Below are 57671 nucleotides of genomic sequence, written 5' to 3' on the forward strand. Positions count from 1 at the left end.
TCGCTTCAAGTTCTAAAAGGGAAGCCTTTGGAGGTTTGGGAAAAACTGATGTCAGATTATAATATTGCGGAAGTCTTTTTCAATAAAGACTATGAACCTTATGCTTTAAAAAGAGATCAGGGTGTAAAGTCTTTGCTTAAGTCCCACGACATAGAAATGCATGCTTATAAAGATCAGGTGATTTTTGAAGGGGATGAAGTTTTAAAAGCAGACCGAACACCTTATACCGTTTATACACCTTATAAGAATCTATGGTTAAAACAATTTGATGCTGAAAAGCATACTAAAACATATGATTGTAAAACTCCTGAGTTTAATTTTTTACAAATAGATATAAATTTTCCAACGCTTGAAAGTATTGGTTTTTCTGAAAGTTCTATTAAAGTAAAAGCATATAATCTTGATGATTTAAATGATTATGATTCCGTTAGAGATTATCCAGCCTTAGATAAAACTTCTAATTTATCGCCTTACTTGCGGTTTGGTTTAGTGAGTATTAGAGCTATTGTAACTCATGCTTTAAATACCAATGCCGTTTTTTTAAGCGAACTTATTTGGCGGGAATTTTTTATGCAAATATTATTTCATTTTCCTAAAGTTGTTACCCAAAATTTTAAACAAAAATATGATGCTGTTGTTTGGAGAAATCATGAGGCAGATTTTGCAAAATGGTGTAATGGGCAAACAGGTTACCCATTAGTTGATGCTGGTATGCGCGAATTGAATGAAACCGGATACATGCACAACAGGGTACGTATGATTACAGCAGGATTTCTCTGTAAACATTTATTAATTGATTGGCGGTGGGGTGAAGCCTACTTTGCAGAAAAGTTATTAGATTTTGAGTTAGCTTCCAATAATGGAAACTGGCAATGGGCCGCAGGAACCGGGTGTGATGCCGCCCCATATTTCAGAATATTTAACCCGACCACTCAAATTCAAAAATTTGATAAAAACCTAGAATACATAAAAAAATGGGTTCCCGAATATCAAGAGTTAACTTACCCCAAACCAATGATAGATCACAAGGAAGCACGTGAACGCTGTTTAAAAGTGTATCGAGACGCTCTTAATGGTTAGTTTTATTCCATAAAAAAGCTGTTTAAAAAGTAATACTTTCTAAACAGCTTTTTAAGTTTTATAATTGAATGGGTATTAATCCAATTTCACAGGGTTTTCTCGATTAGCAAGTTCCCAAGCCGTATAGAATACTAAGCGTGTACGGGTTTCTAAAAATTCATAATTAATTTTATCTGGCGTGTCGCTTGGCTTGTGGTAATCATCATGTGTTCCGTTAAAATAGAAAATCACAGGAATGTTGTTTTTTGCGAAATTATAGTGGTCTGAACGGTAGTAAAAACGATTAGGGTCATTGTCATCGTTATAAGTGTAATCTAAATCTAAGTTTACATACTTTTTATTCACAGCTTCAGAAACATCATGTAACTCTTGACTCAGCTTGTCTGATCCAATAAGATATAAGTAGTTATCACCACCTTCATGTTTATCATCAACACGACCAATCATATCAATATTTAAATCGGTTACCGTATTTTCTAAAGGAAAGATAGGCTCAACATCCGTATAATATTTAGAACCTTGTAAACCAATTTCTTCAGCAGTAACGTGTAAAAATAATATAGAACGTTTTGGACCTTTACCGTCTAATTCAGCAGTTTTAAAGGCTTTGGCTATTTCTAAAATAGCAACAGTTCCAGAGCCGTCATCATCAGCACCATTGTTAATATCGCCGTTTGAAGAAACACCAATATGATCTAAGTGTGCTGAAATCACTAAAATTTCATCTGGTTTTTCAGAGCCTTTGATGTAAGCCAATACATTTTCAGAATCTTTCGTTCCAGATGGAAGAAATGAAGCTGGTACTTTTTGAAAATAATTACCTTCAGCAATAGGAGAAGGAATGTCGTTAGTAACGTAAAAATCTTTTAAAAATTCCACGGCCTTCTTTTGTCCGGGTTCACCTGTACCACGCCCTTCAAATTCATCAGAAGCATAAATATAAAGGTTCTTTTTAAGGTTTTCTGCAGTTATTTTTTCTGCATAAGTTTCGGCTGAAGCTGTTGTAACTTCCGCTTTATTCTGAGATGTACCATTACACGAAACGAATAAAAGAGAAAGACATACAAGTGATAGTAAATTTTTCAAATGCTATAAGGTTTAAGATTATAGCGCTATATTACAAAATTGAATTTATTGAAATTTGATTTCAGCTTACTTTAACAATTCAATATGCTATTTTCAATGACTTTATTTAAATTATTATCATTTTGATAAAAAAGATATAATGATAAATGTCAGTATCCGTATGTTTTTTATAAATTACATTTGTATCTAGAATTAAAATTATAATTAATGGAGTTTTTAAACGCAACTTATCTAGCCTTATTCTTAATCATCTGTATCGGTTTTATTATTGGAAACATTAAAATTAAAGGCATATCGCTAGATGTATCTGCCATTATTTTTGTGGCGTTGCTATTTGGGCACTTTGGTGTTGAGCTACCGGATATCTTACAGAAAATCGGATTAATTTTATTTATATATACCATAGGGTTGCAGGCGGGACCAGGTTTTTTTGATTCCTTCAAAGAAAATGGTAAAAATCTAGTGACCATTGCGGCATTGGTGGTTGTTTCTGCAGCTGTTATTACTTTTTTAGCCATTCAGTTTATGGGTATTGATAAGTCTATTGCCATAGGTTTGATGGCAGGTGCTTTAACAAGTACACCGGGTTTAGCAACAGCTATTGATGTAACCCAATCGCCTTTAGCTTCTATTGGTTACGGGATTGCTTATCCTTTTGGGGTTATAGGGGTTATTTTATTTGTGAAATTATACCCGAAAATTTTCAGAATTAACCTGGTTAAAGAAGAAGAGGCCTACGAAGAAAAAGCACACGGGCATTTTGAAGCCATTACCCGATGTAATTTTTTGGTTGAACACGAAAGTGTATTTGGTAGAACGATTGAAGATTTACAAATAGGTTCGATGACCAAAGGTGTTGTATCCAGAGTAAAACATAAAAATGAAGCTTTTGTGCCTAAGAAAAATACGGTATTACATAAAGGGGATTATATACGAGTTGTAGGTACAGAAGACGCGTTAAAGCGTGTAGAATTACTAATCGGACCAAAATCTGATGTTGAAATTTCATTTGGGGAAGAGTATATTGTTCAGTCCTACTTAGTAACTAAAACAGCATTGGTAAATAAAACCTTAGGAGAGTTAAACCTTAAGGATAATTTTAATGCGACTATTACTAGAGTGAGAAGAAGTGGTATTGATTTATCACCACGTCTTTCGTTAAAGCTCCAAATTGGTGATAAACTCATGATTTCTAGTCAGAAAAGTAGTGCTAAACAAATATCTAAATTGATAGGTGACAATAAGAGTAAATTATCAGATACAGACTTTTTCCCTTTAGCTTTAGGTATTGTTATAGGTATTTTAGTTGGAGGTGTTTCTTTATCTTTTGGAGATGCCTTTACCTTTAATTTAGGGTTAACAGGTGGTGTACTTATTGTTGCAATGATTTTAGGTAGAGTTGGTAAAACAGGTAATATGCTTTGGGTAATGAGTGGTAATTCAAATCAATTACTACGTCAATTTGGTTTGATGCTCTTTTTAGCTGTTGTGGGAACAAAAGCAGGTGCAACCTTAGTTGAAACTTATTTGCAATACGGTATTAAATTATTTTTAATTGGTGGTTTGATAACTTTTGTACCGATGGTTTTGGCAGCTGTCGTGGCACGTATGTTTTTCAAAATAAACGTTTTAACCCTTTTAGGGACTCTAACAGGGTCTATGACCAGTACGCCAGGGTTAGCCGCTGTGGATACCATGACTAAAACCGATGCGCCTTCTGTGGCTTACGCAACGGTATATCCTATAGCAATGGTGCTTTTAATTATTTGTACTCAAATTTTAGGGCTGATTTTTTAACTAAAAGGTCATCCAAAGTCCTAGAAAATCAATAATATAAGGAGCTAAGATGGCGGTTAGAATACCATTTACAATAAGTCCGATGCTTGATAATGCTCCAAAATTCCCACTTATTTGCATCGATTTTGAAGCCCCTAAAACGTGTGCTGCGGTTCCCATGGAAATACCCTGAGAAATCGAGCTTTTAATACGTGTTAACTTCATGATTTCGTAACCGAAAATAGAACCTAGTATTCCAAATAAAATGACGACCGATGCTGTTAATGGAGGAATACCTCCTAAAGTTTTAGAAACTTCCATAGCAATTGGAGTGGTTACTGATTTTGGAGCTAAAGAGAATATGACTTCTTTTGGAGCTCCCAGTGCTTTTGCTATTAATACCACTGAAACAATCCCAGCGACACATCCAACCAGTTGCGAAACTATAATAGGAATAGCCTGCTTCTTAATTTTTCCTAACTGCTGATATAAAGGAACGCCCAAGGCTACTATCGCTGGTTTAAGTAAAAATTCAATCATACGACTACCTTCGTGATACGCAGTAAAATCAATTTTAAAAACTATTAAAACTACAATAATTAAAATGATGGCAATTAAAACGGGATTGAGTAAAATGGATTTGGCTTTTTGTTGAATGTTTTGAGCCGTAAAATATGCCAGAAAGGTAAGCGTGAGAATAAAAATTTCAGAATTTAAAATAGCATCCATACACATCGATTAAGAATTTTTGTTCTTTTTGAAAGTGTTTTTATGTCTCATAAATAATTGATGTGTCCATCCAGTGCATGCAAAAACAATTAAAGTCCCAAGGGTAGAAGCTATAATTATAGGCCAAAAGGAGGATTTTATTAAATCCATATAAAGCATAATAGCGACACCTGGAGGCACAAAAAAAAAGGCCATGTTTTTCGTTAAAAAGGTACTAAGTTCGTTAACCCATTCTAGTTTAATCCAGCCAATTTTCAGGGAAAGGGTTAGTAGTAACATGCCAATAATACTTGAAGGCATTTTTATTCCCGTAAGATGTACTACAGCTTCTCCAAATAGTAAGCAGCCTAATATGATTACGACTTGTCTCATGAATTAACGTGTTTTATTGATTTGGGCTTTTTAGGGCGATAACTAGGGGTGTTAGTTGTAGAAATTGTTTATACCTGTTTTCGAGGATTTAAATTGTTTTTAGTGTTATATGTTTTTATATTTCATAGTAATGAACGCTAGGTTTTATTTTTCTTTAATAGGCGCTTCTTTAGGTTCAGGCTTAGTGGTTTCTATAGATTCTGTATTAGTAACTTCTGGATGTATAAAAAATGATTTGTAAGCACTAAGTCCTAAAGCTAGTAATGAAAGCAATATAGAAAATTGAATTATTTTTTTGACTTCACCAGTTTTTTTAGATAAAGTAAAGGCTATAAAACCAAAAATAAGTGCTGCTAGAGCAGGGTAAATAGCAAAATTTGAGCTTGGTAAAACTGCTAATATGCTAGCTAAAACAGCCATGATAAATGAAAGAATAGTACTTGTTTTTTTCATTTGAATTGTTTTTACGTTTTAATTATTGAAACAGACTTGCTTTACTGCGCTTGGTTTCAAGATGACTTTTGTTTTTCTGTTTTCGTGGCCTATCAGACTCTTTAATGATATCAAAAATACAATGTCTTGTTTTATCTCACTAATTTTTAAACTATCTAAACTCCAAGAGGGACACATAAATTTACGCATAAAAAAACAGCATTAAAAAAGTAATGCTGTTTTTAGTGTTCTGAAAAATTTCAGAATATTGTAAATGTGAGTTTTAACTGTTAAGCATAACAGGCATGACTAGCATAGTTACTTGTTCTCCTTCATCTAAACCGTCTACTGGCGTTAAAATACCAGCGCGGTTAGGCATACTCATTTCTAGTTGTACATCGTCTGCATTTAAATTGTTCAGCATTTCGGTTAAAAAACGTGAGTTAAAACCAATTTGCATATCGTCTCCTTGATAATCACAAGTTAAACGCTCTTCTGCTTTGTTACTGTAGTCAATATCTTCCGCAGAAATATTAAGTTCGGCACCAGCAATTTTTAAACGAATTTGATGTGTTGTTTTGTTAGAGAAAATACTAACACGACGCACAGAGTTTAAAAATTGATTTCTGCTAATCACTAATTTGTTAGGGTTTTCTTTAGGAATTACCGCTTCGTAATTAGGGTATTTACCATCGATTAAACGACAAATTAATTCTGAGTTTTCAAAAGTAAACTTCGCGTTAGATTCGTTGTATTCAATAGAAACTTCATCTTCACTAGCTGCTAAAATACCTTTTAATAGATTTAAAGGTTTTTTAGGCATAATGAATTCTGCTACCTGATTAGCTTTAATATCTTCTCTTGTGTATTTTACTAATTTATGAGCATCGGTAGCTACAAAAGTTAGCCCTTCCGTAGAGAACTGAAAAAACACACCACTCATTACCGGGCGTAAATCATCGTTTCCAGCCGCAAAAATAGTTTTGCTAATCGCTGTCGCAAGCACATCACCAGTAACAACTGTTTTACTTGGATCTTCTAAAGCAACTGCCTTAGGAAATTCTTTTCCATCAGCGTATGCTAAAGCATATTTACCATGGTTAGAGCTAATTTCAATGGTGTTATTGTCTTCAACAACAAACGTTAAAGGTTGCTCAGGGAATGTTTTTAAAGTATCTAATAATAAACGAGCAGGTATAGCAATGCTACCTTCGCTGTCACTTTCAACATCTAATTTAGAAGCCATAGTCGTTTCTAAATCACTAGCAGAAACAGTAAGAGCGTTATGGTCTAATTCGAATAAAAAATTATCTAAAATAGGTAAGGTGTTTGAACTGTTAATTACACCACCTAAAACCTGTAATTGTTTTAATAAATAAGTACTTGATACTATAAATTTCATGTGAGGATATTATGTTTTCTAAACGGATTGTTAATGTGTTTTTAGAGATTTACAGTTTTGTAAATCAACTAATAACTTTGTGAGCATTAAACAAATGGCTTAGTTTTTATTGTCATTATGCTTCATACAAATATATTCTAAACGGCTTATATTTGGAAACAAACTTATTAACATTTAAGCGGCGTATTTTTTCTTCCTAATGTAGTTAAAGGCAAAACCAAAAATAGCTAATAAAACCAATGGTAATAGGATGTTAATGAGTTGCCACTTGGTTTTTTCTTCACCTATTTTTTGCTGATTTAGGAAGGTTACAGCAATTTCTTTCGATCGAATGTTTATAAGTCCGTTATCATCTAAAAGATAATTCACGGCGTTAAGCAAAAATTCTTTGTTTCCGTAGGTTTGCCCAGTCCATCGGTCGAAACCTAATTCTTGTGGCGCATTTCTAATCACATCATTTTTGATAATATCACCATCGGCAACAATAATCATCTTGGTAGGTGCGCTTTTATCTTTGCTTGTAGAAAGCTTAAACGGTTTTATACGTTTGCTGTAAACCGATTGAAATTCGCCTTCTAATAGTACTGCTAAATTTTGGTTTCCATCGTTAAAAACTTGTGGGTTTTGTTCCTTCGTAACCAGTTCTAAACTTACTTTTCGAGGCGTACCTTCTAGCTTAGTTAAAGGAGCAGACTGTAAAAGTATAGTTTTTTTTATATCGTTTTTAAGTGTGTCAATTTGGTTAGCAAAATCAAACTTTACTAAATTTATATTATTCACAATGGGGTGCTGACTATTACTCCCAGCTAAAGGTGAATAAGGCCATTGTAAATGTTGAAATTGAGATTGGCTACCTTCGCCCATTGCCAAAGTAATTGGTGCTGAATAAAGCGTACTTACCATTTCTGGATTTATACGTGCACCGTATTTAAAAAAGAAATCGGTTAAGTTTAAATCTCGTGGTATGGCAACATTACTACCATTGTCGTTATATAAACTGTCTTTTTCCATGATTACCGCATCGATAAGCCATAAGCTTTTTCCGCCCTTCATGGTGAATTGATCTAATACCAATTTCTCATCTTCGGAAAAGGCTTCAGTAGGTTTTGCTGAAATAATTAAATCGTAATCTTCAAGGTCTTTTAGTGTTTTTTGTGGATTTTTTGCAACGCTATCTAAAGTGAAAGGCGCAATGAAATAATATTCACCAATTTTCTTTACAAAATCAGCAATATATTTATCTTCAAGTTGTTTGTTACCTTTTAATATGGCTATTTTTTGTTTTTTCGGACGGGTTAATTTGCTAAAACCATCCGCGAAAGCGTATTCCAAATGCTGTACAGAGTTTGAAACCAATTCTTGTTGTGTCGCACCAATTTTATTTTTTACTAGCGGAATGATAACTGTTTGGTCGTTGTAGCTTGCTAAAGCCCAAGGGAAAATGATAGCCTTTGATGATTTCCCACTTTCGGTAACACTCAATTGCATGGGTGTTAATCCGCGCTGTGTTAATTGTTGAATATTACGCTCGCGAGTAGCGTCATCTTCAATCGGATTAATGAAATTGAAAATGATGTTGTTATTTTCAGCCGAAAACTCTTCAAGAATTTGCTGTGTTTCTTTCTTTAAGCGTCTAAATTCCGAAGGAAAATCTTCTCCTTCTAAAAACACATCAATAATAATTCGAGATTTTACATCTTCAATGAGGCTCATGGAGGAAGCACTTAACGTATAGCGTTTGTCGGACGTTAAATCAAAACGTTCAAAAACTTTGCTGCTTAAAAAGTTGATCGCAATAAGTGCGATAACAAGAATTAATATGTGTTTTATATTACTATTCAAAAGTTTTTTCTAATTGATAGGTTCTAAGTGCAGTAACTTTACCGTTTTCAAAATCTAGTTCAATGCACTCTTGACTGTTATTAAATGCTCCAGGTTCGAAGCCTAAATTATAATTCCATTTATTTGGTGAATTCGCTTTGATGCTATCATCCCAGCCAAACCATTCACTTTCACCTAAAAGATTTTTAACTTCATTTTTTTGCTTTCCGATAAGGAGGGTGTCTTGAATGATGTTGTCTAACATTTCAAAACGTAGTTCTGGGTTTTCTTCCCAGGCTTCGGCATTAAAATATTTTTCGTGATGGTAGCTACTAAAAATATTAACTACAGGATAAAATATATAAAAATAGGCTAGGGGTGCTAAAACTAAACTCACCAAAAAAGTAAGCCATTTACGCTTATCGATGGTGTTTACAAACAACCAAACTAGTACAAATGCGACTAGCATTGAAATGATAAAAATGGGTGTTAAAATCATGCGTTGGCTTTATTCAAATTTAGTTTGGTTAACATTAAAAAGAAAACGGTTATACTTATAAAATAGATGATATCTCGGGTATCTAATACGCCACGACTCATGCTTTTGAAATGTACACTCATACCTAATTGATTTATAAAATCACTAGCGGCGAAATCGGCAATTCCTTCAAAACCAATATAAAATAAAAAACAGATAAAAACAGCTGTTATAAAAGCTACAATTTGATTATCTGATAATGTAGATGAAAACACACCAATGGCGGTATATGCAGCCACTAAAAATAGGAGTCCGAAATAGGATCCCAAAGTGCTTCCCATATCTAAATTTCCAACAGGATTTCCTAATTCGTAAACGGTGTAAACATAAAGTAACGTTGGTAATAGGGCAATTAAAATAAGTATAAAGGCTCCGAAATATTTTCCTAAAACAATGTTGAATAGAGAAATAGGTTTGGTTAGTAATAACTCTAGAGTGCCTTGTTTTTTTTCATCTGAAAAACTACGCATGGTAACCGCTGGAATTAAGAAAATTAAAATCCATGGCGCTAATAGGAAAAATGAAGATAACTCTGCAAAACCATAATCTAAAATATTGAATTCTCCTTTAAATAACCATAGGAATAGTCCGTTTAGTGTTAAAAAAATAGCAATCACCAAGTAGCCAATGGGTGAGGCAAAAAATGAATTTATTTCTTTTCTTAAAATCGCTAACATTTATTTAGTTAATAGTTAATAGTTATTGGTTAATAGTTGTTAGTTTTTGGTTTATAGTTTTTCAAAAGTCAAAAGTCAAAGGTCAACAGTCAACAGTCAATAGTCAACAGTCAAAGGTCAATAGTCATTTTAACTTCTAACAAACATAAGGCTTTAATTATTATTCGAAATCAGAAAGTTTATGAATGTTTTGTGGGTATTCCACATCGTCTAACTTAATAGGATCTGGAATAAATTTAACACTTACAGAATCCATAATCCCAAGTCCTAAAAGGGTAGAAGCACTGCCTACGGTTTCAGTATTGCTTTTATAAACCGCAATTTCTAAAAAATGCCCTGAATTGAAAACGACTAAGCGTCTACCTTCGTCATGTCTTTTATTTTCTGGAATTTCAAAATTAACGATGTCGCTGTATTTTTGATATATTTTTTTGAAAGTATAATGACGTGCAGTAATCTCAAAATCTCTACCTTTTTGAATACTTTCAAAAAAGTTGCGTTTAATATTAGTGACTACATTACCGTAATTATCAATATAAATAACGCTTCCAATGATTTGAGTTTTGTCCTCATTAATATAAGGCGTAATATTTTTTATGGGTTTTATCTCCGAAATCTTTTTACCAATCACATCAAGCGTTCCGCCGCGAGCAATATGGCAAGCCACTTGAACGAAAACGTCTAAAACAGTAAAACTGCTCCTAATTTTATCATGAATATTAATTTCTACAATTTGTTCTGGTGCAACTTCAGAGCAAATCATACTCATAATTCCATTGTTGGCACATACAAAATAATGCCCGTCTAGCTTAACGGCAATATGTTTGTTTTCTGCATTTAATTCTGAATCAATTCCTACAATATGTATGGTGCCTTTAGGGAAATTATGATAAGCATTCTGAATGATGTATGCTGCTTCTGGAATGTTAAAAGGGGAAACATTATGTGAGATATCAACAATATTTACATCAGAAAGTTCACTATAGATAGCGCCCCGTGTTGCGCCAGCAAAGTAATCTTTCTCCCCAAAATCAGTTGTTAGTGTAATAATTGCCATTGGCAAATTGTTGATATGTTTTTAATGTTTTGTCGCTCAATTTTACTTAAATTTGAGAGAGACATGAATGTGATACAAACCTACAAATTTTCATTTTCGTTTTTATATTTTAAATGAAAAATGTGTGTTCTTAAAACCATATTTATTAAATTAGAGACATATCAATATATTGAAACATCCATACTTTTAATTTTAACCTAAAACCACGCCTTTGAACGAAATTATCATCGAACTTGAAGAGATTTCTCCAAAAGAGTTTTTTGGAGCACAAAACACGAATATTGAACTTCTAAAAAAGTATTTTCCAAAATTAAAAATTGTAGCACGAGGCACTAAAATTAAGGCATTTGGCGATGAAGAATTGCTAGAGGAATTTGATAGACGCCTTACCATGCTTTTAAAACATTTCGCAAAGTATAATAAACTGGACGAAAATGTGATAGAGCGCGTTTTAACGAGTCAGAGTAGTGATGACTATAAAACTTCTGAAAAAAGTGGCGAAGTTATTGTCCACGGAGTAGGAGGTAAGTTAATAAAAGCACAAACACCAAACCAGCGTAAAATGGTGGAACTTATGCGTAAAAACGATATGGTTTTTGCTATTGGTCCCGCAGGAACAGGAAAAACCTATACTGGTGTTGCTTTGGCTGTTCAAGCATTAAAAAATAAAGAAGTTAAGCGTATTATTTTAACACGTCCAGCTGTGGAGGCAGGGGAAAATCTAGGTTTCCTTCCTGGTGATTTAAAAGAAAAATTAGATCCGTATATGCAACCATTATACGATGCTTTACGTGATATGATCGCACCAGAAAAATTAGCACATTACATTGAAAACGGCACCATTCAAATTGCGCCTTTGGCTTTTATGCGTGGTCGAACTTTAGATAATGCTTTTGTGATTTTAGATGAAGGTCAGAATACCACTCACGCCCAAATGAAAATGTTTTTAACCCGTATGGGGAAAAACGCAAAGTTTTTATTAACTGGCGATCCAGGGCAAATTGATTTACCACGCCGTACCATTTCTGGGCTAAAAGAAGCCTTACTTATCTTGAAAAATGTAGAAGGTGTAGGCATGATCTTTTTAGATGATAAAGATGTCATTCGTCATAAACTCGTTAAAAAAGTAATCGAAGCTTATAAAAGTATAGAAAACGCCGATTAACTAAAAATAACATAAATTTAAGTAAAAGCCAGTTATTCAGTTAATTGGTTTTTTTTGTTTGCTACAATCCTTTAATTCTATAAACTTTGATGAAAATATTGTAAGTATAGTGAAAGCGCTTCCTAATAGATTTGCAGCATAACAATAAATAAAAATTATGAAAAAATTATTTTTGATTGCAGGATTATTAGGATTTAGTCAGTTATACGCTCAGCAAAATGACATAGAAATTACATCAGATAACTCATGGTTAAAAGCAGGTGTAATAGCAGGAGTTCCTGTAGGAGATGCGAGTGATGTTTCAGATTTCAACTTAGGGTTAAGTCTTCGAGGTCAATATTTATTCACACCGTATGTAGCTGCGGGTGTGGTATCTGGGTATAATCATTTTTTCGCGAAAGAAGGTATTGATGATTTTGGAGTAGTTCCAGTAGCGGGTTTTTTACGTTACTATTTTGAACCAAGCGGTTTTTTTATTGGTTCAGATCTTGGTTATGGTTTTCTAACTAATGTTGATAATAATGATGGTGGTTTATATGTTAATCCGCAAATTGGCTATCACAATAGAGATTGGAATTTTTACGGGTACTATCAAAATACATTTGCCGAAAATGATTTTGATCTGCAAAGTGTTGGTGTTGGAGTAACCTATAACATTAGATTTAAATAATTACACAAAAATCTATTTATACATTAAAAGGAAGCATATATTGTTTCCTTTTTTTATTTGTATTTGTTTTACGCAGGTAAACAAATTACATTTGTACTTTAAATATCACATAAAACTTTAATGAGCACAATTACAGATACTAATTTCAATTTTCCAGGACAAAAAAGTCTTTACAAGGGAAAAGTAAGAGCCGTATACAACATTAACGATGAAGAATTGGTTATGGTGGCTACCGACAGGCTTTCTGCATTCGATGTCGTGATGCCAAAAGGCATTCCTTATAAAGGACAAATACTTAATCAAATTGCCACAAAAATGATGGCAGCAACAGAAGATTTAGTACCAAACTGGTTAACAGCAACACCAGATCCTAACGTGGCTGTAGGGCATTTATGTGAGCCTTTCAAAGTAGAAATGGTAATTCGTGGCTATATGTCTGGGCACGCAGCTCGTGAATATAAAGCTGGAAAACGTATGCTTTGTGGTGTTCCAATGCCAGAAGGTATGAAGGAAAATGATGCTTTCCCTGAACCTATAATTACCCCAGCAACAAAAGCTGAAATGGGTGATCATGATGAAGATATTTCAAGAGAGGATATCTTGAAAAAAGGTATTGTTTCAGAGGCAGATTATATCGTACTTGAAGATTATACGCGTAAATTATTTCAACGCGGTTCAGAAATAGCAGCTTCAAGAGGGTTGATTTTAGTAGATACTAAATATGAATTCGGAAAAACAAAAGACGGCCAAATTGTTTTAATTGATGAAATACATACGCCTGATTCTTCACGTTATTTCTATGCTGAAGGTTATCAAGAGCGCCAAGATAAAGGAGAGGCTCAAAAACAGTTAAGTAAAGAGTTTGTGCGCCAATGGTTAATTTCGAATAATTTTCAAGGCTTAGAAGGGCAAACTGTTCCGGTTATGAGCGATGAATATATTCAAACTGTTAGCGAGCGTTATATTGAGCTTTACGAAAATATTACAGGTGAAACTTTTGAGAAAGCTGATGTTAGTAATATTGAGGAACGTATTGAAGCTAATGTTTTAGCTTATTTGAAGAAGTAAGTAGACTTTGATATAAAAATATATTAAAATCTCCGAGAGCTTATGTTCTCGGAGATTTTTTTGTTTTTATATGTTTCATTTCTATTTGTTTAAAATAGTTATCAACTTAGGGTGTAGTGAAAAAACATAGAAAAATATTAATTGTTTAAAAATGAAAAGGATATGGGGTATATGACTAGTGTGAAATTTTTTAAATGTAAAATTTTCATAAGTTTTTAAAAAAATCACATTTATAGTGAGTATAATTTAAAGTAGTAATCTTACATTCGCTGTTTTAAAACCTACTTTATTATGAGAAAAAAATTACTTTATTTAATGACGGCATTATTAGCTTTTAATGCTTTTTCGCAAACTACTTATACCTTTAATGGTGATGGTGATTGGACTGATACAGCAAATTGGGATAGCTACCCTGGTTTAACAGTGGCTGCCGATGATATTGTTGAAATTATAGGATTATTAACTATTCCAGCATCAACTACAGTGACTAATAATGGAATAATTGAAAGTTATAATACTTTTAGTGGTTCTCCAGATGTAACCATTTTGGGAGTTTTAGTAAATAATAACACTATAGAATTTAGTAATACAGGTATTATAATTGGTATTGATGGTGCTATTTTGGCCAATGATGGATCAACGATCGATACTTCTAACTCCCCTTTGAAGAATAGTGGTGAGGTAACAATATCAGATGGCGCTGTAATGAATATTTCTGGTTTTTCAGAAGCCTTTATAAATGATGTGAATGGAACTGTTGATAATAAGGGAACTATCGAAATTATCAGTGGAACATTTGAAAATAACTCTACTGAGAATAATTCAATTTTTAACTCAGGAACCTTTAAAAATAGCGGAGGTAGTTTCGATAATTATGGCCATTTTAATAATACGGATACAGGTATTTTTATAGCAGAACGTTCTTGCGAAAATTTATTAGGAGGAACAATAGATAATCATGGAGAACTCACGATTTCAGATTTTTCCGTAACACTTGTTAATAGTGGTACTCTAAATAATTTTAAAACTATTTATATAGAAGATTATAATACACTAAATATAGCAAGTGATGGTACGTTTATCAATAAAATTACTGGTACCGTAGAGGTGTCTTCTGAAGGTAAAATTTCGAATAATTCATATTCGGTTGAATTTTTAACTGAAGGAAAAATATTAAACGCAGGAACTATTGATAATAATAATACAGTTACTATTAGTGCAACAGGAGAAATAGAAAATAATGGGGATATAAATAATAATTTTGGAGGAGATTTAGAAATTTTTGGAACTCTAAGCGGTATTAATACAGGAGATGCTGGTAGTTTTTCAAATGCAGGTATTTTAGCTCCAGGGAATTTAAATGATGCAACAGGGTTCTATAAATTTGATTCCTTTTTTACAAGTTATGTCCAAACGGCTAATGGTTCAATAAATATTGAGTTAGGTGGCACAGTGGAAGGAGACACTTATGATCAGGTAATAGTTGATGACGATTTGACTTTAGACGGAACACTAAATGTTTCATTGGTAAATGGTTTTGAACCTGCTATAGGTGATGTTTTTACGGTCTTAACACAAGGAGGGAATATTTCAGGTACATTTGCAACTGTAAATTTACCAACGCTACCTGCAGGTAAAAAATGGGATGTCGTGACTTATGACTCTAGCAATGGAGTAAGTCTTACCATACTTGATTCATCATTAGGACTTTCAGAAGCAAATGATGCTTTAACTTTTAATGTTTATCCCAACCCAACAGCTAATGAGTTAAATGTTTCAGGACTTTCAACGGTATCGAATGGAACTATTTTTGACTTAAACGGGAGAGCGCTTTTAACAGTTGAGTTATCAGCAATAAATTCAAGGATTGATTTAACTAGATTGCCAGCAGGTGTTTATTTGTTAAACATTGATGGTTCATCTCTTAAATTTGTGAAAAATTAAATTAACAATTAAATCTGAAATTTTTAAGATTTCATTTTAATTAAAATAGAATTATATAATACTTAAAAAATCTCCATAGGTTATTCCTGCGGAGATTTTTTTGTTTTATTGAAGTTTTTAGTCTTCTGTTCAAAGTTTCAGGTTACCGTTCCTCAGAAAGGAAGAGTTTTGTTCCATTCGAGTTTTTTGTTTCAATAACGTATACACAATTTAACGAATTAACGATTAAACAAATAAGCAAGCCTTCAAATAATCAATATTCAATTTTTCAGTCTCCTATCCTCGGGCATCTGTCTTCGGTCAATTTTATCAACCTTCAAGTAGCATCTCACTCATCCGTTTTAACGTCGGTTACACAGTTCAACGAATAAATAAATAAACATTTCAAAAAGCTAAAAGTGATATTGAACAATACGGTCGTTTAGAGGTTGTTCATTCCTGTAATTGTTAATTGGCATATTCTCTTTAAGTATTAAAACTTCTTCAACCGATAATATTACAGGTTCTTTAAAAACCACCCAATTGATACTTTCTGTGCAAGGAGGTGTGGTAAATGAGCCACCATAAGTATAATATTCCTTGTTTTTAAGGAAAAAGCTAGACAGGTCTACGCTTTCATGAATCTCTTTTTTAGCGCCTGTTTCTAGAGGTAAGAAGCTTTCGAAAAACTCAAACAACTGACTTTCTTTACCTTCTTTCCCTAAAATAGCTAAAACAGTCACTTTTCCAGATTTACTGGTGTGTACTAAGTGTATTTCAATAGGATAAATGATACCGTCTATTTTATGTTCGGAAGGTTCATGGAAATGAATTTGTTTCAAACAATAACGCTCGTTCTTATAATCAATATAATCTCCAGCTTCAAAGTCAAACTGAATAGAATGCCCGTTATTTTCAACATCATTAATAATTGTATTAGGAGAGTATTCAAAATTGAGTTCATTTTCAACATGAACGGAATCGGCTTTTACATGGATAATATTTATTGGAGATTGGTAGTTTCCGTTACAATCGGAATGTGTTTCAATTTCAGCCCAGTGCTCGGGAGCTGTTTCTCCGTGATAACTCCAATGCTTTTTGGTTTCATGATGTTGTGCTAATAATGTTGCTGATTGCTTCTCTGTTTGGTTACAAGAAAATGTAACTAGGGTAATAATAGTTAATAGGATACTGAGTGGTTTAGTTTGCATAACTGATTCTTATTAAATTTGATTTTGGAATCAAAATTAAGTTCTAAGCACCCAGTTAAAACTGACTTTTGTTAGGTTCGGCTATAGTACACCATAAAAGTTATTAACTATAACGTTTTATATTAAAATCTAAAGGTTTGCAATAGATGAAGTAAGATATGCTATTTTAATTTTTTAGTTTATCGGTCGTTTTTCTCACCAATTTATAAACGAAAGCATTTGGTTTAGCATAATGAAAAGAAATAAAACAAACCACAACCATAAAGAGCAGCGCACCTATAATAGCTTCAGTAGGATTTAATGATTGGTTTAAATAACGTTTTAATCCGTAGCCAGTAAAACTTCCGTAAAGCAAAATAAAGTGAATGACATAAATCGATAAGGTTTTTTCGCCAATTTTAGAAATGATAGACTGTTTCAGTAAAGGTTCTAAACTGTAAAAGATGCTGAATATAATGAGCACATCACCAAGCCTGCCAAAAAGGTAATTGAAATTAGCACAGCGTTCTAAAAGGGTAATCCCAGTAAGGTCATATAAGCGTAGTAAAAATGAAGTTGAACCAAAAACAAGAAAGATTCCTGTGGTTAAAAAGGCAAATATTGTTAACTGTCTGAAACGTTTTTTGTGCAGATGTCTAAAAAATATAGTAGATAAGAAAGCTCCAAATGCCGAATAGCCAAACCATGGTAAAATAGTAAAAACAGAACCATTGCTTTTCGTCATGTAATTCGCGAAAAATCGTGGCACGTTTTCTAAGGTAAGCTCTCTATATAAAGGTTCAGAAATAAAAATGGCACATCCAATTACAAATAAAACAATGGAGAAAATGTAACTGTGTTTTTTTAAAATAACATGGAGTCCTACAAGTAGGATTAATGATAAGCCAATGCACTGCAAAACGTCTATCACCAAAAAGTAAGGATTAAAATAGCCTTTAAACCAGCTAAAAATATTTGCTCTTAAGCTATAACCTATGAAAATGAGTAGTAAACCGCGGAAAACACCTTTTTTTATTCGTGGTCTATCGTTACCTTTAGCATAGGCCCGCAACATTAAATAAGTGAAAACCAAACCAGATATAGTAAAAAACATGGGGGCCGTAACACCTCTAAAATAACTCCAAATATTATAAAAAATATTGTTAGAATCTCTATAAATGGGGTCAAGAAGTGTGTCTATAAAATGCCCTTGTAGCATCATTAGAATAGCAAAAGCTCTAACGGCATCAATAAAGTACAGACGATTAGTTTGCAATAGATTTTGGTTTGGTTGGCGCAAAGATACTTTAAAAATTAAATCTCAATTACGGTCTCGGGAGTTATATGTGCTTCAAAAGCATAAACGATAGTGTCAAGTCCGCTTTAGTAGCGGACTTGATTTCATAAAATTGTGTTGCATTCATCATAAAACTGTTAAAGTTCATCTACAGATGTGTGTAATCTGTAGAAAAAACTTAGAGAAACGATTTTAAATTTATAATTTAGGAATCGCTTAAAATTTGATGAATTTGAGTGCAACTAAACCAAAACGAATAACGACGTATGAGTAATTATCACATAAAACATTTAGAAGAGTATTATCAAGTTTACAGAAAATCTATTAGAGAACCAGAGAATTTTTGGGAAGAAGTTGCTGAAGAGCACTTCATGTGGCGCAAAAAATGGGATACCGTTTTAAGTTGGGACTTTAGCAAACCTGAAATTAAGTGGTTTGAAGGGGCGCAACTTAATATTACAGAAAATTGTATTGATAGACATCTATCAACAAGAGGAGATAAAACGGCGATTTTATTTGAACCCAATAATCCAGATGATCCAGCAGAACATATTTCATATAAGCAACTTTACGCTCGGGTTAATAAGTTTGCTAATGTTTTAAAATCTAAAGGCATTAAAAAAGGAGATCGGGTTTGTATTTATTTACCAATGATTCCTGAATTGGCCATTTCTGTATTGGCTTGTGCACGAATAGGCGCAATTCATTCAGTGGTTTTTGCTGGGTTTTCATCTACGGCACTTTCAACTCGAATTAATGATAGTGACTGTAAAATGTTGATTACTAGTGATGGTTCTTACCGTGGTTCAAAAACCATCGATTTAAAAGGAATTGTTGATGATGCTCTGGAGGATTGCCCTGGTATTGAATCTGTTTTAGTGGCAAAACGTATTCATTCTGATATCGCGATGAAAGGTGGCCGTGATGTATGGTTACAACCACTTTTAGATGAAGCTTCAGACGATTGTAAAGCTGAAATTATGAATTCTGAGGATCCTCTGTTTATTTTATATACATCAGGTTCTACCGGAAAACCAAAAGGTATGGTTCATACTACAGGTGGCTATATGGTTTATACGGCATACACCTTCAAAAATGTATTTCAGTATAGAGAAAATGATGTGTATTGGTGTACTGCTGATATCGGTTGGATTACTGGTCACAGTTACATTGTTTACGGGCCATTGGCTAATGGAGCAACTTCGGTAATGTTTGAAGGGGTGCCTAGTTATCCAGATTTCGGACGCTTTTGGGAGATTGTAGAAAAGCATAAAGTGACTCAGTTTTATACAGCGCCTACTGCAATACGCGCTTTAGCAAAGGAAGGTGTAGACTTAATAGAAAAACGTGATTTATCTTCTTTAAAAGTATTAGGTTCTGTAGGAGAGCCTATCAATGAAGAGGCTTGGCACTGGTATAATGATAATGTTGGGAAAAAGAATAGTCCGATTGTAGATACTTGGTGGCAAACTGAAACCGGGGGGATTATGATTTCTCCAATTCCTTTTGTAACCCCAACAAAACCAACTTACGCAACCTTGCCGTTTATAGGCATCCAGCCAGCACTTATGGATGAAACAGGTGAAGAGTTAAAAGGTAATCAGGTTGAAGGCCGTTTATGTATTAAATTTCCATGGCCAAGTATGGCAAGAACCATTTGGAAAAACCATGAACGCTATAAAGAAACGTATTTTTCAGCTTATGAGAATAAATACTTCACTGGAGATGGTGCATTACGAGACGAAGTAGGCTACTACCGAATTACAGGACGTGTAGATGATGTTATTATTGTTTCTGGACACAACTTAGGAACAGCACCAATTGAAGATGCTATAAATGAACACCCAGCAGTATCAGAATCTGCAGTTGTTGGATTCCCACATGATATTAAAGGAAATGCACTTTACGGTTACGTGATTTTAAAAGATACGGGTGAAAGTAGAGACCAAAACAATGTTCGAAAAGAGATCAATCAAATGATTACAGAGCATATTGGTCCGATTGCGAAGTTGGATAAAATACAGTTTACCGTAGGTTTACCTAAAACACGTTCAGGAAAAATTATGCGACGTATTTTACGTAAAATAGCATGTAAAGATATTAGTAACTTAGGAGATACAAGTACCTTGTTAAATCCGGAAGTAGTTCAAGAAATTATAGATAATGCGCTTTAATTAAACGGAGTGCTTATTTATAGAGAGGCTGTATCAAAAGGTTATTTTTGATACAGCTTTTTTTTTAAAACTGATTCTAACTAGGTATTAGTTTTGATATTGAAATTTGAATGTACGAGGAGTTGCATTATTTTTAGTTCGAGCGCTTTTCTAGTCAACACACCAATCTCGACTACGCCTGTCTGTCGATAGCTAGAATCGATTTGACATGCCATTGTAAAGTTTAAAGTGAAGGCCTATTTAGGAAGCAAATAACCCCAGTTAAGATGTTTTCTTTTGTCCAAACGAGAAAGGGTTTTTAAAAAAATTAAGGCAGTAATAAGCGCATCGCCTGTAGCGGTGTGCCTGTCTACTAAAGGAACATTGAGTTCTTTCGCAAGCTCATCCAAAGTGAATGGTTGGTCTTCATCCTTATAAATGAGGTGAACGGATTTTTTAAATAGATGACCAGTATCAATGAATTTGTTTTTCAATTTGCCTAAACCATGTCTTTCCAACATTTTATTAATCATGTTCCGATCAAAATTTGCATGATGGGCTATCAAAACATCACTTTTTATATAAGCTAAAAATGACTTGATCGCCTCTAGCTCTGTTTGCTTCTCAACTTTACTGTTTTTTAAAAGACCATGAATTTTAACAGATTCTGCTTTAAAAACATCTTGTTTAATGTATAGTTCAAGAGATTTACTGACTTCAATTTTTTTGTCTATAAAGGAAACAGCTCCAATAGATAAAACGCGGTCTTCATTAAAATCAAAACCTGTAGTTTCAGTATCAAAAGCAACGAATCTTGTCGATTGGATGTTCTTATTCATTTTACCTTTGAAACCTTCAAGGTATTCTAACCAAAAATCAGGGTGGTCACTTTTTTTATCTAAAAACCAACTGAACAACTTCATATTAGATAAAGTTTTTTAAATCGAAACGTATTTTGATGACTTCTTGAATTTCGTGCACTGGTTTTAAACAACGTCTTAATTTTAGTTGTTCCTCTTTAGTAAGACTCTCAATGTCAATGAATTTTCCAGAATCATTATGAAGAATGCCTTGCTTCGTTTTAAATTTGGAAAGCGCTTTGAAGGCGTAAGAACATGAGTGGTAAAGGGCTTTACTGTTCGGGTCTAAAAGTGCTAATTGCTCAAATCGATCAGCGGTGTTATTTATGCCTTTAATATTATTTTGTAAGGTGAGTAAACGCGCAGCATCAACCAAGGGCATTATAGTTCTATTTTTTATATTGAAAAGATCTTTTTGTTCTTGACTTTTTTCAACAGCAAACTGTTTAAAGAAACCTAATGGTGATGGATTTTTAATAGCGTCACGACCTAAGAACTTAAAAAATATAGAGGTTTGCTCTAACGCTTTATAAATAGCATTCGTGAGTTCTTCAGCTAGTGTATCTTCACCATAAACGGGACTGAAATCAAAAAATATAGAAGACAGTAGAATGGCTTTTTCATCGGGATGTAAAATCCAATCTTCAAATTGATTTTTCCATTGTGAAATTGAAATACACCATTTTGGATTACTCGCCATCATATCGGCCTCGCAATATTCAAAACCAACTTTGTTTAATGATTTTGTAACAAGTTTAGCCAATTCTAGAAAGTATGTTTGAGTTTCTTCGTACTTATCACTAGCAACATCCTCAAAAATAATAGCATTGTCTTGGTCTGTGAAAAGCATTTGCTCTTTTCTGCCTTGACTCCCTAAGGCAATCCATGAGAATTTTACTGGCGGATTAGTTGGCATTTTTTTCAATGCAATTTCAATAGCTCGTACGGTAACAGCATCATTAATTTGCGCAATAACTTTAACAATATGACCAACGGGAATGTTCTGTTCCAAATAGTTTTTAAGTAGACTATTGGCTTTTAACCTTGCTGAACGTAGCTTTTTTGTACGATTTGCTCTTTTAATTTCCTTTAAAATGACGCTAGGGTTATTACCTAGAGTGGCCAAAACATCGTGATGTGTTAAAACACCAACAAGTTTTGAGTTCACCGTACCATCTTTAGTTATGCATAAATGACCAATATGATGCTTTATCATTTGTAATTGACCTTCGGCAACGGTTAAGTCTCTTTTAGAAGTAATAACTGGCGAAACCATAATATTTGTAACTAAAGTTTCGATAGGGAATAAGCCCGTTGCTATTTTGTTTTTGATGTCACTATTTGTAATAATTCCAACTGGTTTGTCATGATCGTCAATGACGATGATACAACCAATTCTATGATCTCTCATTTTGATGGCTGCATCTTTTATAGTTGAATCTAAAAGGCAAGTAATGGGCTTTTTTGTGTAATTCGCCGTTTGAAAATTTACAATATCTTGTGCACTGTTTGGTAGGTAATCTATAAATATTTTGCCATTTTCTTCAGCAGTATAAGGGTCGTATGCATTTGTAGCAAAAGCAGTAATTAAAAACTTATTAATGCTAGCGTTGTTTTTGGTTACCGAAGTAAAAGTACTAATAGGAATCGCATAAACTATAGATTCTTCATTCGCCGTAGCCGATAGTTTATAGTTTTCTTTCGCTATTAATGGTCTAATACCAAAAACATCACCAGCATCACTTATGTTAACGATTTCTTGCGTGTTTTCTGCAGTAGTATGTAATAATTTCACACCACCATTTCTAACCATATAAAAATCTGATTTTGCAGCATCGCCTTTTTCAAATAATGTATCTCCTTTTTCCAAGTATATGATAGAAACTTCTTTTGAAATTTCGAATAAATCTTGGTTATTTAATAGATTAAATGGGGGATATTTTATTAAATAATCAAGTACGCGTTCTGCAATAGAGTTTTTCATAGGGTATAATTAACACCTTCGTTTTTTTTTAAATAAGTTTAAAGTCTAATAATAATTCACCTTCAACAGAAGCTTGTAAATGATCTCCTTTAACATTTTGACCAGCACCAGTGGCAGGTGTTCCTGTAAAGATTAAATCTCCAGGTTCTAAGGTCATGAATTTAGAAACATAAGCAATAATTTCGACAAAGTTGTAAATCATATCACTGGTATTTCCAACTTGTTTTTCTTCACCGTTTATTAATAAGTTAAAGTTGATGTCGTTTAAATCTGAAAAATTAGAAACCGGTTTAAAACCAGCAACAGGAGATGCGCCATCGAAACCTTTAGCTAAAGCCCAAGGCCCTTTGTTCTCTCTACTTGCTGCAAGAACATCTTTAGCCGTATAATCAATACCAATACCAATTTCACTTATGTAAGAGGCTGCATCGGCTTCAGAAATATCTTTTCCTTGTTTACCAATTTTAGCAACTAATTCTACTTCAAAAATCAATTGTTCTGTAATAGATGGAAAAATAATGTCTGCGTTGTTTTCAACTAATGTGCTTTCTGCTTTTAAGAAGATGGTTTGGGCGCCAGTTTTAAGGGCTGAAACTTCACTTTTATCATTTACGTAGTTTTTACCGATGCCTATAATTTTCATGATTTTGTATAATTTTAATTGTTAATTTTCTGGCAATAAAAGTAATGAATTAAGCTATTTTTCGTCCTACTTATTATATTTATTTTTTAAACGCTAACGTTAAAAAATCATTGTTTTTTTACGAATAATTACCGATTGTTAATTGTCTTTTTAAGTGATAGAATAACTTCTCACTAAAAAAACATAACTTGTCGCACTCAATATAATTCTATGAAACACCTTCAGGAAACCACTACAAAAAAAAATAAAAAAAAGTCTAAAGTTACAATGGCTCAAGCCTTTAAAACTATTATTTGGCCAAGGCGTAATCTCGTATTTATTGGTTTAATTTTGATTGTAGTTAGAAGTGTTGCAGGGCTTATTCTTCCTTGGCAAAGTAAAGTGCTTTTAGATGAGGTGGTGCCTAATAATGATATGTCCCAGCTATATACATTAATTACTATAGTATTAGCAGCAATTTTAGTACAAGCCTTAACGTCGTTCGCGTTGACTCAAATCTTAAGTGTACAGGCTCAGTTTTTAATTAGTGAATTAAGAGCTCAGGTTCAGAAGAAAGTATTGTCATTACCCATTAGTTTCTTTGATAATAATAAAACTGGAGGCTTAGTTTCTAGAATAATGAGTGATGTCGAAGGTGTTAGGAACTTAATCGGGACGGGATTAGTACAACTTGTGGGCGGAACGTTTACGGCTATTATTTCTTTAGTAATTTTAATAAAATTAAATGCCTGGATGACCCTTTTTGTGTTCGTTCCACTTTCAATTTTTGGTTATATTGCCTTGCGAGCCTTCAAATATATTCGTCCGGTTTTTAGAGTACGAGGAAAGATTAATGCTGAAGTTAAAGGGAGATTAACTGAAACGTTAGCAGGCGTTCGTGTGATTAAAGCGTTTAACGCTGAAGAACAAGAGAATCAAGTTTTTGAACAAGGCGTGGAGCGCTTATTTAAAAACGTAAAGAAGAGTTTAACGGCTACAGCTATAATGACGAGTTCTTCAACTTTTTTAATAGGTTTAGCTACTACTGGAATCATGGGCATTGGTGGTTATTATATGATGCAAAGTGAGATGACTGCAGGTGATTTTCTATTCTTTACTATGGTGCTCGGTTTTATGATTGCGCCTATTGTGCAGATGAGTAATATTGGGAGTCAGTTAACCGAAGCCTTGGCAGGTTTAGATCGTACTGAAGAGCTCATGAACATGACTGCGGAAGAAGATAACGAATCTCGCACCATTCAACTTAAAACCATAAAAGGAGATGTTGAGTTTAAAAACGTGTCTTTTGGTTATGAACAAGGAAAGCCAGTGCTTCACAATATCAGTTTTAAAGCCCCTGCAGGAACCGTAACGGCTTTGGTGGGAAGTTCGGGTTCTGGAAAATCTACCATTGCCGGTTTGTCTGCGACGTTTTTGAATCCGAACTCGGGTGAAGTTTTAATAGACAATCAAGATTTATCCAAGGTAAAACTAAACAGTTTCAGAAAGCATTTGGGTGTGGTTTTACAAGATGAATTTTTATTTGAAGGGACCATTAGAGAAAACATTCTTTTTCCTAGACCTAATGCTACCGAATCAGAATTACAAAATGCCATTAAAGCCGCTTATGTCAACGAATTTACCGATCGTTTTGATGATGGTTTAGAAACTTTAATTGGAGAACGAGGTGTGAAACTTTCAGGCGGTCAACGTCAGCGATTAGCTATTGCAAGAGCTATTTTGGCAGATCCGAAGCTTATTATTTTAGATGAAGCGACCTCAAATTTAGATACAGAGAGTGAGGCTTTAATTCAGAAGAGTTTAAATGAATTGGTAAAAGATAGAACCACTATTGTAATTGCTCACCGTTTAAGTACCATTAGAAAGGCCGATCAAATTTTAGTTATTGAAGCAGGACACATTGTGGAACGAGGTACACACGAAGAACTGATTGCTAATAATGGCAGATATTACGATTTATACACCTATCAAGCGAAAATATAATTTTTATGAAAGTTACAGAGTTAGAGACTTCCGAGTATAATAATTATTACCAAATGTATATAGAAAAAGTGCCTAAAGGTGTAACTTTTTCAGAAGGTTTTTCAAAAGGAAGTGAAGCCGTTCTAAACTATTTTAAAAGCCTACCTGACGATAAACTCAATTACAGTTACGCTCATGGAAAATGGACAATTAAGGAAGTCCTTCAGCACATTGTTGATACCGAACGTGTATTTAGCTACCGCTGCTTTAGTATTGCCAGACAAGATAAAACGCCACTTCCAGGATTTGAGCAAGACGATTATGTAGCGCCTTCAAAAGCAAATTCGAAATCTATAGAAGACTTAATTGAAGAATATGAAGCTGTTCGTAAAAACTCGATCATACTTGTGAAAAGTCTATCGGAAGCAGATTTAAAATGCGTTGGGACCGTTAGTGGTGGTAACATGTCCGCCAGAGCAGCTGCTTTTATTATTTTAGGTCATGAAATACACCATTTAGATGTTTTGAAACAGCGTTATTTTAAGAGTGAATAATCTGCTTTTTCCTTTTCACCACTGTAAAAACAATAAGTGACAAGGCACCAAAAATAGAGAATCCTATAAAAATAGGAAGTACAGAATGCTTAACAAAACCACCTATATAATTTGCAATAGGTACAGCCATAACAGTAGATAAAAAGCCATTTATCGCGGCGCCAATTCCTGCAATGTGTCCAATAGGCTGCATGGCAATGGCTCTTAAATTTCCGAAAAGGAAACCAACAGCGAAAAATTGTAAAGCAAAAAAGCTTAATAATATAAAAATATTAGGGTTTTTACCAGACCAAAAAAGAATGACATAAAGCACAGAAACTACAGCATAACCAATAGTAGCGACATGTGCTATACGCCACATACCGTATTTTTCAACTAAGCGGCTGTTCATAAAAGTAGCTAGTCCTATTGAAATCGCTAAACTCGCAAAGATGTAAGGGAACATTTCTGCCAATTGATACTGTTCTTGAAAAATCTGCTGGGCAGTGCTTAAATACACCATAAAAGAGCCTGTAATAAATCCTGAAACTAGGGTAAAGGCAACAGCTTCTTTTTCTTTAAAGAAGGCTTTTGTACCATTCACAAAAAGTCCTGGTGTAAATTTTATACGTTTTTCCTTAGGGAGTGTTTCTGGTTGCCGAAGCCAAAACCAAAACATAATAATTACTCCAAAAATAAGATTGAAATAAAAGATAGATTTCCAGCTAAAATAAGCCATTAATAATTGTCCAAGCGTAGGAGCAATAACGGGAACAAGGATGAAGAACATGACAACTACAGAGATTATTTTTGCCATATAATCGCCTTCAAAAGAATCACGAATCATAGAAAGTGATAAACTTCTTGGGGAAGACAAACCAATACCTTGTAAAATTCTACCAACAATCATGACTTCAAAACTTTCAGTAGTGACGCAAATAATACTGGCTATAATAAATACTGAAAAGCCAATAAATACAATGGGTTTTCTTCCGAAGCTATCTGATAACGGTCCGAAAATGAGTTGTCCGAAACCAATACCAAGAAAAATCATGGTAATTAATAATTGATTGTCTCTAACATCAATCACACTTAAATGCTTGCCAATTTCTGGTAAGGCAGGCAGTAAGGCGTCTATGGATAAAGCGACTATAGACATCAATGAAGCCATTAATGCGACAAACTCAAATTTAAAGTGCTCTGATTTTTGCATTTTGCAAAAGTAAATTAATTGAACGCCATATTCGTCAACTTAACGATATATTAAGACAATGATATTATTTCGGTATGCAGTTAACTTGTGAGTAGGAGGCATGACTTAAAGAGGATAGCGTATAGATAGCGTTTTGATTATATCTAAGTAAATGCGCTCCTAAAACAATAGAATGTTAAAAGTCTCATAAAGAGCGTTAAAAACAGTATTAAATCTACCAAGTTTTCTTTTAATTATGAATTAGGTTGTAATTTTATAGGAAATGGTTTTTTAAACTCAAACATGCTATGGCTAAAAAGAAAACACTTACCGGAGAACAGCTTGTGAATTTATATATGGATTATGTTTTAGAACACGATAAAGTGCCTAAAACAGTATATGCTTTTGCAAAACATAATAATTTTGAAGAGCAGAATTTCTATACTTTTTATGGATCGTTTGAAGCCCTTGAATCGCATATATTTAAAATGTTTTTTGAGAATACGTTAAAACTGCTTCATGAAAGTGAAAACTATCAATCGTTTGATGCAAGAGGCAAACTATTAAGTTTTTATTTCACGTTTTTTGAAAACCTAACAGCCAATAGAAGCTTTGTTTTATTTGCTTTAAATAAGCATGAAAACAAGTTGAAAAATCTAAAATGCTTATCTAAATTAAGACAAGAATTTAAAGATTATATTGGAACTTTAGAGATTGAAACCATTGAAATAAAGCAAGAAAAAATAGATAGGTTTCAGCAGCAAGGTTTAATGGAAAGTGCTTGGGTGCAACTATTAGTAACCCTCAAGTTTTGGATGGAAGATAGCTCGCCTTCCTTTGAAAAGACAGATGTTTTTATTGAAAAATCTGTAAATACAAGTTTTGATTTCTTGGATGTAGCACCACTTAAAAGTTTGATGGATTTGGGAAAATTTTTGTTTAAGGAAAAAGTGCAAATGCAATAATGAATACTTATGAAAGCAATTAATAAAATTCCTGTTTCTAAAATAGAACGCGCTTCAAAATTAGTGTCTACTGGAGCCAAAATAGGCGTGAACTACATAAAATATTATGGTGATAAAATCACGAAATCTGAGCTTGAAGCCAAGGATAAGTTAAATGAAAATAATGCTTCAGATATCTACGATGGATTAAAACAGCTTAAGGGAAGCGCTTTAAAAGTGGCTCAAATGTTAAGTATGGAAAAAAGCATCATGCCGCAAGCTTACGTTGAGAAATTCTCGTTAGCTCAATTTTCTGTACCGCCACTTTCTCCGCCATTAGTTTTAAAAACTTTTAAAAAATACTTTGATAAATTACCAGAAGATTTATTCGATACGTTTGATTTAAATTCTGTTAATGCCGCGAGTATAGGGCAAGTACATATTGCTGTGAAAGATGGCAAAAAGCTAGCTGTTAAAATTCAATATCCTGGTGTTGCAGATAGTATTGCTTCAGATTTGGCTATGGTTAAACCTATTGCAATGAGTATGTTTAATATAAAAGGTGAAGGTTCAGATAAATATTTTAAGGAGATTGAAGGCAAACTTCTAGAGGAAACCGATTATATCTTAGAAGTTAAACAAAGTAAAGAAATCTCTGAAGCTTGTAAACACATTCCGCATTTAACATTCCCGAAATATTACGAGCAATGGTCGTCTGAACGCATTATTACAATGGATTATATGGAAGGCGAACACTTGTCTGAATTCACAGCATATAATACCAATCAAGAGTTAGCAAACCAATTGGGACAAGCACTTTGGGATTTTTATATGTTTCAAATTCATAAATTAAAGAAAGTACATGCAGATCCGCATCCAGGAAATTTTTTAGTATCTAAATCATGCGATTTAATTGCTTTAGATTTTGGTTGTATGAAACAGATTCCAGAAGATTTTTATGTGCCTTATTTTGAATTGGCAGATAAAAAAAACATGGGTAATCCAGAGCATTTTAAAGCGAAGCTATACGAACTTGAAATTTTAAGAATTGATGATAGAGCTGAAGAAGTTAGTTTCTTTACAGCTATGTTTCATGAAATGTTAACCTTGTTTACCGAGCCATTACATCAAGAGTACTTTGATTTTTCAAACGCGGAGTTTTTTGGAAAGATTGCAGATTTGGGAGAGAAATATTCTAAAAACACCCAGTTGAGGAAGTTAAATGCAAATAGAGGCTCCAAACATTTCATTTATATGAATCGTACATTTTTCGGACTCTATAATTTAATGTTCGATTTAAAAGCACGGAATATAAAAATAAACACTTGGAATTGAATTACCGTTTTGGTAACTTTTTATTATATTTGTGTCAAATATTTTAATAGTGAGAGTTATTGCAAAGGGTACTTTACGAGGTTTTTGGGAAAAACATGCCGATTGTGAAGAACAATTAAAGTCTTGGTATAGAGAAACCGAAAAAGCTGATTGGAGCAATATAAATGCTTTAAAAAGTGAATACCCAAGTGCAAGCATCTTAAAAGATAATCGAATTGTTTATAATATTAAAGGAAACAATTACCGGTTGATTGTAAAATTTAATTTTGAATTTCAAATATGTTGGATAAGGTTTATTGGAAAACATGCAGAATATGACAAAATTGACGCAAATAACATTTGATGATGAATATAGCACCAATTAGAAATGAAAACGACTATCAAAATGCTCTAGAAAGACTTGAGGAGATATTTGATGCAAAAAAAGGCACAGGGCAAGGGGATGAGCTTGAAATCCTTTCTATTCTTATTGATCGTTATGAAAACGAGAATTTCCCTATCGGGATGCCTGATCCTATTGAGGCTATAAAATTCCGTATGGAACAATTGGGCATGAAGCAAAAGGATCTAGCTGAAGTTGTCGGGTTTAAAAGTAGAGTAAGCGAAATTTTAAATAAAAAGCGCAAACTAACTTTAGATATGATTAGAAAACTGAATGCCACGCTTCATATTCCGACGGAAGTATTAATTCAAGAATATAAGTAACTAAAAATTATAGTAATACAAGGTGGTTTAAATTACGATTAAATTTTATACTTCTGAAAAAAATAATCAGTTTAATATATAATGATTTATTTTCGTGTTAAATCAAATTGCCACGTATAGTTAAACGAATGAACATACAACCACTTTTAAATTACATTAAAAACCATGTTGCTTTAACCGAAGCGGAAGAAGCAATTTTAACTTCAAAAGTAAGCTACCGTAAATATTTAAAAGGACAGTTTATAGTTCAGCAAGGCGATGTTTGTAAATATGAGTGTTTCGTCATTTCAGGTTGTACAAAAACTTATTTTGTAGACGATGAAGGGCAGGAGCACATTGTCATGTTTTCTGTTGAAGATTGGTGGACTTCAGATATAGGGAGTTTTATCACTCAAACACCAGCCGATTTTAATGTGCAATGTCTCGAAAACACAGAACTCATCATGTTTTCTAGTGATATTATTGAAGACTTGTATATTGAGATACCAAAATTAGAGCGTTTTTTCAGACGTATAATTGAACGCGCTCTGGTGGCTTCTCAAAAACGAATTATAAGAAGTTTTAGCCTTTCTGCAAAAGACAGGTTTCTGTATTTTAGAAATCAATATCCGCAAATAGAACAACGCATTCCGCAATATATGATCGCCTCTTACTTAGGTATCACAAAGGAATTTCTTAGCAAAATAAAGAGTCAGATTATCTTAGAACAGTAAATGTTAATCTAGATTAACTTTATTTAATAACCTACTTCATTTTATAGATTCTGCTTGTTTCAGAAATTTGTATCATAATTATTTCAATAGAAATTATGAATAAATTAATTGAAAACATTAGCAATCTTAACGATATGATTCTTCAAGGGAAAACCTTGGAAGCATTCGATTTGTATTATGATGACGATGTGATTATTCAAGAAAATAATAACCCAGCCTGTGTGGGGAAAATAGAAAATAGAAAGCGTGAAAAATGTTTTTTTGACTCTATTACCGAATTCCGTTGTGCTAAACCATTACATGTTACCATTGGAGAACGGATTACCATGGTCGAATGGCATTTCGATTTTACACATAAAGATTTGGGAATTAAAAATTATAATAAAGTTGTTGTGCAAGAGTGGCACGACACAAAAATTATAAAAGAACGCATTTATTACGGATCATAAATTATATAACAAACAAAAAAAATTAGCATGAAAAACACAATTAAAAAATTAGCAGTAGTAGCCTTAGTAACTGTATTTGCTTCATCTTTTACAACAATAGGTGGTGAAAAAAAGGCGGTTAAAACAGAAGAGAGCACTGTAGTTTGGAAAGGCTATAAAGTAACAGGGTCTCACGAAGGTACTATCGCTATTAAATCTGGAACCTTAGAGTTTGATAAAGATAAATTAGTAGGTGGTGAGTTTGTTATAGATATGACAACAATATCAAGTACCGATTTAGAAGGGGAGTATAAAGGTAAATTAGATGGCCATTTAAAATCTGATGATTTCTTTGGTGTTGAAAAATTTCCAACTTCAAAATTAGTATTTAAAAAAGTTAAAGCTTCAGGGAAAAACGCTTACAACGTTACAGGAGATTTAACAGTTAAAGGAAAAACACATGCTATAGATTTTACCATTTCTATCTACGGTAGTAAAGCAACAGCGTCATTAAAAATTGACAGAACCAAGTATGATATCCGTTACGGTTCAGCAAGTTTCTTTGACGATTTAGCAGATAAAGCGATTTATGACGAATTTGATATCGTTGCAGATCTAGAGTTTTAATAAAATACATTTCCTATTGAAAAAGAGGATTATTAGCGTTTTAGGGCACCCAATTAGGGTGCCTTATTACGTTATAAGTTTTTGATAGCGGTTTATAATCTTATCTTTGTTTTTCATAAAATACTCCAATATGTCATTTAAAAAATACATTGAGCCTTTAAAAGATTCTTTAGAAAGTAAAGGTTTTAATGAGCCATTACCTTTTCAAAAACAAATTTTATCTAAAATAAAAGGCGGAGCAAGTCTGTTTTGTATCGCACCAAAAGGATCGGGTAAAACAACGAGTATTGTGCTTAGCGTGATTCAGAAATTAAAAGGAGAAGCTTTTGAAGATGCTCCTAGAGCTTTAATTTTAGTAGAAAATAAACAAGCGGCTTTAGACTTAGAATTGGAATTTAATGCTTTTTTACGCGGTACCGATTTACGCGTCTATTGTGCTTATGATGAAAAAAATATAGATCACCAGCGTGATGAAATTTATGATGGCGTAGATGTTGTAATTGCTACACCAAAACGTTTAAATAAGATTTTTTACCTAAACGGAATAAACCTGAATCAACTTCAAATGTTTATTGTTGAAGATGCCGAATTTTTATTTAGAAACCACAATTTTGCTGAGGTTACGCGTACCCCTGAAAGTATAGACCGTTGCCAATATTTAGTTTTTGCTGAAAAATTTGATAGCCGATTTGAGCGCTGGCAAGACAGTTTCATGTTTAATGCGCAACTTGTTAAGCTTAAAAAGTAGAGCTTTTATAGAAATTTATATTCAGCTGTTTTAACTTTTTAAATAAGAGCTATCTTTTTTATATTTCTTAATTTTAGTGGTTTAATAAAATCTGCAAATTAGTCTGCTATTTGTGAATTTATAATTTTTAAAAGCAAAATTTAGAATGAGCAAAAATACAGAGGACGCCTTAAAAGAACGTATAAAAGAGCTCACATGTCTTTATGAAGTCTCTTCCATTATTGTAAATGCCGATGTAGAATTTATTGAAAGCACCTTTACGGCTATAGCATTTAGTTTAAAAAAAGCATTCAAACATTCTAAAAAAACAGAAATTCGTATCCAAACCGAAAACTTCAAAGTTGCTACATGTGTACTTAAGGAGAATACGGTTAAAATGACTTCAGAAATTAAGTTGTTTAATGAAACCAAAGGTTATTTAGAAGCACATTTAGATGCCTCTAAATTTAAGGAAGTAGATTTTTTAAAGGAGGAACAATGGCTTATGGATAATATTTCATTAAAGCTTGGCGGGTTTTTAGAAAGTTTAGAGATTAAGAAAAACGAAGCTTCATTAAAAAGGCAAATGGAGCATACCGATCGATTACGTATTTTAGGAGAAATAACTGCAGGCATTGCCCATGAATTGAACACACCTTTAGCTAATATTTTAGGATTTTCAGAACTACTTAAAGATGATTTAGAAAACGAAGGGAAAACGACCAATGATGTCGATAAAATAATTGAAAACACCATATTTTCTAGAGAAATAGTAAAGAAGCTTATGTTTTTTGCTTGCGAAATACCTCAGGAAAAAAAGCAGATTAATATTGTACCTAACATCAACAGCGCTATTAATTTATTAGATGCGAGTTTTAGGAAAAAAGAAGTAAAATGTCATGTAAAAATAGAGGCTGATGATATTTGGTTAAAAGTGGATCCCGTTCAATTAACTCAAATTATTTTTAACTTACTCATGAATGCTATCTTCTTTTCACCTAAAAATGGCTGGGTTGAAGTTCATGTTTCTCAATCAGAAACCGATATTATCATTAAAATTAAAGATGAAGGTCAAGGGGTTAACCCGAAAGATTTAGATAAAATATTTCAACCATTTTTCACTACAAAATCTATAGGAGACGGCGCTGGTTTAGGACTTAGTGTCGTGCATGGTATTGTAGTTTCTCATAAAGGAACGATTACAGCAAAAAACAATTTGAATAAAGGCGTTACCTTTACAGTAACACTTCCTAAAGATTAATATCAGTTATGGAATTACGCAAAGAAAATATACTTATTGTTGATGATGATGTGAATATTTTGGAGTTATTACAGCGTCATTTAAAATCTTGGAACTATCATATATTCAAGGCGATATCTGTAAAGGAGGCAGTAACCATTTTACGGGACACAAAAATAGATTTGTTAATTACAGATTTAAAAATGCCCGAAATTGATGGATCTGAATTGATAAAATTTGCATCAGAACATTATCCCAATGTACCAAAATTAGTGGTGACAGGGTTTCCCTCAGTTCAAGATTCTCTTGTGGCAATAAAATCAGGAGTGGTCGATTATCTAAATAAGCCATTTACGAAAACAGAATTAGAAGCAGCCATAAAAAAATCAATAAGTCAGCACGATAAAAGCGCTCAGTCTCAAAGAGATCATTTGAAAAAACGTGAAAGTTATGGTGAAATTATAGGTACTTCAGATAAGATATATGAAGTTATTCAAATCATTGAACGTGTTAAGGATAATAGAGCAACCGTATTTATAAAAGGAGAAAGTGGTACCGGAAAAGAGCTCGTAGCAAGAGAAATACATTATCAAGGTAAATTCTCACGAGCCCCTTTTATAGCTGTGAATTGTGGTGCTATTCCAGAAAACCTTTTAGAAGCAGAGCTTTTTGGATATGTAAAAGGTGCTTTTACAGGGGCTGATACCAATAGAGAAGGTTTTTTTCAGGCCGCAAATGGTGGTACCATCTTTTTAGATGAAATAGGCAACGCCTCGCTTGCGGTACAATCTAGATTGTTACGTGTTTTACAAGAAAAAGAAGTGACTAAAGTAGGAGCAACCAAAGCTGAAAAAATAGAGGTTAGAGTTGTGTCTGCAACAAATAGTGATTTACGGGCGCTTATTACGAAACAACGATTTAGAGAAGACTTGTTTTACCGTTTAACTGTAGTTGAAATCGGTATCGCGCCATTACGAGAAAGAAAAGACGATATTGAGATTTTGGTAGATAAATTTTTATTTAAATATGGCATTGAATACAAAGACCGTTTTGTTAAAATAGATCAAGAAGCTTTAAGCGTTTTAAAACGTTATGATTGGCCAGGTAATATAAGAGAATTAGAAAATGTGATTCAAAGTGCAGTAATTATGAGCGATAAAACAATTTCTGTAGCGCATTTGCCTGCGCATTTAAAGTTTAACATTAGTGAACATTCAGCCAGTTTAGAGCCCTTAAAGGTTGTAGAAAAAAGATACATTGAAAAGGTGCTCAGAGCTACCGGAAACAATAAAACAAAAGCTGCTGAAATTCTTCAAATAGATAGAAAAACAATCAGACAAAAACTACATGATTAATCCTATTATATTTTTGAGACTTTTTTCCTCATGTGGGTAATTTTACCCCGATTCATTTTTTGATAATATATTATGTTTATACTACAAACCCTTTATTTATAAAGGGTTTTGTGTTTTATGATATGTTCTAAATGCTTTTGGTATAGGCCTTGCTTTTAATAGTAAAAAAAGAAAATTAAATGAATCGCATAACTATTTGTTCAAATTGTATGTACATGGTAGATTGTGTATTAACCAAACAAAAAGATAAAGTCTGGTCTTGCAGTGAATACAATGACGATCATCTAAAAAACGAAGTCATTATTTTAAATGCAGTGAAAGATCGATTCATGAATTTAGTTTAAAACTTTAAATAATTAATAGGATGAATTTAACGGAGTTAAAGGCTGTTTTCGCAGGAAGAAAAAGAATAACAAATAAAGCAACAACAATAAATAAGTTGAGCGAAAGTGAGACTTCTTTCAGAAATAAATACCATCAAAGAAAGATAAGTAATCGTCTCTTTTAAAATGAAATTAATAGAAAAATTATGAAATACGGTTGTTTGATATTAGAAAAAAAGGAATATGTGTATTTAAAACGCATTTTGAATGTGTCGAGTTATGCGGATGATTTTCAAACGCAAAAATCCTTGCAAAAATTAAATGATGAGCTCAAGGAAGCGCGCATTGTGGATGAAGCAGACATGCCTTCAGATATTATTAGGTTTAATAGTGTTGTACAAGTAAGTTCACATCAAGGCTGGGAGCGCACGTTGCAATTAGTTATTCCTGCCGAAAGTGATTTTAAACAAAATAAAGTATCTCTTCTAACGCCTATGGGCTCTGCTTTAATTGGTTACTCTAAAGGAGATACCATTGTATGGGATTTTCCAGGAGGTGTACAAAATCTATTAATAGAAGAGGTAACCCAAGAAAAAACAGCAAAGGCTCTTGAATTTATTTTGTAAATAAAAATGTTTAAAATTTTTGAATACTATTTCAACATATAAAGAAGATTACTACCGGCGATTAAGTATACAAAAAGACTTAAGAGAGCTAGATTATTGGATTTTAACGCTAGAAGATTTTAATGATGAATTAGATGATCTTAATATAATAGAAAAGCAGCTCATTGCTAATGGTTCTATTTCAAATGCAATTCGATCCTTGAGAAGGAAAAATGTTTTAAATATGGCCGAATTATGCAAATACGACCGAGAGTTAAGAAATGAATATGAAGATGGATATACAGATTATGACCAAACAAGATTAAAAGTACATGAGCGAAAAAGAGAGCAATATATCCGGTTAACAAAGGAATTTGGCGCCTTTAGAAAGCACATATATAAATTTTTAATGAGATACCAACTAAAATAAAATAAGACCTATTATGAAAAACATTTTAATTCCAACAGATTTCTCACAAGATAGTAATCGTACTATTGATTATGTAACAATGCTTTTTAAAAACGAGTCTTGTGCCTTCTACTTTTTAAACACTTACACATATGATATATCAGGCTTAAATGCTTTAGATATGTTACAAGCTGATGATGAGTGGTTTGATAAGCCAAAGGAAGATTCCTTGTTACAATTAAATGATTTGCTGATAAGCCAAAGAATCAGAAAAAACTATTCGAATCATGAATATCACATTATTTCTGAATGTTCGAGTTTAGCGAAAGGTATTGAAAAACAATTAGAAACCTTAGATATTGACTTAGTTGTATTGAAGGGGGATACTAAATTAGGTAGAAAGTCAAAAAGTATCATAGGAAACATTAGAACTTGCCCTGTTTTATTAGTGCCAGTTTCGAGCGCTGTGGACGATGAATTATGTTTGACAATTACGTCTAATTTCAAGGAGAAAATCAGAATGTTTGGAGTAAATCGTTTTTTAGAAGCATTGAAAAACACCAATCTTAAAATCAATATTTTGGTTTTAGGCGAAAAGAAATTAATAGGTGTTAATGTGAAGTATAATATTGATTTATTGCTAAACCACTTAAAGGAACAGGCTGTTGAAAATGTCAAAGTAGAATATACCGGAAATGCTTTTGATTTAAAGGCGTACGCGAGTACTCATCTTAATAATATTATGTGTGTTATGGATGAAAAACCTGATTTTTTGAGACGGGTAGGGCTTAGCCACTCTTCAGTGATTCCAACTCTTGAAAATTTACATAATAATACCGTTTTAACCATTCATCAATAGGTAGAAAGGATTGAAACAGTAGACGTAATTTATGTTTTAAAAACTCAGATTAAAAGTTGATCTGAGTTTTTTATTAGGTTACACTTTCTTTCTTTGGATAAAATATTTGAGGAACAGTTTATATAGAAGTACTATATTTTATAAAATAAAAACTAAAGCTTATTTGTTGAGGCTTGCATTTTTAACTAAATTTATATTACTCTAAATAAACAGACGTTTTTAAATTATAATCTTATGAAAAAAAATATTTTATCCCTAGGAATTTTTATTGCACTATTAATGTTTTCTTGTGAAGGTCCAGAGGGGCCTCCAGGTAGAGATGGTGTAGATGGCGCTCCAGGTGATTACATTATTGGTCAAACTTATGAAATAGCAAACATCAATTTTTCGTCAAACAAACTTAATGAACGTTTTACTTTTCCAGAAAGTAATGTTGATGGTGATGCTGTATTAGTATATAGATTGGAAGCGGTTGATAACGGTTTAGATGTTTGGGAACCTTTACCAACAGCTACCATTTTTTTTGATGGAGGTGGGTACTTTCAATATCGATTCAACTACACTTTAGGTGATGTAGATATTATTGCTGAAAGTGATGATATAGATGCGGTTGGTGCTGAGTTTACTAAAAACCAAGTATTCAGAATTATAGTTATGCCAGCAGATTTAGCTTCTACTATGGATACCAATAATATAAACGCAGTTATGAGTCAATTGAATATCACAGAAAACGATATTCAAGATATTCAGTAACATTTGTTTTAATGCAGTTTCCCGGAAATTGTATAAATTTAAAAATCTCAGGTTAATTTTAGCCTGAGATTTTTTTGTTTATGGAATCTAATATTATGTGTATATGGTTTTTTGTAAATAAGGAAAACTGTTGTGGGCACGAGCGTGACGCTCGCGCTAGCTTTGTTCTAGTAAAGTGAAGTTATTTTGGGTTTTTAAGTGCTAGCTGAAAACGTCGAATTTTTTTGAATATTCTCTTTGAATATTTTTAGTGTTGGCCCGAGCGTCACGCTTGGGCCTAATAATAGTCATTACAAAGGAATATTACCATGTTTACGATCCGGCCGGTCTACTTTTTTGTTTTCCAACATAGAGAAGCCTTTTAGTAACTTTCTTCTGGTATCTTTAGGAAGAATAACTTCATCAATAAATCCGCGTTTGGCAGCTTCATAGGGATTGGCAAATTTTTCGGCATATTCGGCTTCTTTTTCGGCTAGTTTTTTTGCTGAGTTTTCCGCGGAAGCGATTTCTTTTTTAAAGATAATTTCACTAGCACCTTTAGCACCCATAACCGCTATTTCGGCCCCAGGCCATGCAAAGTTTAAATCGGCACCAATGTGTTTGGAATTCATCACATCATAGGCGCCACCGTAAGCTTTTCGTGTGATAACCGTGATTCTAGGTACCGTTGCTTCACTAAGTGCATAAAGCAATTTGGCTCCATGAACAATAATACCATTCCATTCTTGATAGGTTCCTGGTAAAAATCCGGGAACATCAACCAAAACAAGTAGCGGAATATTAAAACAATCACAGAATCGTATAAAGCGAGCTGCTTTTCTCGAGCTTCTAACGCCTAAAACACCTGCGAACGACATGGGTTGATTTGCAACAATTCCGATACTTCTTCCGCCTAATCTTGCAAAGCCAACAATAATACTTTCTGCGTATTCTTTATGTATTTCATAAAATGAATTGGCGTCAATGATACCATCAATAACGGTATTCATATCATAAGGTTTGTTGGGGTTGTCGGGAACGCAATTGGTTAAAACATCACGAACTTCATCTGTTAATTGATACGCTAGTTTTTTAGGGGTTTCTTTATTATTCTGTGGAAAATAACTAAACAATTGTTTGATATCATCTAAACATTGCACATCGTTAGCCGATTTTTTGTGTGCCACACCAGATTTTGAGGCGTGTGTATGTGCTCCACCAAGTTCTTCGCTTGTCACTTCTTCATTGGTTACCGTTTTTACTACGCTAGGTCCAGTAACAAACATATAACTGGAATTTTCAACCATAATGGTGAAATCGGTGATGGCCGGTGAATACACGGCACCACCAGCACAAGGACCCATAATAGCCGATATTTGTGGAATAACGCCTGAAGCTTGTACATTTCTATAAAATATATCAGCATAACCACCTAAAGACCGAACGCCTTCTTGAATTCGGGCGCCACCAGAATCATTTAAGCCAATAATGGGCGCACCAACTTTTAGAGCTAACTCTAATATTTTACAAATTTTTTCAGCGTGAGTTTCTGATAAAGAACCTCCAAAAACCGTAAAATCTTGAGCGTAAACATACACCAATCGACCTGCAATAGTGCCGTATCCTGTAATAACACCATCCCCGTAATATATGTGGTCTGCCATACCGAAATCGGTAGTTCTGTGAGTTACTAAAGCGCCAATTTCTTCAAAAGAAGCAGCGTCTAATAGATATTCAATACGTTCTCTTGCGGTTAATTTATTGTTGTTATGTTGTTTGTCAATACGTTGTTGTCCGCCTCCTAATTTTGCAAGGGCGTATAATTGTTGTAGTTTTTCGGCCTTAGAACTCATAGTTTTTAGTTTAATGAATTATGAATTATGAATTAGGAAGTCTTAATAATTTCTGATCCTCTAAAAATTGTTTTACAGCAATGAGTGCGGCAACTTTTGCCTCTTCTTCTGAATATTTATTTAGAGCTTCGTTTTTATAGTAGTTTTTAACAAAATGTGTGTCGAAATCTCCAGATTTAAACGCCTCATGTTCACAAACAAACTTTCCGAAAGATAAAGTGGTTTTAATCCCTTTTACCTGAAAATCATCAATGGCTTTACGCATAATTTGTATGGCTTCTTCTCGGTTTTTTCCGTAGGTGATTAATTTAGCAAGCATGGGATCGTAGTAAATAGGAATTTCCATGCCTTCTTCATAACCATTATCTACACGAATGCCATCACCATGAGGGATTTTATAGCGTTCTAAAAGGCCCACACTAGGTAGGAAATCATTCATCGGATCTTCGGCATAGACACGTAATTCTAAGGCGTGGCCATTATTTTTTAAATCTGTTTGCTTGAATTGAAGTGCTTCACCACGAGCAATTCTAATTTGAAGCTCTACCAAATCATAACCAGTAATTAATTCGGTTACAGGGTGTTCGACTTGAAGCCTGGTATTCATTTCTAGGAAATAAAAGTTGTGCTGTTCATCCAAGAGAAATTCAACCGTACCAGCACCGATGTAATCACAGGCTTTAGCTACTTTTATAGCAGCTTCACCCATTTTAGTTCTTAAAGTTTCATTTAAAACTGAAGAAGGCGCTTCTTCAATAACTTTTTGATGCCTTCTTTGTATGCTGCATTCCCGTTCAAAAAAATGAAATATTTGTCCGTGAGAATCGGCAATAATTTGAATTTCTATATGTCTCGGAGACTTTATATACTTTTCAATAAAAACCGAACCATCTCCAAAAGCAGACGTCGCCTCACTAATCGCTCGTTGCATTTGAGATTCTAGTTCACTTTCTTTTTCAACTACGCGCATGCCTTTTCCGCCGCCGCCAGCTGAGGCTTTAATAAGTATAGGAAACCCAATGTTGTTAGCAATGGTTTTTGCTTTTGAAACATCGGTTATGGCTTCATCAATACCGGGAACCATAGGGATATTATAGGTTTTAACTGCTTTTTTAGCTTCTAATTTGCTCCCCATAATTTTTATGGACATCGGTTTCGGACCAACAAAAATGATGTTATTTTTCTGGCACAATTCCGCGAAAGCGTCATTTTCACTTAAAAAACCATAACCTGGGTGAATGGCATCAACGTTAAGTTTTTTAGCGACTTCAATAATTTTATCTGCTCTTAAATAAGATTTATTAGAAGAAGCTTCACCAATACAAACTGCTTCATCTGCAAATTTCACGTGAGGCGCATTTCTATCTATTTCAGAAAAAACCGCCACTGTTTTTATACCCATTTTTTTAGCGGTGCGCATCACCCTTAAGGCAATTTCTCCACGATTGGCAACTAATATTTTTTTCATTAAAGCTGATTTTAGTACTTAAAAAATTGATACGTGTATAAAGGGGGTAGTGCGATGCTATTCGTCTTCCAATTCAATAAGTATATGGCCTTTATCGACGGCTTCACCTTTTTCAATAAGAATGGATTTAATAATACCAGTTCTAGGGGAAACAATGCTGTTTTCCATTTTCATAGCTTCCAGAATAAGTAAACTGGTGTTTTCTTGTACTTCCTGACCAACTTTTACTTGAATTTCTAAAATCAAGCCAGGCATGGGAGCAATTATGGAATCGATACGGTGTGAAACAACATTGCTAAGACCCATGTTTTTTATTTGTAGGTCTAGATCGTCAGAAATCTGAACATCATAAATACTGCCGTTAATTTTAATTTGATAGCATTTACTATTTAAGTTTCCTTCTAAAACTTCAGCTTGAAATGATTTGTTTTGTTGAAGAACATGATAGCTGCTTTCTGAGTTTTTAACTATGTCAAGTTTAGAAATATCGCTAAATTTTATGCTGAAATCTGCATGATTATTAACACTTACGGTATACGATTTATTCATAGTTAAAGGGATTGTAACTATAAATATATGAATTTTATTGAGCGGTTGAAGGGATTAATAGAACAAACTTAAAGTTGATTTTAAAAGTAACTATTGCTGCTGTTGAAATTGTGGAGTGTTGAAAGTCAGTATGTTTTATAGACGTAGTTATCTATGAGGTACATCAAGCTTTAAGCGTTTTTTAAGGTTGAAGAGCTTCTTTTATTTTTTCAGAAACAAACTCATAGTATGTTTTGTTTGAAGGTACAAAATGAAGGTTATTGGTATTGATATCTGCAATAAGTTCATCGAATTCAGTTAAAGAAATCAATTTTAAAGCTTCAACTTCTTCTTCCTGAGCTTTTAAGGATGAAATAGGAACGGTTAATTCAGCTAGAAATGTATTGTGAAATTCGTTATCGGTCATACCGTTTTCATAAGACTGAAAACATTCAAAAACACCAATTTTAAGCAGTTTATCTTCAGTGATAGACAATCCAATTTCTTCGAAAATTTCTCTAACCCCAGCCTGTTTAATTGTTTCACCGGCATCTACATGGCCTGCAACCGAAACATCCCACATAAGCGGACAAATAGCTTTTTTTGCTGAACGTTGCGATAGTAAAACCTCACCGTTTTTGGTGTACAACCAAACGTGGGCTGTATGATGATACAATCCTTTTTGATGAATTATAGATTTTAGTTCTGAGCGCCCTAAAAGCTTTCCGTTTTCATCTGTAATATCAATTAATTCGTCCATAAGAATGAAAAAAAATGCCATTACAAGTTGAAAAGTTTCAAAATCTTGTAATGGCATTTAAAAGTTATATTTTATTTAAAATAGCTAAAGGTTTCGCCATCTTCAATTTTAAGCAATGTTTCGTAAATTAGTTTAATTACGTTTTCAACATCGTCTCTGTGCACCATTTCTACCGTAGTATGCATGTAACGTAAGGGTAAAGAGATTAGGGCAGAAGCCACACCGCCATTACTGTAAGCAAAAGCATCGGTATCTGTTCCTGTAGCTCTAGAAAGCGCCGAACGTTGAAACGGAATCTTTTTAGCTTCGGCAGTTTCAGTAATTAAATCTCTTAATTTCTGTTGTACAGCAGGAGCGTAGGCTACTACAGGACCTTTACCAATTTCTAAATCACCTTGTTTGGTTTTTTCAATCATTGGTGTTGTGGTATCGTGCGTTACATCGGTAACAATAGCCACGTTAGGTTTGATAGTTTGAGTGATCATTTCAGCACCACGTAAACCAATTTCTTCTTGTACAGAATTTGTAATGTATAAACCGAATGGTAAGGTTTTCTTGTTTTCTTTCAATAAACGCGCCACTTCAGCAATCATAAAACCACCCATACGATTATCTAGGGCGCGGCAAACAAATTTATTTCCGTTAAGCACATGAAATTCATCTGGATAAGTGATTACACATCCCACATGAATGCCTAAGTTTTCAACTTCTTCCTTGTCTTTAGCGCCAACATCGATAGTAATATTATCTGGTTTTGGTGCTTGCTCGTTAGATTTATCTCTAGTGTGAATCGCTGGCCAACCGAAAACACCTTTTACAATGCCATTTTTGGTATGAATATCAACAATTTTACTAGGCGCTATTTGATGATCGCTACCACCGTTTCTAATTACATAGATTAAACCGTTATCTGAAATATAGTTAACATACCATGAAATCTCATCGGCATGTCCTTCTATAACCACTTTGTATTTTGCATCAGGATTTATTACGCCTACCGCAGTTCCGTAAGTATCAGTAATAAAAGTATCTACATATGGTTTTAAATAGTCCATCCATATTTTTTGCCCAGTCCACTCATAGCCTGTTGGGGCTGCATTGTTCAAATATTTTTCCAAAAAGTCCATTGACTTTTCATTAAGAATGCTCTTGTTTGCCATGTATAAAATTTTTGCACTAAAATAATAATATTAATAGACACAGTAGCGGTTTAAATGATTATTGTCTTCCATATTTTGTTAAATTCACCTTGCAAATGTGAGATACTGAAAGTGTCTTGTAAGAGGTGCGTATAATTTCTTTATTTTTACATATTAAATGCTCCATTTTTATTGATGAATTTTTTAAAATACATATTGGTTTTATGTCCATTTTTGGTTTTCTCACAGGTTAACGAGATTGAAAGGGATACTACCACTATTGAATATTTAATTATAGAAGGCGACTCTGTGCCTAGGCAGTCTATTAACTTAGACGAGGTCATTCTGTTGCATAAACTTAAGTTTGGTGATAAAAAAGAACGCATTCGTTATTTAATTTTAAGACGAAAAACCTTAAAGGTCTATCCTTACGCTAAAATGGCGGCCGAGCGTTTAGATTCTATGAATACGCGTTTAGCTTCATTAAAAAGGGAAAGACAAAAGCGTCGTTACACTAAAAAAATACAGAAATACATTGAAGGCGAGTTTTCAGATGAATTAAAAAAACTAACACGCACTGAAGGTCAGATACTTGTAAAGTTAATTCACAGACAGACAGGAACAACTGCTTTCGATTTGGTTAAAGAACTTCGTAGTGGTTGGCGTGCATTCTGGTACAATACTACGGCAAGTATGTTTGATATTTCTTTAAAACGCGAGTTTGACCCTGAAAACGTTAAAGAAGATTATTTAATTGAAGACATATTACAACGTGCTTTTCAAAACGGATTGTTAGAACCACAACCACCAGCGATAAAGTTTAATTTTTATGATTTAACCGATAAGTGGATCTATCATAACACGCCTGAATAAATGCGTATTCAAACACCTTTGGAGGAGAAATTAAACGCCTGTTCTCATGGTTTAGGTGCGTTTCTTGGGTTGATAGCCTTGTATTTACTTGTGTGTTACAATACAGGTAAAAGTGATTGGAGTTTGTTTAGCGTAGTTGTTTATGCACTTTCAATAATTATTTTGTTTAGTGCCTCTACATTTTATCATGCCACTAAAAACGATAAACGGAAGCATTATTTTCGAATTGTAGATCATATAAGTATTTACATTTTAATCGCAGGAACTTACACGCCTGTTTGTTTGATAGCGCTTCAAGATAGTTTAGGCTGGCCACTTTTTTATACCGTTTGGGGGATTGCACTTTTCGGGGCTTTTTTAAAACTCTTTTTTACCGGACGCTTCGAAGTGGTTTCAACATTACTTTACTTAGTTATGGGCTGGCTTATTGTTTTCGATATTTCAAATTTATCAGCACAAATAGGAAGTCAAGGAATGTGGTTTTTAGCGGCAGGAGGTTCAGCATACAGCTTAGGAATTATTTTTTATGCCGTTCAAAAAATACCCTATAATCATGTGATTTGGCATCTTTTTGTTTTAACAGGTGCTGTTTGTCATTTTCTAATGATTTTTAATTATGTGATTTAATCGTGTGATTTTAGATATGATAAATTTTAGTTTAGCAGAAAAAATTTCAGAATTTAAAACCATAGCATCCTTAGCGGAAATTATTTGGCGTGAACATTACATACCTATGGTAGGTAAAGCTCAAGTGGATTACATGCTTGATAAATTTCAGTCTGCGGAAGCGATTAAATGTCAAGTTGAAAGCGGTTACTTGTATTATATGATTAGTTACCACAATAAAACAGTAGGTTATTTTGCTATTCTGAATGAAGCTGAAGCCTTATTTTTAAGTAAGTTTTATGTTTTGAGTGATTTTAGAGGAAAGAGCATAGGAAAAAATGCCATGAATTTCATTGAAGCTAAAGCTTTAGAGTTTCGATTGAATAAAATCCGACTAACGGTAAACATCAATAATAGGAATACGATTAAAGCTTATGAGAAATTAGGGTTTAAAACGATTGGACCGCTTGTGGCCGATATTGGAAATGGCTTTGTAATGGATGATTTTGAGATGGTTCTGAGAGTTAAAAATTAAAAGTGAAAAATTGGACGATATTGAAAGTTAGATATTAAATATTAAAAGTTTATGTACGATTAAACGAATTAATAATGTTTTGATTTCCAGATTGTCCTTCAGACGCTAGGAGAATTCTTTCATCAATTTCAACGTCGGTTACACGAATAAACATTTCTACAATTAATAATTAAAAATGAAGAGTTAAAAATTAGGGAAGTTCAAACTTTAACGTCAATTGAAATAATCAATAATCAATAATCAATAGTCAATAAAAAATAATCAATTCACCTATTAGCTATCAATAACATCGCGATATTCTTCATAAAAGGCTTCAAATAAGCCCATTTTCTCATTAAAAAACACCATAACGTCTTGCCATGAGTTTTTGTTATGAATAGAAACTTTTTGTTCTAGTGGTACAAAAATTCTAGAAATTTCTTTTTCGTTATCTAAAATATATTCTTCATTATAGATGGCTTCTGGTAAAAAATCATCTAATAAAATGGATTTTAAAGCTAGAAGTTTTTCCCAATACTTTATGCGGTGTTCTAAATCGTCTTCAACATCTAGAGCGACTAAAGCGCTTTTATTATCAAAATGAAATTTAAAACTAAAACCTTTTAATTTAGTATGGTATAAAGTCCATTTTCTAGGGAATGACTTCCCAAAACTGGTCCAAAATTCTTCTTTTAATCTTCTTGATTCTTCTTTTGAAAACACAGGCTACTTTTTTTTGAGTTTTTAGCTAATTCCTTAAGACTGTTTAAGAACTTGCAAAGTTAACATCATAATTAAATTATGAAAGCTTTAATTTGAAGGTTTAGCTAGGTGAGGTGTAAAATATAAAAAAGCTGTTTCAAAAGTATGGATCCCATCATTCTGAAGGCGATTCAGGTTGATGAAATGTGTTCTTTTGAAACAGCTTTTTTCTTAGGTCAACTTAGTGAAGTTGATTATTTATGAGTTTTCTATTCTATCTTGTTTTGTTTCGAACTAATATATTCATCTACAAAATCTTCTAAAACATTTAAAGGAATGGCGCCATGTGAAATAACAACTTCATGAAACTCACGAATATCAAATTGCTCACCTAGAGCCTCTTGTGCTTTTTTACGCAGCTCAAGTATTTTAAGCATACCAATTTTATATGCTGTCGCTTGACTTGGCATTACAATGTGTCTTTCTACCATTTTAATACCATCTAATTCTGCATTTGGTGTATTATCGGTGTAGTATTTAATACCTTCTTCACGTGTCCATTTTTTGGCATGTATTCCTGTGTCAACTACTAATCTACACGCTCTCCAAAGCTCCATAGCTAGGCGTCCGAAATCTGAGTAAGGATCGGCATAGAAGCCCATTTCTTTAGGAATAAATTCAGAGTATAAACCCCAGCCTTCGGTGTAGGCTGTGTAACCTCCAAATTTTCTAAACATGGGTACATTTTCAAGCTCTTGCTGAATGGCTAATTGCATGTGGTGTCCTGGAATACCTTCATGATAAGCTAAAGCTTCCATTTGGTAGGTTGGCATAGAGGCCATATCGTATAAATTTGCGTAGTAAATACCAGGTCTTGAACCATCGGCAGCAGGACGGTTATAAAATGCTTTTCCAGCCGATTGCTCTCTAAAAGGTTCAACGGCTTTTACAATGATATCCGCTTTTGGTTTGGTGATAAAAATTTCATCCAAACGGGTTTTCATGCTGTCTATTAAATGGACAGCTTCTTTTAGGTAAGCCGCTTTTCCTTTTTCATCTGAACTATAATAAAACTGCTTGTCGGTTTTCATAAATTCAAAAAAGTCTTGTAAATCGCCATCAAAGCCAACTTTTACTCGAATAGCATCCATTTCTTTATGAATTCTTGCAACTTCAGACAAACCAATTTCATGAATTTCATTTGCTGTCAAATCGGTGGTGGTTGTGTTTGCAAGGGCATTTTTATAAAAAGCATCACCGTTAGGGAATTTCCATGCGCCAGCATCGGTATTTGATCGCTCTTTTTGTGAGCTCATGAAGGCAATAAGATCATCATAAGCTGGTTTTACACCTGTTAATAAAGCTTCATTTGCTTGAGCTTCAAGATCTTTTTTAGTAGCATCATCAAGATCTAATTTGTTAATTTTGTTTAAGAAATCGTCTAATAAAGCACTTTTGGTTTGGCTTTGGTCAAAAGGTTCTCCAACAATGATATTTTCAGAATCCTGAATCACTTTATCATAAACAAAAGTAGGAGGCATGATACCAATAGCTTCTCTTGCTTTTAAATTTTCAATGAGTTGATTGAAGTAAGGTTTGAAACCTTTTAGTCTTGAAATATAAGCTTCGGCATCTTGAAGACTATCAATACGGTGCATGTTAATTAAAAATGCAGGTTTTCCAGATTGCGCACCAAACATTTGATTTACTGGGTAATTATGCAATCTGTATTCGTAGTTACTTATATGATTTTCTGCTTTTTGTTTAAAGAGTTTATAACTTAAAAGCACATCTTTAGATAAGGCTTCAACATTTACAGAATCGTTCAACCACTGTAAGATTTCTTGGTTGAATTTTAATTCTTTTTCGGAAGCTTCAGGAGAAATATCTTCTAATTTCCCGTAATCTTTTTTGATACCGAGACGTGTTTGAAATTCTGGGTGATTATCTACACGAGTATCGAAAGTTTTTTGAAAAAAATCAGTTACTTTTTTTGATTCCAAAGTAATATCTTTTTCGGTAAGTGTTTTTTCAACTTCTTGTTTACATGAAAAAAATACGGTAATTAAGGTTAAGGCAAGTAAAGGTTTAAAAAAATGTTGTTTCATAATTAGACTAGAATTTAACTTAGAGCTTTGATTTTATAATCGTAAAGTTAAAAATTGATTTAATATAGTCTAAAAATCAAGGTGTTTTAATGTGTAAATATTGTTTTAAGTTTTAATGTGAAACAATAAATAAGTAATATGTTTAAGAATGAAAGTTTAAGTAGGGCTATTGGAGTTGTCCTTTCTGGTTAATTTCCATTTTAAGACTTAATTACCCTATCTCATTTGATAACTGATAATTTAAGTTGAATTTACTGATTATACGTAATGTGACATAATTGTTATCGTCAACCTGAACTTGTTTCAGGTTCTCATCACAATATATTAATTATCAGCTTTATTAGATTCTGAAATAAATTCGGAATGACGTAAATACAATATTTAGGTTACAAAACGGATATACAAATTGAATTTTATTAAATCATATAAGCAATACCAACACCTAAAATAATTGCGATAAATTTCGATAAGTTGAATTTATGTCCGTCGCCACTTTCAAATAAAATTGTTGTTGAAATGTGGAAAAAGATACCGATAACTATGGCATTCATGGCATCGGCATAATGACCAATAATAGAGGTTTCTTGAGAAATAAAGGTTCCTAAAGGTGTCATGAGCGCAAAAACTAATAGAAAACCTGAAATTTGAGGTTTTGAATAGTTCGATTGCATTAAAAATAAAGTAGTTACTGTTGCTATTGGGACTTTATGTATTAATACGCCATAAACCATATCATTATGGTCATGAATAGAAAAACCTTCTAAAAAACTATGAATACATAAACTAACGAATAAAGTCCATGGAAACGTTGAGTTTTCCTTATGAATGTGTACATGCCCATGCTCAGCACCTTTAGAAAATAATTCTAAGGTAATTTGCAACAAAATACCGCACATAATTAATAAGCCAGCCAGTTTGGTGTCTAAATGATGATAAACTTCTGGTAGTAGTTCAAAAAGGGTTAGCGCTAATAAAAACGCACCACTAAAAGAGAGAAGGAGCTTCGTATTCCAAGATTTTTGTTTTTTAGAAAGTAATGCAATACCAAAACCTAAAAATACAGCCAGAAAGGGAAGTAAAAATTTATTCATTTAATAAAAGAGGCTCAAATTATGAGCAATATAAAATGTGGAACACCCACTATTTAAAAATCATCACTAAGCGTTCTGATGATTTCGGATTAAACTTATTTAATTTATAATCGCCAAAAACGTCTAATAAATAGACATCTGCTTGTTCAAAAAGTTTTTCAAAATCAGCAAGCGTAAATGCGCGAACACGTTCTTGATAGTTGTAAACCTTTTCGTCGACCGTAAAAGTAATATCTTTTATAATATATCCACCTTCTACAAAACGCTTCAAATGAAAATCGATGCCATCAACAGATTTTGTTTCTTCAGGAACCAGGTTATCAATAACCTGTTCACTGTTCATAAAATCAATAACCCCAAAACCGAACTCATTTAAATTGCTTTTTATAGCTTCAATGGTTTTTAAATTATCGGTGTCATCTTCAAAATAGCCAAAACTGGTAAACAGGTTAAAAACGGCATCAAATTGCTTATTATACGGTTGGCACATGTCGTGCACTTCGAATTTTAAACGGTGATTTTCAAATTGTTTAGCGAATTTTATACTGTTTTCACTTAAATCAACCCCAGTAACATCGTAACCAATTTTATTAAGGTAACGCGAGTGTCTTCCTTTTCCGCAGGCTAAATCTAGTACTGTGCCATTTTCAGGAAGGTTTAAATAATCGGTTAAGGTATCCATAAAGGCATGAGCTTCGCTGTCGTCTCTATCTTTATATAATGTGTGGTAAAATGGCGTGTCAAACCAAGAAGTGAACCAAGTTGCTGTATTATTTGTCATAAATATTTTCTGTGAAAACAGAAATTGTTTTGTTTTTGGGGTTTGTCTAGCGCATTTAATTTAGCCAAAATTTTATGGCTTTTAATGTGCTTTATTTAAAAATGAATGGACGTCAATCCTTAAAAACCCCGAATTATCAATAAACTTTACGTTTGCCACAAAATTACATTATTTTTGCAATCTATTTAGCTTAAAAAGTGAACAGACGTAAAAAATGGGAGAAAATTTTAATATGGTCGCCAAAACCTTATTTGGCTTTGAAGATTTACTAGAAAAAGAATTAACGCAGCTAGGTGCACAATATGTGAAAAAAGGCGTGCGTAATGTTTCTTTTTCGGGAGATAAAGGTTTTATGTACAAAGCGAATTTAGCGTTGCGTACGGCCGTTAAAATTTTAAAACCCATTCATGCTTTTAACGTTAAAAACGAGCAAGATTTATACAATAAAATCTATGCAATGGACTGGTCGAAATACCTCAAACCTACAGGGACTTTAGCTATTGATGCTACGATCCATTCGGAATTGTTTACACACTCGTTATACATCGCTCAAAAAACAAAAGATGCCATTGTAGATAAATTTAGAGATACCGATGGGCAACGACCTAATGTAGATTTAAAATTTCCTGATTTAAAAGTGAATGTCCATATTGATAGAAACCGTGTTACGATTTCATTAGATTCTTCAGGAGATTCTTTACACAAACGTGGTTATAAAACAGCTACGAATATTGCGCCTATAAATGAAGTGCTAGCAGCAGGGCTAATTATGCTTTCTGGTTGGGACGGACAAACAGATTTTATGGACCCGATGTGTGGTTCTGGAACGATGTTGATTGAAGCGGCCATGATTGCTTGTAATATTCCACCAAACTTAATGCGTAAGGAATTTGCTTTTGAACGTTGGGAAGATTGGGATGTTGAGTTATTTGAAAAAATTGAAGAATCTTTGTTAGGGAAAACGCGTGATTTTCATCATAAAATTATAGGTTATGATAAAGCACCAAGTGCTGTAGCTAAAGCCAAGGAAAACGTGAAAAACGCCCAATTGGAAGATTTTATAGAAGTAAAACATGAAGATTTCTTTAAAACTCAAAAAGGAGGCGATGAGAAGCTGCAGATGGTGTTTAACCCGCCTTATGGTGAGCGTTTAAATATTGATATGGAAGAATTTTATAAAAATATAGGCGATACACTGAAACAAAATTACCCAGGAACCGATGCTTGGTTTATCACTTCAAACCTAGATGCACTTAAGTTTGTAGGTTTACGACCGTCGCGAAAAATACAGTTATTCAATGCGAAACTGGAATCGCGCTTGGTTAAATATGTGATGTATGAGGGGAGCAAGAAGGGGAAGTATATGAATAATTAAGGGCGGTAAATTATTATTGTGCTTACTATAAAAAATAAAAGGCCCTTTAATAGTCATTAATTTATAATTATCTTTACTTGAAATAGATTAATAATGAATTCAGCTGAAATAAAAATAGATTTGTTTAGAAAGTTAGATTCCTTAAAAGGAAATCGATTAGAAGAGGCTTACGGCATCTTGTTGAATTATATTAATGGAAGTAATGACCTCAACGATTGGCAAAATCTTACGCTAGAACAAAAGAAAGCCATTGAAATAGGAATTGAACAGTTAGACAATCAAGAAGGGAGAGAGCACCACAAGGTAATATCTGATATGAGAAAGCGATATACAAATGCTTAGAGAAGTGGTTTGGTCTCCTTCTGCAGAGAAAGACTTTGAAGCAGTATTAGATTACTTACAATTAAATTGGGATGAAAGCGTTACTAATAAATTTATCAACCGAGTGGATGATATTATTAGTCTAATTATTAATGACCTTAAAATATTTCCGATTATTAATGAAGCCTTGGAGGTAAGGAAAAGTGTGGTTTCAAAACATAACACGCTTTATTACAGAGAAAACGGTCTAAAAATAGAAATAATTAGACTTTTTGATGCAAGACAAGACCCTAATAAATTGAAATTTTAGGGAAGCCGAAGCAAAAGATGGTTTAGGTGCAGATATTCAAATTTAGAAATTAACGTAAACACTTGAGTAAATCCAGTCAATTTTCAGCTACAGAACCTCATGCCATTCAACCACACATTCAAAACACAAGTCAATTGGACACTTTCTGAAGGTGAAACTACGACAAACCCAAGAAGTTTCAGTAGAAATCATACGGTTCATATAGTAGATAAAAAGCAAGATCTAGAAGTTTCCGCAGCAAAGCCATTTCGAGGTGATGAACGTTTACACAATCCTGAAGATTTATTGCTTTCTGCAATAGCGTCTTGCCATATGATGTCTTATTTATACGTTTGTTCGCAAAATAATATTGAAGTTTTAGAGTATTCAGATCATGCCGAGGGTATATTAGAAGTGCAATCTACAGGAAGTGGCAGTTTTACTAAAGTTATTTTAAGTCCTGTGGTTACAATTAAAAACAGCGCTCAAAAAGAATTGGCATTGAAGTTACATGAAAAAGCAAATGCTTTATGTTTTATAGCAAATTCGTGTAATTTTCCAATTACACATCAGGCTAAAGTTATCATTGTTTAAGTTTTTAAAAACTATTTATACTTGCTGAAAAGCGGAATTCTATAAGCTATAGTATAACCATAACCAGCACCAATACCATTACTATCATAGGTTTTACCAAAGCCAGGAATGTATACATTTTCAAAATTACCTGGGTCGGTATCGGTTACCAGAAAACGAAGTTGTACATTAAGTCCCATGTATAGGTTTTTTAAGACTTCTGCTTTAATTCCAAGTTGTACTTCTGCCCAAAAGGCTGTTAAATCGTTGAATTCCAGTTTGTCGGTAAGTGTTAGTTGTGGTGTCCAGTATTGATTTGTAGTATAAATAGTAGCTTCATTCAAATCATGACTAAAAGCACTCCCTCCAACTCTAAAGCCAGCAAAGATCATGTTGTCCATATCTAGCCAATTATCATACATGTTGTAATCCACGCCAGCTTTTAAATAGGCTCCTGTCGTGCTGATATCCATGTAATCTGTAATCGTATTTTTTTCTTCGGTACCAATTTCTGCGGCAGCGTATAGATGTTTAGATAATCTAAAGTCTCCATTAATTTCAAAACCCTGATAATCATCGTCAAGTGCAGATCTCAATAACTTACTAAAATCAGCACCAACCCGAAGTCCGTATTTTAATTTTATTTTGGTAGAATCATTAGTAGTAATTACAGCGTCTTTAGATTCTTTAACCTTCTTGGTTTTACTAGAATCTACCGTTTTTACAGTTTTGTTGATTTCAGGAATACTATCGTTTTGAGCTTGAATATTTATCGAAGCCACCAAAAAGAAAACGATAAGGCTAGTGCGATACAATAAAGTGGGCTTCATTTTCATTTTCTACAGATTGATTTTCGGTTATAGGCTGTCTAGAAAGCATCCAGTTATCACCATCATCTTCAATAGTTAAAGTGACGTTTTTGTATATGGTTTTATAACCACAAGCACGAGATACATAAACTTCTTCACGGCTATAACTTATACTAATAATATCTTGGTTTCCTTCTAAAAAATCATCAGACTCATCGTCAGGCGTACCATTGTCATTTACAGTGGCGTTGGCTATTAGCGCATATTGCGTAGTGTTATCATCCGTTTTTAAAGGCAAAAGCACTTCATCGGTATCAACAAAAGAATAACCAGATAACACACTATTGTTGCCTACACCAACAACAACTAAATCAAATACATTTTTTTGAGTGTCGGGATTAATAACATCGTAGAAGTCGATGATAAGCCGCGGTGTTGTTGCGGTACCCTCCGGACAAATGTCGTCAGGTTCGCAAGCAATAGCTATGAAAACACCTAAAACTAGTAGAATAGGGGCAATAAGTATTTTTAAATATTTCATTATTTATTTTTAATAATCGCTCTTACAATTCCTGAAAATAGGGTTTAGTTTTGCAAATGAATGTTAAACCTAACGGCGCTCTAAAAGTACAACATTTTCCACATGAAACGTTTGTGGAAACATATCAACGGCTTGTGTTTTAATCACTTTGTACTGGGCGTCCATAAGTTCCAAATCTCTAGCTTGTGTTGCGCTATTACAACTTACATAAACTACTTTCTTAGGAGCAATGTTTAATATTTGTTGCACAACATCTTTATGCATACCGTCACGTGGTGGATCGGTAATAATCACATCAGGTTCACCGTGAGTTTCAATAAAGGAAGCGTTAAACACATTTTTCATGTCACCCACAAAGAATTCAACGTTGTCAATATTATTTAATTGTGCATTTTCTTTTGCGGCAGTAATCGCATCTGGAACAGCTTCTACACCAACCACTTTACGTGCTTTTTTTGCGACAAATTGGGCAATAGTTCCTGTACCTGTGTATAAATCATAAACCAGTTCATTGCCTGATAACCCAGCAAAGTTTCTTGTTATTTTATAAAGTTCGTAAGCCTGATCAGAGTTCGTTTGATAAAAAGATTTCGCATTTATTTTAAACTTCAAACCTTCCATTTCTTCAAAAATATGATCGTTACCCTTGTAGCAAATCACTTCTTGATCGTAAATGGTATCATTGGCTTTTCCGTTAATAACATATTGTAAAGAGGTTACTTCTGGAAATTTTTCAGCAATAAAATCTAATAGTAATTCACGTTTTTCTTTATCTTCTTTAAAAAACTGAACCATCACCATAATATCGCCTGTCGTAGAGGTGCGAATCATCATAGTACGCAGTAAACCTGTTTGGTTTCTGGTGTTGAAAAACTCTAGGTTATTTTCAATACCAAAGGCTTTAACGGCGTTTCTAATCGCGTTTGAAGGATCGGCTTGTAAATGACATTTATTCAAATCTAAAATCTTATCCCACATACCAGGAATATGAAAACCAAGTGCGTTTCTATCGCCTAAATCCTTATCAGATTGAACTTCTTCAAGTGTTAACCATCGGCTATCACTAAACGAAAATTCCATTTTATTTCTGTAAAAATATTGGTTTTCAGAACCTAAAATAGGCGTTACTTCAGGAAGTTCGATATGGCCAATACGGGTTAAGTTATTGGTCACTTCCTTTTGTTTGTAAAACAATTGGTGCTCGTAGGCCATATCTTGCCACTTGCAACCACCACAAGTACCAAAATGCTCGCATTGCGGGGCGGTACGTTTATCAGAGAGTTTATGAAAAACCGTTGCTTTTCCTTCATAATAAGCTTTACGCTTTTTAAACGTTTGTACATCTACAATATCGCCAGGAACAGCATTTGGAAGGAAAATAACCTTACCATCTGGTGCTTTTGCAATGGTTTTACCTTTTGCACCTGCATCTATTACCTCAACGTTTTCAAAAACTTGTTTTCTTGTTTTTCTTCTTGCCATGCTGCAAAAATAATGAACTCCTTTATACTTTATTGATTGAAGTTGAAAATAGTTATTTTCTTTTTGAAGTTTTCACTTCTAAAGTTATAAGATTATGATAAATATGCTTTAAAATACCCAATAATTAGTAATTTGCAGGTTCTAGGGATGATTTCTCTCCCACGCTGAATTTTCGAGACTTTTCGGAAGGATAAAGGTAGAGAAGGAATGGTTATTTTAAGCATCTATTAAGGTAGATGCAAACTTTTAAATTTTTTAAAATGGCTGTTTTAGACCAATTAACTTCGCAACAAGCGATTACATTAGAAAACAAGTATGGTGCACACAATTACCATCCGCTACCTGTAGTATTAAATAGGGGAGAAGGTGTGTATGTATGGGATGTAGAAGGTGAAAAATATTATGATTTTTTATCGGCTTATTCTGCTGTTAACCAAGGGCATTGTCACCCAAAAATTGTTAACGCCATGGTACAACAAGCCCAAACACTAACCTTAACTTCAAGAGCTTTTTATAATGATGCTTTAGGAAAGTTTGAAAAATTTGCTTGCGAATATTTTAACTTCGACAAGCTATTACCAATGAATACAGGAGCTGAAGCTGTAGAAACGGCATTGAAGCTTTGTAGAAAATGGGCATATGAAGTAAAAGGCATTGACGAAAATGAAGCTGAAATTATTGTTTGTGAAAATAATTTTCACGGAAGAACAACAACCATTATTTCTTTTTCAAACGATCCTATAGCACGTAAAAACTTTGGACCTTATACAAAGGGATTTATTAAAATTGATTACAATAACATTGATGCTTTAGAGGAGACTTTAAAGAACAACCCTAATGTTTCTGGATTTTTAGTTGAACCCATTCAAGGTGAAGCTGGGGTTTATGTTCCAGATGCAGGGTATTTAACTAAAGCAAAAGCGCTGTGTGAAAAGTATAATGTACTTTTTATTGCGGATGAAGTGCAAACGGGAATCGCACGTACAGGAAAATTACTTGCTGTAGATCATGAAAACGTAAAACCAGATGTATTAATTCTTGGTAAAGCGATTAGTGGAGGTGTTTATCCTGTTTCGGCTGTTTTAGCTAATGATCATATTATGAATGTTATTAAGCCTGGAAACCATGGAAGTACTTTTGGAGGAAACCCTGTAGCGGCAGCAGTTGCAACAGCAGCCTTGGAAGTGATTAGAGATGAAAACTTAGCCCAAAACGCTTCTGAATTAGGTGATTTATTTCGTGCTGA

58 protein-coding genes (2 of these 58 cut by a window edge) are annotated in these 57671 nt (G+C 33.5%); 31 read left to right on the forward strand and 27 right to left on the reverse strand.

What is annotated here, in order from left to right:
- On the forward strand, nt 1-1080 hold the 3' portion of the coding sequence (locus tag Q4566_RS03320; RefSeq protein ID WP_303418233.1) for a deoxyribodipyrimidine photo-lyase. The gene continues 216 nt to the left of window position 1, outside the view; the window shows 1080 of its 1296 coding nt (coding positions 217-1296); its start codon lies off the left edge, out of view; its stop codon occupies nt 1078-1080.
- Nucleotides 1081-1155: 75 nt separating this feature from the next.
- Here Q4566_RS03320 and Q4566_RS03325 read toward each other — a convergent pair whose 3' ends face one another.
- Nucleotides 1156-2166 carry a M28 family metallopeptidase gene (locus Q4566_RS03325; RefSeq protein WP_303418234.1) on the reverse strand — a complete coding sequence of 337 codons (1011 nt, stop codon included), beginning with the start codon at nt 2164-2166 and terminating at the stop codon, nt 1156-1158.
- Between the two features lie 207 nt (nt 2167-2373).
- Between Q4566_RS03325 and Q4566_RS03330 the strand changes: the two genes are divergently transcribed.
- On the forward strand, nt 2374-3963 hold the full coding sequence (locus Q4566_RS03330) for an aspartate:alanine exchanger family transporter (RefSeq protein WP_303418236.1): 1590 nt from the start codon (nt 2374-2376) through the stop codon (nt 3961-3963).
- Here the strand turns inward: Q4566_RS03330 and Q4566_RS03335 are convergent, their stop codons facing one another.
- The 8 genes from Q4566_RS03335 to Q4566_RS03370 form a co-directional block, all read right to left on the reverse strand.
- Nucleotides 3964-4671, reverse strand: a complete 708-nt coding sequence (locus Q4566_RS03335; protein ID WP_303418237.1) for an LrgB family protein — start codon at nt 4669-4671, stop codon at nt 3964-3966. It abuts the gene before it with no gap.
- Between the two features lie 9 nt (nt 4672-4680).
- Nucleotides 4681-5043 carry a CidA/LrgA family protein gene (locus Q4566_RS03340; protein ID WP_303418238.1) on the reverse strand — a complete coding sequence of 121 codons (363 nt, stop codon included), beginning with the start codon at nt 5041-5043 and terminating at the stop codon, nt 4681-4683.
- A 144-nt stretch (nt 5044-5187) separates the two neighbouring features.
- Nucleotides 5188-5496, reverse strand: coding sequence for an FUSC family protein (locus Q4566_RS03345; protein WP_303418239.1), 309 nt, complete (start codon nt 5494-5496; stop codon nt 5188-5190).
- A gap of 262 nt (nt 5497-5758) precedes the next feature.
- A complete protein-coding gene (gene dnaN, locus Q4566_RS03350; protein WP_216068554.1) occupies nt 5759-6877 on the reverse strand; it encodes a DNA polymerase III subunit beta in 1119 nt (372 codons plus the stop codon).
- A 174-nt stretch (nt 6878-7051) separates the two neighbouring features.
- A complete protein-coding gene (gldG, locus tag Q4566_RS03355; protein ID WP_303418241.1) occupies nt 7052-8719 on the reverse strand; it encodes a gliding motility-associated ABC transporter substrate-binding protein GldG in 1668 nt (555 codons plus the stop codon).
- Entirely contained in the window at nt 8712-9197 is a 486-nt protein-coding gene (locus Q4566_RS03360) for a hypothetical protein (protein ID WP_303418242.1), read from the reverse strand. The genes gldG and Q4566_RS03360 overlap by 8 nt, the downstream gene beginning before the upstream one ends.
- Entirely contained in the window at nt 9194-9913 is a 720-nt protein-coding gene (gene gldF, locus Q4566_RS03365; protein ID WP_303418243.1) for a gliding motility-associated ABC transporter permease subunit GldF, read from the reverse strand. The genes Q4566_RS03360 and gldF overlap by 4 nt, the downstream gene beginning before the upstream one ends.
- A 160-nt stretch (nt 9914-10073) precedes the next feature.
- A complete protein-coding gene (locus tag Q4566_RS03370; RefSeq protein ID WP_303418246.1) occupies nt 10074-10970 on the reverse strand; it encodes an S-adenosyl-l-methionine hydroxide adenosyltransferase family protein in 897 nt (298 codons plus the stop codon).
- A 211-nt stretch (nt 10971-11181) separates the two neighbouring features.
- Between Q4566_RS03370 and Q4566_RS03375 the strand changes: the two genes are divergently transcribed.
- From Q4566_RS03375 to Q4566_RS03390, 4 genes are all read left to right on the forward strand, one after another.
- Nucleotides 11182-12135 (forward strand): PhoH family protein, encoded by a 954-nt coding sequence (locus Q4566_RS03375; RefSeq protein ID WP_216068559.1) that lies wholly within the window; start codon nt 11182-11184, stop codon nt 12133-12135.
- Nucleotides 12136-12292: 157 nt separating this feature from the next.
- Nucleotides 12293-12805, forward strand: a complete 513-nt coding sequence (locus Q4566_RS03380) for a hypothetical protein (protein WP_303418250.1) — start codon at nt 12293-12295, stop codon at nt 12803-12805.
- 120 nt (nt 12806-12925) lie between these two features.
- Nucleotides 12926-13873 carry a phosphoribosylaminoimidazolesuccinocarboxamide synthase gene (locus tag Q4566_RS03385; protein ID WP_303418253.1) on the forward strand — a complete coding sequence of 316 codons (948 nt, stop codon included), beginning with the start codon at nt 12926-12928 and terminating at the stop codon, nt 13871-13873.
- A gap of 291 nt (nt 13874-14164) precedes the next feature.
- Complete coding sequence (locus Q4566_RS03390; protein WP_303418254.1) at nt 14165-15817, forward strand: T9SS type A sorting domain-containing protein; 1653 nt, start codon at nt 14165-14167, stop codon at nt 15815-15817.
- A 392-nt stretch (nt 15818-16209) separates the two neighbouring features.
- On the opposite strand, the gene Q4566_RS03395 is transcribed toward Q4566_RS03390, so the two are convergent.
- Nucleotides 16210-17007 (reverse strand): carbonic anhydrase, encoded by a 798-nt coding sequence (locus tag Q4566_RS03395; RefSeq protein WP_303418255.1) that lies wholly within the window; start codon nt 17005-17007, stop codon nt 16210-16212.
- A gap of 166 nt (nt 17008-17173) precedes the next feature.
- Nucleotides 17174-18262 carry a heparan-alpha-glucosaminide N-acetyltransferase domain-containing protein gene (locus Q4566_RS03400; RefSeq protein ID WP_303418258.1) on the reverse strand — a complete coding sequence of 363 codons (1089 nt, stop codon included), beginning with the start codon at nt 18260-18262 and terminating at the stop codon, nt 17174-17176.
- A 287-nt stretch (nt 18263-18549) separates the two neighbouring features.
- On the opposite strand from Q4566_RS03400, the gene acs reads away from it, so the two are divergent.
- On the forward strand, nt 18550-20457 hold the full coding sequence (gene acs, locus Q4566_RS03405; RefSeq protein WP_303418260.1) for an acetate--CoA ligase: 1908 nt from the start codon (nt 18550-18552) through the stop codon (nt 20455-20457).
- A 236-nt stretch (nt 20458-20693) separates the two neighbouring features.
- Here the strand turns inward: acs and Q4566_RS03410 are convergent, their stop codons facing one another.
- From Q4566_RS03410 to Q4566_RS03420, 3 genes are read right to left on the reverse strand one after another with little or no spacing between them, the layout of a single operon-like run.
- On the reverse strand, nt 20694-21359 hold the full coding sequence (locus tag Q4566_RS03410; protein WP_303418261.1) for a 3'-5' exonuclease: 666 nt from the start codon (nt 21357-21359) through the stop codon (nt 20694-20696).
- Between the two features lies 1 nt (nt 21360).
- Entirely contained in the window at nt 21361-23280 is a 1920-nt protein-coding gene (locus tag Q4566_RS03415) for a DUF294 nucleotidyltransferase-like domain-containing protein (RefSeq protein ID WP_303418263.1), read from the reverse strand.
- Nucleotides 23281-23308: 28 nt separating this feature from the next.
- Nucleotides 23309-23923 carry a fumarylacetoacetate hydrolase family protein gene (locus Q4566_RS03420; protein WP_303418264.1) on the reverse strand — a complete coding sequence of 205 codons (615 nt, stop codon included), beginning with the start codon at nt 23921-23923 and terminating at the stop codon, nt 23309-23311.
- Between the two features lie 210 nt (nt 23924-24133).
- Between Q4566_RS03420 and Q4566_RS03425 the strand changes: the two genes are divergently transcribed.
- Together Q4566_RS03425 and Q4566_RS03430 are read left to right on the forward strand one after the other, a co-directional pair.
- Nucleotides 24134-25906: an ABC transporter ATP-binding protein gene (locus Q4566_RS03425; RefSeq protein WP_303418267.1), complete on the forward strand. Its 1773-nt coding sequence runs from the start codon at nt 24134-24136 to the stop codon at nt 25904-25906.
- A gap of 5 nt (nt 25907-25911) precedes the next feature.
- Nucleotides 25912-26439: a DinB family protein gene (locus Q4566_RS03430; protein ID WP_303418269.1), complete on the forward strand. Its 528-nt coding sequence runs from the start codon at nt 25912-25914 to the stop codon at nt 26437-26439.
- On the opposite strand, the gene Q4566_RS03435 is transcribed toward Q4566_RS03430, so the two are convergent.
- On the reverse strand, nt 26426-27631 hold the full coding sequence (locus tag Q4566_RS03435; protein WP_303418271.1) for a multidrug effflux MFS transporter: 1206 nt from the start codon (nt 27629-27631) through the stop codon (nt 26426-26428). The two genes, Q4566_RS03430 and Q4566_RS03435, sit on opposite strands and share 14 nt — an antisense overlap.
- 287 nt (nt 27632-27918) lie before the next feature.
- Here Q4566_RS03435 and Q4566_RS03440 point away from each other — a divergent pair, with 287 nt between their 5' ends.
- From Q4566_RS03440 to Q4566_RS03505, 14 genes are all read left to right on the forward strand, one after another.
- Nucleotides 27919-28575: a TetR family transcriptional regulator C-terminal domain-containing protein gene (locus Q4566_RS03440; RefSeq protein ID WP_303418273.1), complete on the forward strand. Its 657-nt coding sequence runs from the start codon at nt 27919-27921 to the stop codon at nt 28573-28575.
- A gap of 9 nt (nt 28576-28584) precedes the next feature.
- Complete coding sequence (locus Q4566_RS03445; RefSeq protein WP_303418275.1) at nt 28585-29889, forward strand: AarF/ABC1/UbiB kinase family protein; 1305 nt, start codon at nt 28585-28587, stop codon at nt 29887-29889.
- Nucleotides 29890-29938: 49 nt separating this feature from the next.
- On the forward strand, nt 29939-30232 hold the full coding sequence (locus Q4566_RS03450; RefSeq protein ID WP_303418277.1) for a type II toxin-antitoxin system HigB family toxin: 294 nt from the start codon (nt 29939-29941) through the stop codon (nt 30230-30232).
- A 2-nt stretch (nt 30233-30234) separates the two neighbouring features.
- Nucleotides 30235-30594 carry a type II toxin-antitoxin system HigA family antitoxin gene (locus tag Q4566_RS03455; RefSeq protein ID WP_303419252.1) on the forward strand — a complete coding sequence of 120 codons (360 nt, stop codon included), beginning with the start codon at nt 30235-30237 and terminating at the stop codon, nt 30592-30594.
- A gap of 128 nt (nt 30595-30722) precedes the next feature.
- Nucleotides 30723-31307 carry a Crp/Fnr family transcriptional regulator gene (locus Q4566_RS03460; RefSeq protein WP_303418279.1) on the forward strand — a complete coding sequence of 195 codons (585 nt, stop codon included), beginning with the start codon at nt 30723-30725 and terminating at the stop codon, nt 31305-31307.
- Between the two features lie 95 nt (nt 31308-31402).
- A complete protein-coding gene (locus Q4566_RS03465; protein ID WP_303418281.1) occupies nt 31403-31756 on the forward strand; it encodes a SnoaL-like domain-containing protein in 354 nt (117 codons plus the stop codon).
- 27 nt (nt 31757-31783) lie between these two features.
- Nucleotides 31784-32362: a YceI family protein gene (locus Q4566_RS03470; RefSeq protein WP_303418283.1), complete on the forward strand. Its 579-nt coding sequence runs from the start codon at nt 31784-31786 to the stop codon at nt 32360-32362.
- 130 nt (nt 32363-32492) lie between these two features.
- Nucleotides 32493-33110 carry a DEAD/DEAH box helicase gene (locus tag Q4566_RS03475; protein WP_303418285.1) on the forward strand — a complete coding sequence of 206 codons (618 nt, stop codon included), beginning with the start codon at nt 32493-32495 and terminating at the stop codon, nt 33108-33110.
- A gap of 145 nt (nt 33111-33255) precedes the next feature.
- Nucleotides 33256-34350, forward strand: a complete 1095-nt coding sequence (locus Q4566_RS03480; protein ID WP_303418287.1) for a sensor histidine kinase — start codon at nt 33256-33258, stop codon at nt 34348-34350.
- An 8-nt stretch (nt 34351-34358) separates the two neighbouring features.
- Nucleotides 34359-35684, forward strand: coding sequence for a sigma-54 dependent transcriptional regulator (locus Q4566_RS03485; protein WP_303418289.1), 1326 nt, complete (start codon nt 34359-34361; stop codon nt 35682-35684).
- 529 nt (nt 35685-36213) lie between these two features.
- The gene (locus tag Q4566_RS03490; RefSeq protein ID WP_303418291.1) at nt 36214-36633 is read left to right on the forward strand and encodes a GreA/GreB family elongation factor; all 420 of its coding nucleotides are present in this window, start codon (nt 36214-36216) and stop codon (nt 36631-36633) included.
- Between the two features lie 19 nt (nt 36634-36652).
- The gene (locus Q4566_RS03495) at nt 36653-37042 is read left to right on the forward strand and encodes a hypothetical protein (protein ID WP_303418294.1); all 390 of its coding nucleotides are present in this window, start codon (nt 36653-36655) and stop codon (nt 37040-37042) included.
- 13 nt (nt 37043-37055) lie between these two features.
- Nucleotides 37056-37880, forward strand: a complete 825-nt coding sequence (locus Q4566_RS03500; RefSeq protein WP_303418296.1) for a universal stress protein — start codon at nt 37056-37058, stop codon at nt 37878-37880.
- 234 nt (nt 37881-38114) lie between these two features.
- Nucleotides 38115-38633 (forward strand): collagen-like protein, encoded by a 519-nt coding sequence (locus Q4566_RS03505; protein ID WP_303418298.1) that lies wholly within the window; start codon nt 38115-38117, stop codon nt 38631-38633.
- Between the two features lie 290 nt (nt 38634-38923).
- Here the strand turns inward: Q4566_RS03505 and Q4566_RS03510 are convergent, their stop codons facing one another.
- The 5 genes from Q4566_RS03510 to Q4566_RS03530 all read right to left on the reverse strand — a co-directional run bounded on the left by Q4566_RS03510 (nt 38924) and on the right by Q4566_RS03530 (nt 44381).
- Nucleotides 38924-40465, reverse strand: coding sequence for an acyl-CoA carboxylase subunit beta (locus Q4566_RS03510; protein ID WP_303418300.1), 1542 nt, complete (start codon nt 40463-40465; stop codon nt 38924-38926).
- Nucleotides 40466-40490: 25 nt separating this feature from the next.
- Nucleotides 40491-41933 (reverse strand): acetyl-CoA carboxylase biotin carboxylase subunit, encoded by a 1443-nt coding sequence (gene accC, locus Q4566_RS03515; RefSeq protein WP_303418301.1) that lies wholly within the window; start codon nt 41931-41933, stop codon nt 40491-40493.
- 57 nt (nt 41934-41990) lie between these two features.
- Nucleotides 41991-42482 (reverse strand): acetyl-CoA carboxylase biotin carboxyl carrier protein subunit, encoded by a 492-nt coding sequence (locus tag Q4566_RS03520; protein WP_303418302.1) that lies wholly within the window; start codon nt 42480-42482, stop codon nt 41991-41993.
- Nucleotides 42483-42663: 181 nt separating this feature from the next.
- The gene (locus Q4566_RS03525) at nt 42664-43278 is read right to left on the reverse strand and encodes an NUDIX domain-containing protein (RefSeq protein ID WP_303418304.1); all 615 of its coding nucleotides are present in this window, start codon (nt 43276-43278) and stop codon (nt 42664-42666) included.
- 14 nt (nt 43279-43292) lie between these two features.
- Nucleotides 43293-44381: a M42 family metallopeptidase gene (locus Q4566_RS03530; protein WP_303418306.1), complete on the reverse strand. Its 1089-nt coding sequence runs from the start codon at nt 44379-44381 to the stop codon at nt 43293-43295.
- 174 nt (nt 44382-44555) lie between these two features.
- On the opposite strand from Q4566_RS03530, the gene Q4566_RS03535 reads away from it, so the two are divergent.
- From Q4566_RS03535 to Q4566_RS03545, 3 genes are read left to right on the forward strand one after another with little or no spacing between them, the layout of a single operon-like run.
- Entirely contained in the window at nt 44556-45233 is a 678-nt protein-coding gene (locus Q4566_RS03535) for a DUF4294 domain-containing protein (protein WP_303418308.1), read from the forward strand.
- Nucleotides 45234-45860 (forward strand): hemolysin III family protein, encoded by a 627-nt coding sequence (locus tag Q4566_RS03540; protein ID WP_303418310.1) that lies wholly within the window; start codon nt 45234-45236, stop codon nt 45858-45860.
- Nucleotides 45861-45876: 16 nt separating this feature from the next.
- Nucleotides 45877-46374: a GNAT family N-acetyltransferase gene (locus Q4566_RS03545; RefSeq protein WP_303418313.1), complete on the forward strand. Its 498-nt coding sequence runs from the start codon at nt 45877-45879 to the stop codon at nt 46372-46374.
- Between the two features lie 273 nt (nt 46375-46647).
- Here the strand turns inward: Q4566_RS03545 and Q4566_RS03550 are convergent, their stop codons facing one another.
- The 4 genes from Q4566_RS03550 to Q4566_RS03565 form a co-directional block, all read right to left on the reverse strand.
- A complete protein-coding gene (locus Q4566_RS03550; RefSeq protein ID WP_303418315.1) occupies nt 46648-47076 on the reverse strand; it encodes a DUF4268 domain-containing protein in 429 nt (142 codons plus the stop codon).
- A 248-nt stretch (nt 47077-47324) separates the two neighbouring features.
- A complete protein-coding gene (locus Q4566_RS03555; protein ID WP_303418316.1) occupies nt 47325-49163 on the reverse strand; it encodes a DUF885 family protein in 1839 nt (612 codons plus the stop codon).
- Between the two features lie 416 nt (nt 49164-49579).
- Entirely contained in the window at nt 49580-50254 is a 675-nt protein-coding gene (locus Q4566_RS03560; RefSeq protein ID WP_303418317.1) for a ZIP family metal transporter, read from the reverse strand.
- Nucleotides 50255-50303: 49 nt separating this feature from the next.
- The gene (locus Q4566_RS03565) at nt 50304-51035 is read right to left on the reverse strand and encodes a cyclopropane-fatty-acyl-phospholipid synthase family protein (RefSeq protein WP_303418320.1); all 732 of its coding nucleotides are present in this window, start codon (nt 51033-51035) and stop codon (nt 50304-50306) included.
- Between the two features lie 214 nt (nt 51036-51249).
- Between Q4566_RS03565 and Q4566_RS03570 the strand changes: the two genes are divergently transcribed.
- The 4 genes from Q4566_RS03570 (at nt 51250) to Q4566_RS03585 (ending at nt 53614) form a co-directional block, all read left to right on the forward strand.
- Nucleotides 51250-52410, forward strand: a complete 1161-nt coding sequence (locus Q4566_RS03570) for a class I SAM-dependent RNA methyltransferase (RefSeq protein WP_303418322.1) — start codon at nt 51250-51252, stop codon at nt 52408-52410.
- A gap of 93 nt (nt 52411-52503) precedes the next feature.
- On the forward strand, nt 52504-52752 hold the full coding sequence (locus Q4566_RS03575; RefSeq protein ID WP_303418324.1) for a hypothetical protein: 249 nt from the start codon (nt 52504-52506) through the stop codon (nt 52750-52752).
- The gene (locus Q4566_RS03580) at nt 52745-53041 is read left to right on the forward strand and encodes a type II toxin-antitoxin system RelE/ParE family toxin (RefSeq protein WP_303418325.1); all 297 of its coding nucleotides are present in this window, start codon (nt 52745-52747) and stop codon (nt 53039-53041) included. Before Q4566_RS03575 ends, Q4566_RS03580 begins: the two co-directional genes overlap by 8 nt.
- Nucleotides 53042-53140: 99 nt before the next feature.
- A complete protein-coding gene (locus tag Q4566_RS03585; RefSeq protein WP_303418327.1) occupies nt 53141-53614 on the forward strand; it encodes an OsmC family protein in 474 nt (157 codons plus the stop codon).
- Between the two features lie 11 nt (nt 53615-53625).
- Here the strand turns inward: Q4566_RS03585 and Q4566_RS03590 are convergent, their stop codons facing one another.
- The 3 genes from Q4566_RS03590 to rlmD all read right to left on the reverse strand — a co-directional run bounded on the left by Q4566_RS03590 (nt 53626) and on the right by rlmD (nt 56425).
- A complete protein-coding gene (locus Q4566_RS03590; protein WP_303418329.1) occupies nt 53626-54429 on the reverse strand; it encodes a DUF6048 family protein in 804 nt (267 codons plus the stop codon).
- Complete coding sequence (locus Q4566_RS03595; protein WP_303418331.1) at nt 54395-54943, reverse strand: DUF6452 family protein; 549 nt, start codon at nt 54941-54943, stop codon at nt 54395-54397. Before Q4566_RS03595 ends, Q4566_RS03590 begins: the two co-directional genes overlap by 35 nt.
- A 69-nt stretch (nt 54944-55012) precedes the next feature.
- Complete coding sequence (rlmD, locus tag Q4566_RS03600; protein WP_303418333.1) at nt 55013-56425, reverse strand: 23S rRNA (uracil(1939)-C(5))-methyltransferase RlmD; 1413 nt, start codon at nt 56423-56425, stop codon at nt 55013-55015.
- 260 nt (nt 56426-56685) lie between these two features.
- Here rlmD and rocD point away from each other — a divergent pair, with 260 nt between their 5' ends.
- On the forward strand, nt 56686-57671 hold the 5' portion of the coding sequence (gene rocD, locus Q4566_RS03605) for an ornithine--oxo-acid transaminase (RefSeq protein WP_303418334.1). The gene runs 259 nt beyond the window's last position; the window shows 986 of its 1245 coding nt (coding positions 1-986); the start codon lies at nt 56686-56688; the stop codon falls past the right edge of the window.

This window comes from Tamlana sp. 2_MG-2023 (assembly GCF_030548465.1).
Classification (GTDB): Bacteria; Bacteroidota; Bacteroidia; order Flavobacteriales; family Flavobacteriaceae; genus Pseudotamlana.

Bases quoted from the DNA above. Each gene is read 5' to 3' on its own strand.
- Q4566_RS03560 (WP_303418317.1), bottom strand. From the start codon at position 50,254: ATGAATAAATTTTTACTTCCCTTTCTGGCTGTATTTTTAGGTTTTGGT.
- Q4566_RS03485 (WP_303418289.1), top strand. From the start codon at position 34,359: ATGGAATTACGCAAAGAAAATATACTTATTGTTGATGATGATGTGAAT.
- Q4566_RS03395 (WP_303418255.1), bottom strand. From the start codon at position 17,007: ATGCAAACTAAACCACTCAGTATCCTATTAACTATTATTACCCTAGTT.
- dnaN (WP_216068554.1), bottom strand. From the start codon at position 6,877: ATGAAATTTATAGTATCAAGTACTTATTTATTAAAACAATTACAGGTT.
- Q4566_RS03590 (WP_303418329.1), bottom strand. From the start codon at position 54,429: ATGAAAATGAAGCCCACTTTATTGTATCGCACTAGCCTTATCGTTTTC.
- Q4566_RS03370 (WP_303418246.1), bottom strand. From the start codon at position 10,970: ATGGCAATTATTACACTAACAACTGATTTTGGGGAGAAAGATTACTTT.
- Q4566_RS03555 (WP_303418316.1), bottom strand. From the start codon at position 49,163: ATGAAACAACATTTTTTTAAACCTTTACTTGCCTTAACCTTAATTACC.
- Q4566_RS03545 (WP_303418313.1), top strand. From the start codon at position 45,877: ATGATAAATTTTAGTTTAGCAGAAAAAATTTCAGAATTTAAAACCATA.
- Q4566_RS03430 (WP_303418269.1), top strand. From the start codon at position 25,912: ATGAAAGTTACAGAGTTAGAGACTTCCGAGTATAATAATTATTACCAA.
- Q4566_RS03505 (WP_303418298.1), top strand. From the start codon at position 38,115: ATGAAAAAAAATATTTTATCCCTAGGAATTTTTATTGCACTATTAATG.
- Q4566_RS03360 (WP_303418242.1), bottom strand. From the start codon at position 9,197: ATGATTTTAACACCCATTTTTATCATTTCAATGCTAGTCGCATTTGTA.
- Q4566_RS03445 (WP_303418275.1), top strand. From the start codon at position 28,585: ATGAAAGCAATTAATAAAATTCCTGTTTCTAAAATAGAACGCGCTTCA.
- Q4566_RS03410 (WP_303418261.1), bottom strand. From the start codon at position 21,359: ATGAAGTTGTTCAGTTGGTTTTTAGATAAAAAAAGTGACCACCCTGAT.
- gldF (WP_303418243.1), bottom strand. From the start codon at position 9,913: ATGTTAGCGATTTTAAGAAAAGAAATAAATTCATTTTTTGCCTCACCC.
- Q4566_RS03475 (WP_303418285.1), top strand. From the start codon at position 32,493: ATGTCATTTAAAAAATACATTGAGCCTTTAAAAGATTCTTTAGAAAGT.
- Q4566_RS03520 (WP_303418302.1), bottom strand. From the start codon at position 42,482: ATGAATAAATCGTATACCGTAAGTGTTAATAATCATGCAGATTTCAGC.
- Q4566_RS03470 (WP_303418283.1), top strand. From the start codon at position 31,784: ATGAAAAACACAATTAAAAAATTAGCAGTAGTAGCCTTAGTAACTGTA.
- Q4566_RS03425 (WP_303418267.1), top strand. From the start codon at position 24,134: ATGAAACACCTTCAGGAAACCACTACAAAAAAAAATAAAAAAAAGTCT.
- Q4566_RS03585 (WP_303418327.1), top strand. From the start codon at position 53,141: ATGCCATTCAACCACACATTCAAAACACAAGTCAATTGGACACTTTCT.
- Q4566_RS03530 (WP_303418306.1), bottom strand. From the start codon at position 44,381: ATGGCAAACAAGAGCATTCTTAATGAAAAGTCAATGGACTTTTTGGAA.
- rlmD (WP_303418333.1), bottom strand. From the start codon at position 56,425: ATGGCAAGAAGAAAAACAAGAAAACAAGTTTTTGAAAACGTTGAGGTA.
- Q4566_RS03575 (WP_303418324.1), top strand. From the start codon at position 52,504: ATGAATTCAGCTGAAATAAAAATAGATTTGTTTAGAAAGTTAGATTCC.
- Q4566_RS03525 (WP_303418304.1), bottom strand. From the start codon at position 43,278: ATGCCATTACAAGATTTTGAAACTTTTCAACTTGTAATGGCATTTTTT.
- Q4566_RS03335 (WP_303418237.1), bottom strand. From the start codon at position 4,671: ATGGATGCTATTTTAAATTCTGAAATTTTTATTCTCACGCTTACCTTT.
- Q4566_RS03500 (WP_303418296.1), top strand. From the start codon at position 37,056: ATGAAAAACATTTTAATTCCAACAGATTTCTCACAAGATAGTAATCGT.
- Q4566_RS03460 (WP_303418279.1), top strand. From the start codon at position 30,723: ATGAACATACAACCACTTTTAAATTACATTAAAAACCATGTTGCTTTA.
- Q4566_RS03535 (WP_303418308.1), top strand. From the start codon at position 44,556: ATGAATTTTTTAAAATACATATTGGTTTTATGTCCATTTTTGGTTTTC.
- Q4566_RS03340 (WP_303418238.1), bottom strand. From the start codon at position 5,043: ATGAGACAAGTCGTAATCATATTAGGCTGCTTACTATTTGGAGAAGCT.
- Q4566_RS03345 (WP_303418239.1), bottom strand. From the start codon at position 5,496: ATGAAAAAAACAAGTACTATTCTTTCATTTATCATGGCTGTTTTAGCT.
- Q4566_RS03595 (WP_303418331.1), bottom strand. From the start codon at position 54,943: ATGAAATATTTAAAAATACTTATTGCCCCTATTCTACTAGTTTTAGGT.
- Q4566_RS03440 (WP_303418273.1), top strand. From the start codon at position 27,919: ATGGCTAAAAAGAAAACACTTACCGGAGAACAGCTTGTGAATTTATAT.
- acs (WP_303418260.1), top strand. From the start codon at position 18,550: ATGAGTAATTATCACATAAAACATTTAGAAGAGTATTATCAAGTTTAC.
- Q4566_RS03580 (WP_303418325.1), top strand. From the start codon at position 52,745: ATGCTTAGAGAAGTGGTTTGGTCTCCTTCTGCAGAGAAAGACTTTGAA.
- Q4566_RS03465 (WP_303418281.1), top strand. From the start codon at position 31,403: ATGAATAAATTAATTGAAAACATTAGCAATCTTAACGATATGATTCTT.
- Q4566_RS03385 (WP_303418253.1), top strand. From the start codon at position 12,926: ATGAGCACAATTACAGATACTAATTTCAATTTTCCAGGACAAAAAAGT.
- Q4566_RS03540 (WP_303418310.1), top strand. From the start codon at position 45,234: ATGCGTATTCAAACACCTTTGGAGGAGAAATTAAACGCCTGTTCTCAT.
- Q4566_RS03480 (WP_303418287.1), top strand. From the start codon at position 33,256: ATGAGCAAAAATACAGAGGACGCCTTAAAAGAACGTATAAAAGAGCTC.
- Q4566_RS03390 (WP_303418254.1), top strand. From the start codon at position 14,165: ATGAGAAAAAAATTACTTTATTTAATGACGGCATTATTAGCTTTTAAT.
- Q4566_RS03565 (WP_303418320.1), bottom strand. From the start codon at position 51,035: ATGACAAATAATACAGCAACTTGGTTCACTTCTTGGTTTGACACGCCA.
- Q4566_RS03455 (WP_303419252.1), top strand. From the start codon at position 30,235: ATGAATATAGCACCAATTAGAAATGAAAACGACTATCAAAATGCTCTA.
- Q4566_RS03380 (WP_303418250.1), top strand. From the start codon at position 12,293: ATGAAAAAATTATTTTTGATTGCAGGATTATTAGGATTTAGTCAGTTA.
- Q4566_RS03330 (WP_303418236.1), top strand. From the start codon at position 2,374: ATGGAGTTTTTAAACGCAACTTATCTAGCCTTATTCTTAATCATCTGT.
- Q4566_RS03435 (WP_303418271.1), bottom strand. From the start codon at position 27,631: ATGCAAAAATCAGAGCACTTTAAATTTGAGTTTGTCGCATTAATGGCT.
- Q4566_RS03420 (WP_303418264.1), bottom strand. From the start codon at position 23,923: ATGAAAATTATAGGCATCGGTAAAAACTACGTAAATGATAAAAGTGAA.
- Q4566_RS03490 (WP_303418291.1), top strand. From the start codon at position 36,214: ATGAAATACGGTTGTTTGATATTAGAAAAAAAGGAATATGTGTATTTA.
- Q4566_RS03415 (WP_303418263.1), bottom strand. From the start codon at position 23,280: ATGAAAAACTCTATTGCAGAACGCGTACTTGATTATTTAATAAAATAT.
- Q4566_RS03570 (WP_303418322.1), top strand. From the start codon at position 51,250: ATGGGAGAAAATTTTAATATGGTCGCCAAAACCTTATTTGGCTTTGAA.
- Q4566_RS03510 (WP_303418300.1), bottom strand. From the start codon at position 40,465: ATGAGTTCTAAGGCCGAAAAACTACAACAATTATACGCCCTTGCAAAA.
- accC (WP_303418301.1), bottom strand. From the start codon at position 41,933: ATGAAAAAAATATTAGTTGCCAATCGTGGAGAAATTGCCTTAAGGGTG.